This window comes from Actinoplanes sp. NPDC051513 (assembly GCF_044454685.1).
Lineage (GTDB): Bacteria > Actinomycetota > Actinomycetes > Mycobacteriales > Micromonosporaceae > Actinoplanes.
This window is the reverse complement of sequence record NZ_JBITDW010000023.1, coordinates 1-57,671: the sequence shown is the minus strand read 5'-3', so window position 1 is coordinate 57,671 and position 57,671 is coordinate 1. Positions and strand designations below refer to the sequence as shown.

Here is a 57,671-nt window from a genome sequence, read left to right as displayed (position 1 = left end):
GTGTGCAGCACGCAGGCGCGCAGGCCCAGCTCGGTCAGCAGGTCGACGTGCCGGTAGTTCATCCGCACGCCGCCGCGCGGGGCGGTCTGGTCGGGCGTGAGGTAGTAGATCGTCGGCTCCCCGGTCGGCCGATCCGCGTAGCGCAGCGCCGGAGGGCGCCGGCTGCGCAGGTCGCGCGCGTGGCTGACCGCCTGGAGGCTGCCACGCACCTGTCCGATCACCTGGTGGATCATCAAGAGCCCTTCACGCCGGTGACCTCGCCGGCCACCGCGAGATTGATCAGGAATGCCACCGTCGCGGTGTCGGCCTCGCGACGGCCGTCGAGCAACTCGCCGAGCCAATTGTCGTCCACGACGTTCCCGGTCCGCAGCGCGTTGACCGGGGCGCACCCGGGCTCGGCCCGCCAGTGCGCCACCACGAGCCCGGCCATCTCGGCCGCGCCCAGCTGAGCCCGCCCGGCGCCGCGCAGCCGCTGGCGCACCTTGGCGGTCACCTTGCGGGCCTTGACGGTGGCGAGGCTCAGCGCCGCGCCCGCGCCGGGGTTGGCGAGCCGTGCCGGCACCAGGCCGGAGTCGAGCGGCATGGCGGCCAGGCCGGGGTCGAGGCGTTGCATGAGCCGGCCGGAGAGCCGGGAGTCGCGCTTGTCGGCCGGGCGGGCGGCGAGCGCCAGCTCCATCACCCGGCGGTCGAGCAGCGGGTTGACGAAATGCCGGCTCACCGAGGCCGGCGTGCCGTGCGCGCCGGCCCACCGCTGGGTGCGCTGGAACAGGTAGAACTCGTCGGTGGCGCGCAGCCAGTCGCGGGAGAGGTCGCCGAAGACCTTCTCGAGGCGCGCGTGCACCCCCTCGCGGGACTCGTCGGCCAGCTCGCCGCCGAGCGCCTCGGTGGCCACCGCCTCGTTCGCGAACAGGCGCCACTGGGCCAGGCGCTGCACCAGGCGGGCCGAGGTCTGGGCATCACCGGGCTGACCCGGGTAGAAGAAGCCGCGGGCGGTCTCGCCGCCGATGCCGGAGAGCCGGTGTCCCTGCTCGAGGCGCGACTCGGCCAGCAGCAGCGGGGCCAGCGCCAGCGGGCTGGCCATGCCGTCGAGCAGCCGGGCCGCCTCGAGCGCCAGGGCGTGCGCGGTGGCCGGGTCGATCGGGTCCTGCCGGTCGAGGCGGAGCACCTCGTGCGGGATGCCGCAGGACGCGGCGAGCTTGGCGGCCACCCGTACGTCGGGGGAGTCGGCCGTGCCCAGGGTCATGGCCCGCAGCCGGGGCCGCAGCTCGGCCGGCGTCGAGCAGAGCAGGATCCGCGAGTCCTGGCCGCCGGTCAGCTGGATCATCGTGCCGGGGTGGTCGGTCAGGTACGCGGCGTGAATCTCGCGGAGCACCCCGGCCATCTCGTCGACGACGGCGGCCGGGTCGGGCGACTGGTCGTCGAAGGTGCCCAGCGGCTCCGCGTACGTGTCGAGGGTGACGCGTCCGCTGGCGAGAGTGGCCACGCCGGCGGGGCCGAGCTTGGTCACCCCGGCGAACAGGGTGTCGAGCCCGAGCTGCCAGCCCACGAGGCTCTGCACCCGGGCCGCGGCCGCGTCGATCCCCGCGCCGGAGAGGGCGGCGAGGGCGAGGGCGCTGGTCGAGACGGCGGCCACCCCGTCGCCCTGCCACCAGAACAGCTGCCGCAGGCCGAGCCAGTCGGTGACCGCGACGATCGGCGCGCGCGGGCCCTCCCGGTGCGCCACGGCGAACGGCGGAAGGATCCCGGCCAGCGCCGGCCCGTCCGGCCGCGGCGTCACGAGCCGGGCCAGCGCCGCCGCGCCGAGGTCGCCGGTGCGCGAGCGTACGGAATTTGTCAAGCGCACGGTGAACGCGCCGTCCGCCTCGGCCCTCTCCGCGCCGGCCAGAACCACCCAGTCGTGGTCCGTCTCCAGAGTGACAAGTTTGCCGGCCGGGCCGAGCTGGGCGGTGGCGAGGAGCCGCCGCGCCGGCGCGGGAGCAACCGCGCCGGGCGCGACCGACACTGCGAGGAACGCTCTCATCGACTACGGCTCAACCTTTTTGTTGCGGTCCGGGTACCAGTAGTTGCCCGACCAGACGTTGCCCTCGACCGGCACGTCCCAGCCGGCCACCGGTCCCAGGTCGCCGCACTTCGGCCACTGGTTCTTGAGGAAGCCGTTGTTCAGGAACCGGACCTGCTTGGCCGCCACGAGGCCGGTGTCGCGGTTGTAGACGCCGCCGTAGACGCAGTAGCCGCCGCCGGAGAAGAGGTTGCTGTCGACCAGCACGTGGTCGATCGCGCCATCCGGCGTGTACAGCGACAGGGCCGACGAGCAGTTCCAGCCGCCGTCGCACTGGAGCCAGTTGTGCCGGATGGTGATGTTGCTGCCGCCGTGGATGGACATGGCCGTGTTGTGGCTCTCGCCGCCCACGTGGTTGCCGTGCAGCCAGGAGTCCTCGACCACGACGTTCGACCCGGCGCGGATGCCGGTGCCGCCGCCGTGCAGGTTGCACCGGCGGCAGGTGAAGTTGGTCCCGGCGACCACCGAGTAGGTGTTCGACTCGTCGAGGCCGTCGACCTCGACGTCCTCGATGAGCAGGTTGGTGTAGTTGGCGTTGTAGTGGGGGCCGATGGTGCCCTCGGCGCACGAGCCCTTGATGCGGCTGCGCTTGATGGTCACGTTGCTGGCGTTGACGCTGATGCAACCGGTCAGCTCGATGCCGTCGATCACGGTGCCCTTCTTGGTCACCGTGATGTCGCCACTCTTCTTCTTGAGCGTGACGCCGGCCGGGACGCCGGTGTTGTTGGCGTTCGGGAAGTTGCCGAACTGTCCCGCGCTCTCGGTCTTGGGCTTGGCGCTCGCGGAGGCCTTGGCCTTGGCGCTCGCGCTCGCGGAGGCGCTGGCCTTCGCGCTCGCGGAGGCGCCGGCCGGGGCGGACGCGGTCGCGGCGGGCCCGACGGAGTTCGCCGCCCCCGCGCTCGTGACGACGCCGGCGGCGTTCGTCGCGGCGCCCTTGTCCTTCCTGGACATGACCGCCAGGCCGACGCTGCCGAGCACGACGACGAGGACGCCGATGGCGATGGCGGCGATCTGCCAGCGCGGGTAGCCTTTGCTCGGTCCGGAATGTCCGGGAGGCGGCGGCTCGACCGGATAGCGCGGATCGACCACGATTTGCGGCTCGACCGGAACACGCGGCAAGGCCTCGGTCCGTGCCGGTCCCCACGGCGCCCCGGAATGGGCGCCGTTGGCGCGGTACGGATCGGAATCAGGCTGGGTGGATTCCATGGGGGCCGATTGTGGCAGAGGGGGCCCGGTGGCGGGCCAACCGCGCAGTCGCCTTTCGGACAGCTTTCGGAGGATGATCGCTGCCAGGGCCCGACGTACCGGATGAGCCGGGATGAACCGGCCGTGCGTTCGCATGGGGGTGTCCCGCCAGACCTCAAAGACGAGACGTTGGGGCCTTGGGGGTGGACGCTTCGGGCCGTACCCTGATTTTCGCCCCATCCGATTCCTGCGGTGTGTTATGCCCGCTGCGTCCCGCCAGACCGGCCATCGAGAGGAACCTGTGGATCTCTTCGATCTCACGAGACTGTTGTTCCGGCGGTGGTACTTCGCCCTGCCGCTGCTTCTTGTTTCGTTGACCGGTGTGCTGTTGCTGAGCAGGACCGTTGACCCCGACTACAGCGCCGAGGGGCACCTTCAGCTGTTGCCGGCGACCGGGTCGGCCGACACGTCGACCACGACGACCGGCAAGGGCACCACCAAACAGCCGACGCGGGTGCACAATCCGTGGGGTGATCTTGGTTACAACGCGCTCGGCCAGGCCGCGATCGTCAAGGTCGAGGACGAGTCGGTGGCCAAGGGGCTGACCTCCGCCGGGCTCTCCGACAGCTTCACGGTGACCATCGAGTACGGCACGTCGTTCCTGTCGATCGAGGCGATCGGCACGTCGGCCCCGCAGGCCACCGCGACCGTGCAGCGCCTCATGACGGTGCTGGCGCAGTTCGTCGAGTCCGAGCAGAGCCGCTTCGGGGTGGCGAAGGTCGACATGATCACCACGCTCGCGCTCGACCACGGCGAGAAGGTCACGGTCGTGACCAGCAAGCAGAAGCGCGTGCTCATCGTCGCGGCCGGCATCGGCCTGCTGACCTCGGCCGGCGCCACCATCGGCCTCGACGCCCTGCTGCGCCGGCGCACCAAGCGCGCCGCCGGCCCGGACGACCAGGCCGAGGCCGAGGCCGAGCGCGACGGTGGCGAGGCCACCCGCCTGATCCGGCCCACCAAGACCGGCGTCGGCTCCCGCCGCGCCGGCGCCTCGGTCCGCGTCGACCCGCCGCCGGTCAGTCCCGCCCCCGCCATGCGGGCGCCGGCGTCCGTCGAAGAGACGCAGACCATCATCCCGCCCAACACCGTGCTGATGCCCCGGGCCACGGTCAAGCGCGAGGGCAAGGTCTTCCGCGCCGGCGCCGGTGTCCCGTCGCAGCCGACCCCGCCCAGCTCCAACGGCGACTCGCCCAACGGCGGTGGACCGCGGATGGGCACGCAGCGCGACGACCGGAGCAGGTGAGGTGACCACGGCGACCCCCACCCGCATCGCCGACGTCGACTATCCGGTCGACTTCGAGCCGTCGCTGGTCGGGCGGAGCCTCTACGCGTCCCGCCGCCTGGGCAAGATCGACTCGGCGGCAGTGCTCACGATCATGCTGTGCCTGCTCTACCTGATGCCTGGCCGGCTGATCGTGCCCAACCTGACCTACGCCGGGCGTCCCGCCCTGCTGGTCGCGCTGGTGCTGTTCTGCATGTGGGTGCTGGCCCGGCTCAACCCGTGGCTCACCATGGTCGGCCCGCAGCCGCTGCGCTGGGCGGTGCTGGCCTACTTCCTGGCGCTGCTCGGGAGCTATCTGGCCGGCTTGCTGCGTGGCCTGCCGTCGCTGGAGGCCAACGCGCAGAACTTCGGCATCCTCCAGGTCCTCGAGTTCATCGGGGTCATCCTGGTGACCGCCGACGGCGTGCCGAACTGGGACAGGCTCAAGGGTGTGCTGCGCGTCCTGGTGTGGTGCGCCGCGTTCTGCGCTCTGGTCGGTATCTACGAGTCGGTCGCCAAGGTCGACATCGCGCACTACTACGACTTCCCCGGCCTCGAGCTCAAGGGCGGCTTCGTCGGCTTCGAGAACCGCGGCGTCGGCTTCCGCGTGGCCGGCACGGCGACCCACTACATCGAGTTCAGCGCCTGCATGGCGATGGCGGTGCCGTTCGCCATCCACATGGCCCGCTTCGCCGCCAAGCGCTGGCAACGCCGCGCCGCCATCTTCTGCGCGCTGGTCTGCGCTGCCGCCGTGCCGATCTCCATCTCCCGCACCGGGGTGCTCGCCCTGGTCGCCGGCCTGCTGGTGATGACGGCGATCTGGAACTGGCGCCTGCGCTACAACATCCTCGGCGGCGGCGTCATCCTGATCGCCGCGCTGATGGTCCTCCGGCCGGGCCTGCTGGGCACCATCTCGGGCATGTTCACCGGCGCCGAGGAGGATCCCAGCATCTCCGGGCGCACCCAGGACTACGCGCTGGTCTCCCACTGGTTCTCCGAGCGCCCCTGGTTCGGCCGTGGCCCCTGGACGCTGGTGCCCGAGCTCTACCAGGGCCTGGTGCTCGACAACCAATGGCTCTACACGCTGGTGACCGGCGGCCTGGTCGGCGTCGCGGTGCTGCTCGGTCTGCACCTGACGTGCATCACGCTGGCCGGCATCGCCATGCGCCGCTCGAAGGACGCCGAGATCCGCCACCTCTGCACGGCGCTGATCGCCGCCCAGGTCATCTGCATCCTGGTGGAGGGCACGGTCGACTCGTTCTACTACACGACCTTCTCCATCACGATGGCGTTGCTGATGGGCATGTGCGGCGCCGTCTGGCGCTTCACCCACCCGGCAAGACGCATCCGAACAGCGACCGTGCGCCGCTTTGTGAAGTGAGGCCCTACTAGGCCTTGACTGCCCGGCGCGGACGGAGCAGGCGCATCCCCGGCACCTCGACGATGCGGTAGAGCGCCCAGCTACCCAGGATCGCGACGCCCAGGCAGGCCAGCGAGATGGCGAGCTCGGCGGCGACGCTGCGCTCGTCCCCGGCGAAACGCACCACCAGCCGCACCGCCAGCTGGTGCACCAGGTAGAAGGCGAACGACGTCTCACCCAGCCAGATCATCCACCGGGCCCGCCACGGACTGGGCCGCCCCTCGGCGTCGCCCGCTCCGATGGCCGCGATGAGCAGCGCCAGCGGAATCGCGGTGACCGCCACGTAGTGGATGTCTTCCGGCAGCAGCCGGGAGACCAGGTAGGTCACGACGGCGAACACGCCGACCGCCCCGGCATTGACATGGGGCCAGCGGCCCGCCCGCACCACCAGGGCCAGCAGCATTCCGGCCGCGAACTCGGGCAGGCGCGACGGCGGGAAGACGTAGATGAACCAGTACCGGTCGTCCGCGTCCGGCATCACCTGAGCGATCAGCGGCACCAGCCACACCAGCGCGAGCGCGACCCAGGTAGCCGGCCAGAGCGCGCGGGCGGGCATCTTGATGAACCCGGCATAGAGCGGGACGAACAGCGCGTAGAACAGGGCCTCGCACGCCAGCGACCAGCTGGGCGAGTTCATCCCGTAGTAGATGTCCGGGTTGGGGAACCAGGCCTGCACCAGCACCAGATTGGGCAGGGCCACGGCCGCGGTCACCCCGGCCCCGGTGACCATTGCGACCAGGAGCGCGACGATCCACGTGGCGACGTGATTCGGGTAGATCTTCGCGAACCGCCGCTGCCAGAACCGCCGCGGCGTATCCACTGCCCGCACCGACCAGGTCAGCACGAAGCCGCTGAGGATGAAGAAGAACGAGACGCCGACGGCGCCCTGGCCGAAGACCCACTCCATGACCGTGCCGGCGGCGCCGGTGTCGAGCAGGTGCGCCACGTGCAGGTGGAACCCGAAGACCAGGAAGGCCGCGACGAAGCGGAGCCCGGTGAGGGAGGGCAGGCGCTCGCGGGCACGTGTGTCCGGCGCCCGCGTGTTCTGCTTCTCTGCGGTCACCGCGACACCGTAACCGCCCCGGACCTGACGTCCAGATGTCGATATCACGACATCCTGGGCGTGCCGGAGCGGCGCGAATCGAATAAACCGGAATTCGAGAGCGCTCCCAGAACGCCACTTACCCGCATTTAGTACGCTGTGTAACCGCGTAGTAATCGCATTGTCGACATCGCAGCGACACGCTCATCCGAGCGTCCGGAATGAAATTGGCCCGAACGGTTGTGCCGGGCCGTCCTGTTGCCGGTGCAGGCAGAATGAACGAGCAATTGCTGGAGGGCGACCGTCATCGCTAGCCTCTCGGCACAATCGCGCGTGCGTGCAGGGGGAGCCGCCGGTGTGGCAAGGATATCTCGGCGGCTTGAGGGGACGGTTCTGGTGAACGACGTACTGCGGGGACGAGGGGCGAGGTGGCTGGGGGCCATCGAGTCGTCCCGGTTGATCCCGGCTCGGTGGCGGGACCGCCCCCGGGCGGTGCGGTCCGCGCTGGCCATCGTCCTGACGGTCGCGCTCACCACGCTCGGCGGGCTGGTCTTCGTGCCGTCCGCGAACGCCGACACGTGCGCGAACCCGATCGTCTGCGAGAACAACAAGACCGGTGACCCCCGCGAGGACTGGGACATCTCCGGCAGCGGCGACGCGGGTCTGCAGGGCTTTGCCACCAAGATGAGCGTGCAGGCCGGCGAGCAGATCCAGTTCAAGATCAAAACGCCCGCGACCAGCTACTCCATCGACATCTATCGACTCGGCTGGTACAACGGCGACGGCGCCCGCAAGTGGGGCAGCGCGACGCCCAGCGTCACGCTGCCGCAGACCCAGCCGGACTGCATCGAGAGCGTCGACACCCAGGTCTACGACTGCGGCAACTGGGCCGTCTCGGCCAGCTGGACCGTCCCGTCCGACGCCGTCTCCGGCGTGTACATCGCGCGGCTGCAGCGGCCGGGCGCCGAGGACGGCAGCCACATCGTCTTCGTGGTGCGCAACGACGCCAGCACCTCCAAGATCGTCTTCCAGACCTCGGACACCACGTGGCAGGCCTACAACCTCTACGGCGGCTCCGACTTCTACGAGGGCGGCGCGCACGGCCGGGCGTACGAGCTGAGCTACAACCGCCCGTTCGCCACCCGCGGCAACGTGTGGGGTCGCGACTTCCTGTTCTCCAACGAGTACCCGACGATCCGATTCATGGAACGGAATGGATACGACGTCAGCTACATGTCCGGAGTGGACGCCGACGTCCGTGGTCAGCTCATCAAGAACCACAAAGTCTTCCTTTCCGTGGGCCACGACGAGTACTGGTCCGGAAATCAGCGCGCCAACGTCGAGGCGGCTCGCGACGCCGGCGTCAATCTCGCGTTCCTCAGCGGCAACGAGGTCTACTGGAAGACCCGCCTCGAGCCCAGCCGGGACGGCGCCAACACGGCCAACCGCACCCTGGTGAGCTACAAGGAGACGTGGGCGAACGACAAGATCGACCCGTCCACCGAGTGGAGCGGCACCTGGCGCGACCCCCGGTTCAGCCCGCCGAGCAACGGCGGCAAGCCGGAGAACGCGCTGACCGGCCAGCAGTACATGGCCAACGACGACGACCTGCCGCTGACCGTCCCCGCCGAGCAGGGCAACATGCGGCTGTGGCGCAACACCGAGGCGGCCGGCAAGAGCTCGGGCAGCACCGTGCTCTCCGACCACATCATCGGCTACGAGTCCGATGAGGACGTCGACAACGGCTTCCGCCCGGCCGGTACGGTCCGGCTGTCCAAGACGGTCGGCGCCACCCCGCAGTACCTGCGCGACTTCGGCAACACGGTCTCGCCGGGCACCACCACCCACTCGGTCACGCTGTACAAGGCCGCGAGCGGGGCGCTGGTCTTCGACGCCGGCACCATCCAGTGGGGCTGGGGCCTCGACGAGGTGCACGACTCGCAGAGCGTGCCGCTGCCGGCCGACGAGAACATCCAGCAGGCGACCGTCAACCTCTTCGCCGACATGGGCGTCCAGCCCGCCACGCTGATGAGCACGCTGGCCGCGGCCAACGCCTCCACCGACGTGCAGGCGCCCACCGCCACCATCACCACGCCGGCGGCCGGCGCCAGCGCGGTCAACGGCAACCAGGTCACCGTGACGGGCACCGCCACCGACCTGGGCGGCGGCAAGGTGGCCGGCGTCGAGGTCTCCACCGACGGCGGCACCACCTGGCACCCCGCCACCGGCACGACCTCGTGGTCGTACACGTTGTACGCGGCCGGCCTCGGCTCGCAGACGCTCGTGGCCCGGGCCGCGGACGACAGCGCCAACCTCGGCGGCAACAGCGCCGCGCGGACGCTCAACCTGACCGGCTCCAACACGCTGTACGGCGCCCGCGTGCCGGACAACCCGGCCGAGACCGACTCGGGCGGCTGGGAGCTGGGCGTCAAGTTCAAGCCCACGGTCGACGGCTTCATCACCGGCATCCGGTTCTACAAGGGCACGGGCAACACCGGCACGCACACCGGCACGCTCTGGTCGTCCTCCGGCTCCAAGATCGTGAGCGGGACGTTCGGCTCGGAGACCGGCAGCGGCTGGCAGAAGCTGACCTTCAGCACCGCCGTCCCGGTCACCGCGGGCACCACGTACGTGGCGTCCTACTACGCGCCGAACGGGCACTACGCGGCCGACTTCTTCTCGTACTACAGCTACCGCGACTGGGTCAGCGGGCCGATCTCGGCCCTGCGGTCGACCCAGGCCAGCGGCAACGGCGTGTTCAAGGCCGGCAGCACGGGCTTCCCGAACCAGACCTACAACGACACCAACTACTACGTCGACGTGGTGTTCAACTCGGCCGAGTCGGCGCCGCCGGCGGTCGCGGCCGTCAGCCCGGCCGACGGCGCCACGGGCGTCGACGTCGCGGCCAAGCCGACGGCCACCTTCACCAAGGCCGTCAACTCGTCGTCCATCCAGTTCACGGTGAAGGACCCGAACGGCACGTCGGTCGCGGGCGCCACCTCGTACGACTCGGCGTCGAAGACCGCCAAGTTCACCCCGTCCGCGGCGCTCGGCGCGCTCACGACGTACACGGCGACGGTCAAGGCCAACGACTCGTCGGGCACCCCGATGGACGCGCCGAGCCAGTGGAGCTTCACCACCGACCTCGCCGCGACGGTGCAGACGCTGCTCGCCGACGACGCGGTGCCGACCGTGCTGTCCAACAACGACAGCGGCTCGGTCGAGCTGGGCGTCAAGTTCAAGCCGTCGGTCAGCGGCACCGTCGTCGGCATCCGCTACTACCAGGGCGACGGCAACACCGGCTCGCACACGGGCACGCTCTGGACCTCCGGCGGGACGCAGATGGCGCAGCTCACCTTCGCGGACAGCACGACGGTGGGCTGGAAGGTCGGGATGTTCTCGAGTCCGGTCCCGGTGACCGCGGGCACCACGTACGTGGTCTCGTACCACGCGCCGAACGGCCACTACTCGACCAACACGAACTTCTTCTCGTCGACATACACCAACGGGCCGCTGAGCGCGACCTCGGTGAACAACGGCCTCTACCGGTACAGCAGCGGCGCGGCCTTCCCGAACAACTCGTACAACGCGACGAACTACTGGGTCGACCCGCTGTTCGTGGCCGGCAACGACCCGACGCCTCCGTCGGTCAGCGGGTTCTTCGGCGACGAGGACGTGCCGGCCCACGAGAGCTGGAACGACGGCGGCGCGCTGGAGCTCGGCGTCAAGTTCAGCTCGGACACGGCCGGCAAGATCAAGGGCATCCGGTTCTTCAAGGGCGCCGGCAATACCGGCACCCACACCGGCACGCTCTGGTCGTCCACCGGCTCGGTGCTGGCCACCGGCACGTTCCAGAGCGAGAGCGACTCCGGCTGGCAGACCCTCACGTTCACCACGCCGGTTGACATCACCGCGGGCACCACGTACGTCGCGACGTACTACGCGCCCAACGGGCACTACGCCATCACCGGCGGCGGGCTGACCAGCGGCTGGACGACCCTGCCGCTGCACATCCCGTCGGGCGGCGCGGTCTACCGCTACGGCGGCGGCTTCCCGAGCGACGGCTCGAACACCAACTACTGGGTCGATGTGGTGTTCGAGGCGTCAAATTAGCGACATGGGCCCGACCATTCCGCTGATGTGAGCCCGCGACGGCCTGTGGAAATGTCTTGTTCCGCAGGCCCGCGGGCTCACCCACGGGCCGCGTTGACGCGGCAGATCGAGCTAGCGAGGTAGCGGTGGATTACCGGAAACAGCACGGGGGCGGCCGATGGTGACCCGAGTGGCGCCCCAGCCGTTACGGACCAGGCCGCGGGTCTCGGTCATGATCCCCTGCTACAACTACGGGCACTACCTGCCGGGCTGCGTCGACAGCGTGCTCAGCCAGCAGGACGTCGACGTCGACGTGCTGATCGTCGACGACGCCTCGCCCGACGGCAGCGCCGAGGTGGCGCGCAAGCTCGCCGACGCCGACCCGCGGGTCCGGCTGATCGCCCACGAGACCAACAAGCGGCACATCGCCACCTACAACGAGGGCCTGGCCGCGGTCGACGGCGACTACGTCGTGCTGCTCTCGGCCGACGACCTGCTCAGCGCCGGCTCACTGGCCCGCTCGGTCGCGCTGATGGAGGCGCACCCCGAGGTCGCCATGGTCTACGGCTTCTCGCCGACCTTCGCCGATGAGCCGCCCGCGCCGCGCACCACCGTGAGCTCCTGGTCGATCTGGGAGGGCCCCGAATGGATCGAGCAGATGTGCCGCCGGATGAGCAACCCCGTCTCCACCCCCGAGGTGGTGATGCGCGGGTCGGTGATGCGTGAGCTGGTCGGCTACGACGCCCGGCTGCCGCACGCCGCCGACTTCCTGCTCTGGCTGCGGGCCGGCACCCGCGGCGCGATCGGCCGCATCAACGGCGCCGACCAGGCGTACTACCGCAAGCACGGCGCGAACATGCACGTCCAGATGTTCGCCGGTGTTCACACGGATATCGTCCAGCGCAAACTCACCTTCGAGATCCTGTTCTCCGAAGACGAGGCTTTCCTGCCCGCCGGCCACGGCCTGCTCGACGTCGCGATGCGCTCGCTCGCGCGCGAGGCGCTGGTCACCGCCGCGCAGCCCGGCCCCGACAGCGAGGACGAGCCGCGTGACCGGCTCGTCGCGCTGGCCGCCGAGCTGTGCCCGCCGGATCGCGACCCTGCTCTCTGGCAAGACTACGAACGGCTGCGCGCTCGCGGCCGGGGAGGCAACACAGTGATCAGCCGTACGGTCGAGGACATCACGGGCCGCCTGCGCTGGCGGCAGTGGCGCCGCACCGGCCTGATGAGCCCGGTGGGCTCGATCGGAGCCGGACGATGACCGAGACGCCGCAGGACGTGATCGTCCTGTCCGGGCTCACCAAGCTCTACGAGCCCACCCCGCGCTGGATGCGGGCGCTCGCGCGCAGCCACATCAAGGAGCCGGTCAAGGCGCTCGACGGCGTCGACCTGGTGGTCCGCGAGGGCGAGATCTGCGCCATCGTCGGTCCCAACGGCGCCGGCAAGACCACGCTCTTCCGCATCATCGTGGGCCTGACCACCTCGACCGACGGCACCGGAAACGTGCTCGGCCTCGACGTCGAGCGCGACTCCGAGCAGGTCCGGCAGGTCGTCGGCTGGATGCCGTCCGAGGACCGCAGCCTGCTGATGCGCGCCACCTGCAACGAAAACCTCCAGCTGCACGGCCGCCTGCAGGGCATGAGTAAGAAAGACCTGGCCGAGCGCATCCGGCATGTGCTCGAAGCGGTCAACCTCATCCCGCAGACGCACGCGGTGGTGGCCAGCCTCTCGGCCGGCATGAAGGCGCGGCTGCGGCTCGCCCGGGCGCTGCTGCCGGCCCCGCGCGCGCTCATCCTCGACGAGCCCACCGGCGCGGTCGACCCGATCGCCGCCCACGGCCTGCTCAAGCTGATCACCGATCTGGTCGCCAAGGAGCAGCTGGCCGTGCTCATCTCCTCGCACCGGCTCGAGGAGATCGAGGCGCTCCAGTCGCAGGCCCTGCTGATGGACCGCGGCCGGGTCAAGTACTCGGGCGACCTGCAGAGCCTGCGCGACGAGTGGGAGGCGCCCCGCCTCGAGCTCGTCTTCGGCGACGAGGTGACCGCCCGGCACGCCGGCGCCGAGCTCATCGCTCAGGGCCTCGAGATCGAGGCCGATGGCCCGGCCGTACGCTGCCGGCTGCGCGCCAAGGGCGGTGTCGGCGCGGTGCTGGCCGGGCTCGGCCCCCTCGCCGCCTCGATCCAGCACATCCGCGAGATCCCGATGCCACTGCGCGATCTCATTGCCCAGGTCTACGGCGCCGACGCGCCGGTGGGGAGCAAGTCAAGGTGACCACGCTGACGTACAAGCAGGTCATCCGGCCTCGCTCGCGGTTCCGCCAGATTCTCGACACGTTCGGCGGCTACATCCGCATCGACCTGGTCGAGGAGCGGATGTTCCCGGCCGCGAGCCTGCTGCGCTACGTGGCCGTGGTCTTCCCGGTCCTGCTCTACTACTTCCAGAGCACGTTCCTGAACATGGGCGACGACCTGTTCACCGTGATGCTGATCGGCACCGCGGTCGCCGCCGGCCTGCAAGAGGCCCTTACGGGCCTGACCAACCGGCTCACGTACGCGCAGGAGCGCGGCACCCTCGAGACATACCTCGTCGAGCCGGTCCCGTGGGCGCTGATCCCGGTCGCGATGAACATCTGGCGCAGCATCACCGGCGCCCTGCTCGCCTGCATCATGGTGGCGATCGGCGTCCTGCTGGGCGCGCCGATCAAGCTCTCCGCGGTGCCGCTCGCCCTGGTGGTGCTCTTCCTCGGCGTGGTGGCCTGCAACGCGATCGGCACCCTGGCCGCGAGCTTCCTGATTTTGTTCAAGCGCGGCGAGCCGGTCATCTCGATCTACGCCCTGGCGGCCGGCGTGCTCGGCGGCGCGCTGTTCCCGATCAGCGTGCTGCCCGGCTGGATCCGCTGGATCAGCTACCTGGTGCCGCACTCGTACGTGATCAGCGCCGAGCGCAACCTGCTGATGGCCAACCCGCCGGCCACCGAGTACTCGACCGGCGCGGCGATCGCCATCCTGGTCATCTTCTGCCTGGTCGTGTTCACCGGCGGCCTGGTCATCTTCGACCGCTCGCTCAAGCTGGCCCGGCGGCTCGGCATCCTCAGCGTCTGACGCATCCTCAGCGTCTGACGCGGCCTCAGCGTCTGACGCGGCATCGGCCTCGCGGCATCGGCGGAAGGACCACCATGCAGCGTTTCACCCTCTGGGCCCAGCGCCGGGCACACAGCGTTCCGGCGCCGCTGCGGCGGCTCGGCGGCCGGGTCCTCGCCCGGCTCGACGCCGCCGACCGTGACGCGCCTGCCGGCCCGCCCGAGGACTGGACCGTCCCACTGGTCGCCGGGCGCCCGGGCGGCGACCTGCTTTCGCTCCGGCCCGCTCCGGTCCGGGCAGCGCCGCCGGCCACGGCCGCCGTCACCGGCGAGCCGCTGCGAGCGGTCATCGCCATCGACGTCCTCGACGTCGGCGGGATGGACGAGTTCGTGGCCTTCCTGGGCCGCCGTCTGCCTCGCTTCGGGGTCCAGACCGTCGTCGCCTACGCCGGCACCCGGATGGCGGGCTACCAGGGCGAGGCCGGCCGGCTGGTGGCCCAGCTGGAGAGCGAGGGCGTTGCCACGCTCGCGCTCGACGAGCAGACGTGCCGCGACCAGTTGCGCGCCTTCGACCCGGCGGTGATCAGCGCGCACGGCGCACCCGAGTGGCTGCCCGCCGCGGCCGCCGACCTCGGCGTGCCGTACGTCGAGACCCTGCACGGCATGCACCACTTCCTGCACCCCGAGGTGTGGCCCGGGGAGCGGGAGCGGGCCCGGCAGATCTCCGCCCAGATCGCCGTCAGCGAGCTGGTCCGCCGGCAGTATCTGGCCGGCAACCCCGACTTCCCCGCCGACCGTCTGGTGACGATCCCGAACGGCGTCGACCCCGAGCGGGTCCGGCTGGTCGACCGGGCGTCGGCCCGCGAGGCCCTGGGCCTGCGCGACGAGTTCCTCTTTCTCTCCCTGGCCCGTTACGGCCTTCAGAAGAACACGTACGCCCTGCTGACCGCGTTCGCCGAGGTCGCCGCCGCCCATCCCGACGCGCACCTGCTGGTGGCCGGCCGGGCCGACGACGCCCGCTACTACGCCCAGGTCCGCGCGTACGCCGACCAGCTGGCCGTGGCCGACCGGATCCACCTGCGCGGCCACTGCCCCAACCCGGCGGCGCTGCTGTCCGCGGCCGACGGCTTCGTGCTCGACTCGTTCTTCGAGGGCTGGTCGCTCGCCTCGATGGAGGCGCTGACCAGCGGCGTACCCACGGTGATGACCGACGTCGGCGGCGCCCGCGAGCAACTGGCGGCCGGCGACCGCGGCATCCTCGTCGAGCACCCGGCGGGCGACCCGACCGCGCTCGACTGGGGCACGATCAGCGACCTGCGCTTCCGTCCCCAGCAGAACGAGGCCGAGCTGGTCGCCGCGATGGCCAAGCTGATCGGCGACCGCGCGCACTGGGCGGAGCGCCGTTCCGCCCTGCGCGCCGAGACCCTGGCCGAGTTCTCCGCCGAGCAGTGCCTACGCCGCCACGCCGACGTCCTGAAGGCCGTCGCCGCCGGCCACACACCTACGGTCGACTAGGACAGGCCCGACCGCCATATTTCCGCGTATTCAAATGCGTTGCTGTCCCCCGCTAAGCCGCCCGGACGCCCTGCCGATGAGTCTCGAAGACTAGAGACAGGGGAGGATGGCCATGGGGGCCGGACGCTGGATGCGGGACCGCACGGTCTCCTGGAAGATCCTCGCGGTCGCCGGTGTGGCGATCGCCGGGACGATGGTCACCGGCACGATGGCGCTGGTCGGCATCGCCAATCTGCAGAGCACGCGCAACGGTGAGCTCCAGCGCGGCGTCCCCTACATCACCAGTCTCAACGAGGCCGCGCTGGAGGCGAAGGCCGCCGCGAACGACGAGCGTGGCTACCTGATCGACGGCGGCGCCGACTTCAAGGACGAGGCGCTCGGCCGCCAGGACGAGGTGAACAAGAGTCTGGCGGCGGCACGAACGCTCGGCGGCGCCGGGGAGCAAGCGACCGTCGACAAGATCAAGGCGGCCACCGACCCCTGGTTCACGGCCATCGACGCCGAGTTCACGACCTACCGCACCGACAAGAGCGGCGCGATCGACGCCGCCATGAACGCCAACCGGGACCTGCGCAAGGCGTACGAGGGCCTGCTGAGCGACGAGATCGCCCGGGCCGACGCGGCGCTGATCGCCGGGCCCGACTTCGGCGCGACGGTCGAGTCGACCCGCACCGCGCTGGTGATCGCGCTGACCATCGCGCTCGCGCTCGGCATCTTCCTGGCCCTCGTGGTGGCCCGCATGATCGTCGGGCCGCTGCGCAAGGTGTCGATCGTGCTGGACGCGGTGGCCGACGGCGACCTCACCAAGGACGCCGACGTCGACCAGCGCGACGAGCTCGGCCGGATGGCCGACAGCCTGCGCCGGGCCACCGGCACGCTGCGGCAGACCGTGGGCGACCTCGGCCGGCACGCGACCGAGCTGACCGAGGCGGCCGGCTCGCTGGCCGGGACCAGCCAGGAAAGCTCCCGCAGCGCCGAGGCCGGCGCCGCGCAGGCCGGCACCGTCGCCGAGTCCGCCGCGCTCATGTCGACGAACATCCAGACCGTCGCGGCCGGCGCGGAGGAGATGGGCGCCTCGATCCGCGAGATCAGCCAGAGCGCCACCCAGGCCGTTGAGGTGGCCGCCCGCGCGGTCGGTGTCACCGCCACCACCAACACCGTGATGGCCAAGCTGGGCGATTCGTCGGCCGAGATCGGCAACGTGATCAAGGTGATCACCGCCATCGCCGAGCAGACGAACCTGCTCGCGCTCAACGCCACGATCGAGGCGGCGCGGGCCGGCGAGATGGGCAAGGGCTTCGCGGTCGTCGCGAGCGAGGTGAAGGATCTCGCCCAGGAGACGGCGAAGGCGACCGAGGACATCGGCAACCGGGTCGCGGCGATCCAGGCCGACACGACCGGGGCGATGACCGCGATCGAGGAGATCAGCGAGATCATCGGGCGGATCAACGACTTCCAGACCACGATCGCGTCGGCCGTCGAGGAGCAGACGGTCACCACCAACGAGATGAGCCGCAACGTGGCCGAGGCCGCGTCCGCCGGCAGCCAGGTCGCGTCGACCATCACCGAGGTGGCCGCGTCCGTGCAGCTCACCACCGTCGGCGTCGGCGAGGCGCACCGAGCCGCCGGCCAACTCGCCGAAATGTCCGCCGATCTGCGCAAAATCGTCGGCCGATTCACCGTCTAGCCAGGCCATGTCCTGGCGATCTGGTATCGGATCGGTCTTGTGCCCCGACCTCAGATCTCCAAGCCCCAAGTCGGGCCGGGCTCCTGGCGCATGCGGGTGCGGCTCAGCAGCGACGCCGCGGCCGCGCGGCTGGCCTGGTTGCCGCGCACCGAGCGGGAGGTCTCGCGTAGCAGCAGCGCGGCCCAGTAGGCCGCTGTGCTGGCCGCGGTGTTGCGTCGCCGGAACAACCGCACCCGGTTGACCGTCAGAAGCGCCCACAGGCGCGGGGAGACCTTGGAATCGCCCTCGAGGTGGGTGGCCAGGGCGTCGGGCGCCAGGCGGGTGACGAAGCCGGCGTCGCGGGCGCGCAGCGAGTATTCCGTCTCCTCGGAGTACAGGAAGAAGCTCTCGTCCCAGGGGCCCAGCGCGTCCCAGCAGGCACTGTCGATCAGCATCGCGGAGCCGGCGGCCCAGTCGGCCGCGGACTCCTGCCGATAATGCTCGTCGCCGACCACCAGCTCGCCCAGGAGCGGGTAACGGCCGGCCCGGGTGGCGCCTAGCAAGGCGTCGCCGAGCGCGCGGGGCACGGACGGCTCGCGGCGCAGCACGGCGATCGCGGAGCCGTCGCCGCGCTCGAGCCGGGGGACCACGATGCCGGCGCCGGTGCGGCGCATGTTGGCCACCAGGGCAGCGCCGCAGCCGGGCCGCAGGCGGATGTCGGGGTTCAGCACCAGCACCGCGGTGTGCGCGGGAGCGGCGGCCACGGCGGCGTTGATGCCGGCGGCGTACCCGGCGTTGCGGCCCATCTCGACGACGCGGGCCTCGGGCGCCAGCCGGCGCACCTCGCCGGCGCTGTCGTCGGCGGAGGCGTTGTCGGCCACCGTGAGGTGCCAGTTGATGCCTTCGAGGCCGGGGCCGAGCGAGGCGATCAGGTCGCGCAGCAGGCCGGCGCTGTTGTACGTGACGGAGACGACCGCCACCGACTCGCGGCTGTTTTCCACCCGACCATCCTGCCCGCCGATGAGGTGTCACGATACGGCCGGATGGTCACGGTCATTGTCGGTTAGTCGCCATATTTCGCTGGCCGAACGGGCGTACTTCCGGTCCACCGTATTGGTTAACGTGCATAGCTGTGGGCGTCCATTCTCTACGTTGGCGATTCGTTGATCGCCCGGGCTCCGTCGGTGACCGTCTGAGGTCCAGGCGTGCCGGCTGGCTGTCGCAGCAATTTCCCGATCTCGCCGAGATGAGCGTCCTCGACCTCGGCGGCCGGGCCAGCAGCTGGGTGAACGCGCCGGTGCGGCCCCGACACGTGCACATCGTCAATCTCGAGGGCGAGACCGGCCTCGAGAGCGGCGAGCTGCCGAATTGGGCCGAGGTCGACTTCGGCGATGCCTGCGAGCTGCCGGCCGAGATCCGCAAGCGCCGGTACGACCTGGTCTTCTCCAACTCGGTGATCGAGCATGTGGGCGGCCACGAGCGCCGCCTGCGGCTGGCCGAGGCGATCCACGACCTGGCGCCGGCGCACTGGGTGCAGACGCCGTACCGGTATTTCCCGATCGAACCGCATTTCGTGGCGCCGGGCATGCAGTTCATGCCCGCGGCCGCCCAGGCCGCGATGTTGCGCAAGTGGCCGCTGGTGCACACGCCGCCGGGCGACAAGAAGGGCGCGGTGGAGTCGGCGCTGTGGGTCGAGCTCCTCGGCCGTACCCAGATGCGCTACTACTTCCCGGATTCGGAGCTGCGGGCCGAGCGCTTCGCGGGCCTCACCAAGTCGCTGATCGCGGTGCGCAACGCCTGAGCGCTGAAGGGGCCGCCCTCGAAACCCGGGGCGGCCCGCATGAAACCAAGCGAAACCTAGGGGCGGCCCAGGGCCCGGTACTCCCAGCCGGCCGCGCGCCACTGAACCGGGTCGAGGGCGTGCCGGCCGTCGACCAGCTTGCGCCGGCCGACCACGGCGCCCATGGTGGCCGGGTCGATCTCGCGGAACTCGGTCCACTCGGTCAGCAGGACCACCACGTCGGCGTCACGGGCCGCGTCGAGCGCGTTCACCCCGTACCCGAGCTCGGGGTGTTGTTTTTTCGCGTTGTCCATCGCCGCCGGGTCGTAGACGATCACGTCGGCGCCCATGCGGGCCAGCGTCGCCGCCACGTCCAGCGCCGGCGCGTCGCGGATGTCGTCGGAGTTGGGCTTGAACGCCGCGCCCAGCGCCGCGACCCGCTTGCCGCTGACGTCGCCGTCGCACAGCTCGACCACCAGGTCGACCGTGCGGGCCCGGCGGCGCGTGTTGATGCCGTCGATCTCGCGCAGGAACCCGACGGCCTGGCCGACCCCCAGCTCCTCGGCCCGGTGCGTGAACGCCCGGATGTCCTTGGGCAGGCAGCCGCCGCCGAAACCGAGCCCGGGGCGCAGGAACTTGCCGCCGATCCGCTCGTCGTACGCGAGGGCCTCGGCGAGGTCGTGCACGTCGGCGCCGGTCGCCTCGCAGATCTCGGCCATCGCGTTGATGTACGAGATCTTCGTGGCCAGGAACGAGTTGGCCGCCACCTTGACCAGCTCGGCGGTCTGCAGGTCGGTCACCTTGACGGGTACGCCCTGTGCGAGCACCGGCCGGAAGGCGGCGCGCAGCATCTCTTCGGCCCAGGAGCTGGTGACGCCGAAGACCATCCGGTCCGGCTTCATCGTATCGTCGACCGCGAAGCCCTCGCGCAGGAACTCGGGATTCCAGGCCAGCTCGACCTGGTCGCCGGCCGGCGCCACGTCGCGGATCAGCTGGGCGAGCCGGCCCGCCGTGCCGACCGGAACCGTGGACTTGCCGACCACCAGGGCGCGGCGGGTCAGGTGACGCGCGAGCTCGGTGACGGAGCTGTCGACGTACGTGAGATCTGCCGCCGGCGAATCCTTCCGCTGCGGCGTCCCCACGCAGATGAAATGCACGTCGCCGAAGGCGGCGGCCTCGGCGAGGCTCGTCGTGAACCGCAGCCGGCCGGTCTCGAGGGCCTTGGCGAGCAGCTCGGGCAGTCCGGGTTCGAAGAACGGCACCTCGCCCGAGGCGAGCTTGGCGACCTTCACCGGGTCGACGTCGACGCCGATGACCTCATAGCCCATGACGGCCATGCAGATCGCGTGGGTGGCGCCCAGGTAGCCGGTGCCGATCACCGTGAGGCGGGGAGTCTTTGTCATGTCAGTAAGCACCTGAACTGCGCGCGACGGCGCTGACGGTACGGGCCAGGATCGCGAGGTCCATGGACAGGGACCAGTTCTCGACGTAGGTGAGGTCGAGCCGGATCGACTCGTCCCAGGACAGGTCGGACCGGCCCGACACCTGCCACAGGCCGGTCATGCCGGGCTTGACCGCGAGCCGCCGGCGCATGTCGGCGGGGTATCCGGCGACCTCGCGGGACAGCGGCGGGCGGGGGCCGACCAGCGACATGTCGCCCTTCAGCACGTTCATCAGCTGGGGCAGCTCGTCGAGCGAGAAGCGGCGCAGCCAGCGGCCGACCGGGGTGACCCGGGGGTCCTCGCGCATCTTGAACAGCTCGCCGTCGGTGTCGTTGAGGTTGCGCAGCTCCTGCAGGCGCGCCTCGGCGTTGACCACCATCGTGCGGAACTTGTAGAGCATGAACAGCTGGCCGTCCTTGCCGACCCGTTCCTGCTTGAAGATGGCCGGGCCGCGGCCATCGGGCCCGAACTTCACCAGAAGGGCGAGGGTGAGCAGCAACGGCGAGCTGAGCGCCAGCAACGCGAACGCGCCGGCCCGGTCGAAGGCGGTCTTGATGAGCCGGGCGCTGCCCTTGAGCCGCGGGTGCTCGACGTGCAGCATCGGCAGGCCGTCGACCGGGCGGATCGTGGTGCGGTCGCCGGCCACGTCGACCAGCGTGCTGGCCACGATCAGGTCGATCTCGTCCCGCTCGAGCTGCCAGGCGAGGCGGCGCAGCGCGGGACCGTCGATCTCGGGGCAGGAGAGCACGACCACCGTGTCGGCGCCGGAGAGGCTGACCGCGGCGGCCACGCCGTCGAAGTCGCCGTAGATCTCGGGCAGTCCGGCGATGGCGTCGGCGTCGCTGATCTGGCTCGCCGGCACGCAGGCGCCGAGGATGCCGAGGCCGTGGTGGCTCTCGCGGCGCAGCCGGCGGGTCATGTCGGCGACGGCCCGCGCGTGCCCGACCAGGATGACCCGGTGCAGACGGTTACCGTTGGCCCACGAACGGTGCAGCAATCGCCGATAGGCATATCGCGCGGCCAGGCCGAGCGCCGTGGCCAGCGGAACCGCGATTAGCACGTATCCGCGAGCCAAACGCAGGTCGAACGCGAAGGAAAAAATGGCCAGCGTAGCAGTCAGGCCTAGTCCGGATCGAACTACTCTCGCGTATTCGTCGGTGCCGACGAACAGGTGCCGGCCCTCGTGCGCCCGGTTGAGCGCCAGCACCGCGATCCAGGCGAGCGGGAAAAGCAACGTCAGCAGCAGATAGACCAGCAGGAACGGCGCCGGGCTGTAGTTCCCGAATCGGATGAAGAGCGCCGAGCAGGCCGCCACCAGCCCGACCGCGTAGTCGATGAGGTACAAGCCCCAGGCGTACCGGCCGCGCCAGTCGGGGCGCGGCGCGGCTCGGCGGAACTCGGGCCGCCGCACGGGTGTGAGCAGCGGTTCTTCCTGGGTGAGATCGACGGTGGATCTTGGGTCGATCGTCTGCACGCCTAGCCTCCGTCATTGATGGCGGTCAACCACGGTCCGTTTTTGTGCCTCTGTCGGACATGCCGGTCGAGCGAGTGTGTAACTAGTTCAGATTTTGACCGCCGGGTGGTGGCCCGTCGGACTCCAACGGAGAGCCTGCTTAATCGTGTGGGCCGCGCGCTACACCTTTCCGTGTGAGAGGAATGGCGAATCGGACGATGCCATTTCCAAATGCTGCGCAGGGCGGTCAAATCGGGCGTACCGGAACATTGCCATTTTTCGGAACTTAATGTTCCCTAAATGTTGCGATGGACCTGCAACTCATACTCCATCGCACGGTACGGGTCAATCGGCCGGAGGGGAAAGCGCTATGTATTAAATCCGACCACGTTCCGCGATAAATGTGTTACAGACCTCAAATTGCGGCAGCAGGCCCGTGGCCCGGGCCTCCGCGAGCGACGGCGCCGCTGCGTCCTTCGTGGACAGCGACGGGGCGGTCGTGGGCCAGGCGATGCCGAGCTCGGGGTCGAGCGGGTCGACGCCGTGCTCGTGCCCCGGGCGGTAGGTGCTCGAGCAGAGGTACGTCACCGTGGCGCCCTCGGTCAGCGAGCAGAACGCGTGTCCGAGGCCCTCGGCCAGGTACACGGCCTTGCGCTCCCGGTCGTCCAGCGGGACGGCCTCCCACGCGCCGAAGGTCGGCGAGCCCACCCGGATGTCCACGACCACGTCGAGGATCGCGCCGGACACACATGTCACGTACTTGGCCTGGCCGGGCGGCACGTCGGCGAAGTGGATGCCGCGCACGACGTCGCGCGCCGAGGTGGAGAGGTTGGCCTGTGCCAGGTCGAGCGGGTGCCCGACGACCTCGGCCAGCCTGTCGAAGCGGTACCACTCGAGGAACACGCCGCGGCCGTCGCCGTGCTGGACCGGGGTGATCTCGTAGGCGCCCTCGATGGTGAGCGGCCGGATCTTCACAGCGCACCCCCGAACCGGCCGGAGTCGAGCAGTCGCACCAGGTAATCGCCGTACCCGCTCTTGAGCAGCGGCGTCGCCAGGGAACGCAGGCCGTCGTCGGAGATGAAGCCGAGACGCCAGGCCGCCTCCTCGATGCAACCGATCTTGAGGCCCTGCCGCTCCTCGATGACCCGCACGTACTCCGACGCCTGCACCATCGACTGGAACGTGCCGGTGTCCAGCCAGACCGTGCCCCGGTCGAGGACGGTCACGTCGAGCCGGCCCTGGCGCAGGTACTCCTCGTTGACCGCGGTGATCTCCAGCTCGCCCCGCGCGCTGGGCACCAGCTTCTCCACGATCCGCACCACGTCGGCGTCGTAGAAGTAGAGGCCGGGAACGACGTATGTCGACTTGGGCTTGTCGGGTTTCTCCTCGATCGAGAGAACCTTGCCGTTGTCGTCGAACTCCACCACCCCGTAGCGCTCGGGGTCGGCCACCGGATAGGCGAAGACGCGGCCACCCGCGGGGGTAGAGAACCGGGCGAGCTGACGGCCCAGGCCCACGCCGTGGAAGATGTTGTCGCCCAGCACCAACGCGACCGGCTCGTCGCCGATGAAGTCTGCGCCGATCTTGAGCGCCTGGGCGATCCCGTCGGGGCTCGGCTGCACGGCGTAGGACAGGGAGAGCCCGAGCCCGCTGCCGTCGCCCAGCAGGCGCTGGAAGAGCGGCTGGTCCTCGGGGGTGGTGATCACGAGAATTTCCCGGATCCCCGCTGATACCAGAGTGGTAAGCGGGTAGTAAATCATCGGCTTGTCGAAGATCGGCATCAACTGTTTCGACATGGCCATGGTAATGGGCCACAGTCGTGAGCCGGTTCCACCGGCGAGCAGGATTCCGCGCACCGAAGGAGACTAGGCAGCACACGCAAGACGCGTACACTCGCCACCCGTGCAGATTTTCGTGACCGGGGGTGCCGGTTTCATCGGTTCGGCCTACGTTCGGGCCCTCTTGCAGGACGAATACGCCGGCGTCGCGGGCGCGACGGTGACGGTTCTGGACCTGTTGTCCTATTCCGGGAATCGGGACAACCTCCCAATGACGGATTCCCGACTGCGTTTCGTCCAGGGGGACATCACCGATTCGGCCCTTCTTCGCGAGCTGTTGCCCGGCCATGACGCGATCGTTCATTTCGCGGCCGAGTCCCATGTGGACCGTTCGATCGCCGGCGCGCTGCCGTTCGTGACGACCAACGTGCTGGGCACCCAGACGCTGCTCGACGAGGCCCGCGCCGCCGGGGTCGGCCGTTTCCTGCACGTTTCCACCGACGAGGTGTACGGCTCGATCGACGAGGGCTCGTGGACCGAGACGTGGCCGCTGACGCCGAACTCGCCGTACGCCGCCTCCAAGGCCGGCTCCGACCTGATGGCGCTGGCCGCCCACCGCACCCACGGCATGGACGTGGTGGTCACCCGCTGCTCCAACAACTACGGCACGCACCAGTTCCCCGAGAAGGTCATCCCGCTGTTCGTCACCAACCTGATCGACGGCATCCAGGTGCCGCTCTACGGCGACGGCGGCAACGTGCGCGACTGGCTGCACGTCACCGACCACTGCCGCGGCATCCAGCTGGCCCTCGAGAAGGGCCGCGCGGGCGAGGTCTACAACATCGGCGGCGGCACCGAGCTGAGCAACCGCGAGCTCACCGAGCGGTTGCTCGACGCGTGTGGCGCCGGCTGGGAGATGGTGCGGCCGGTGGCCGACCGCAAGGGTCACGACCGCCGCTACTCGCTCGACATCACCAAGATCAAAAACGAGCTCGGGTACGCGCCGCAGGTCACGCTCGATCAAGGGCTGGCCGACACGGTGGCGTGGTATCGCGCCAACCGTGCGTGGTGGGAGCCGCTCAAGGCCCGGGCCGCGCTCTGATGCGCTGGCTCGTCACCGGCGCCGGCGGCATGCTGGGCCGCGACCTGACCACCGCGCTGCGTGAGGCGGGGGAGGCGGATGTGGTCGCGGTGGCCCGAGCCGGCCTCGACATCACCGACCCCGCGGCCGTACGCGATGCGGTCCTCGGCGCCGACGTGGTGCTGAACGCGGCCGCGTGGACCGACGTCGACGGCGCCGAGACCGCGGAGGAGGCGGCCACGGCGGTCAACGGGCACGCCGTACGCGTGCTCGCCGAAACGGCCGGAAAGCGGCTGATCAGCGTTTCCACCGACTACGTCTTCGACGGCGCCGCCACCGCGCCGATCCCCGAACAGACCCCGCACGCCCCGATCAACGCCTACGGCCGCGGCAAGGCCGTCGGCGAGCAGGCGGTGCTCGCCGCCGGCGGGTACGTCGTGCGCACCGCCTGGCTGTACGGCGAGCACGGACCCAACTTCGTCCGCACCATGCTGCGGCTCGCCGCCGACCGGGACACCCTCGACGTGGTCGACGACCAGCACGGCTCGCCCACCTGGTCGCTCGCGCTCGCCCGCCAGCTCGTCGCGCTGGGCCGCGCCGCGGTCGCCGGCCGGGCCGAGCCGGGCGCCTACCACGGCACCGCGGCCGGATCGACCACCTGGTTCGGCCTCGCCCGGGCCGTCTTCGAGGAGGCCGGCCTCGACCCTTCGCGCGTCCGGCCCACGACCAGCGACCGGTTCGTGCGACCGGCGCGGCGCCCGGCGTACAGCGTGCTCGGCCACGACCGCTGGGCGGGCACCGGCGTCGACCCGCTGCCCGGGTGGCGCGCGATGCTCACCGAAGCGATGCCGTCGATGTCGGATAGGTGACCTCCGTATCCGGGCCATCCCCGTCCCCCTCTGTACCGAATAGCCGTCGGAGGACAGAACCCTTCCTGGCAATCCGACGTTTGTCAGGTATGGCCCGCAGGGGACAGGGGTTGCCGGTTCCGGTGGAAACCCGGAGGCGATCACTAGCGGACCAGGAGCACTCTGAGGCACGAACCGCACACGACATCGGAGATGATCGAAATGCGTAGCCAGCTTCTCGCCGCCCGCGCGGCCGCCCTGTTCGCCAGCGACCTGCCGACCGGCTCCCGCCCGGTCCCGTCCGCGGTCAACGCCGCGATCGCCTCGTCCGTCCACGCGTGCGGGGGCACCCGCGGCTGCGTGGCCATGATGGCCGCCGCCTACGGCGACTACCCCGAGACCTCGGCCCCGCGCATGCGCTGGGCGCTGAGCGTCGCGTCCATGGTCGTGGCAACAGGAGCCACCCGGCCCGAACCGGACAGGGAGCTCATCGCGGCGTGACCTCGCCGCCGGAGATTCGCGCCGCCTGAGATTTCGCTGAGTGATCGGGGTCACCCTGTCGGAAAACGGGATGCCCCACGAGCTGCATCGATGGCAGTATCCAGGCCATACACACAGTGATCGCGATCTCTGGAGCAACCTCGTGACTGATCAAGCGGCTGCTGCGCCGCCCGAGAAACTGGACGCCGCGGTATTCAAGATTGCCGGCGTCGTGGTGCTCGGCGCCGTGATGTCGATCCTCGACATCACCGTCGTGAGCGTCGCGCTGCCGACGTTCCAGCAAGAGTTCAACGCGACGTACGCCCAGGTTGCGTGGACCCTGACCGGCTACACCCTGGCCCTGGCCACCGTGATCCCGCTCAGCGGGTGGGCGGCCGACCGGTTCGGCACCAAGCGGCTCTACATGCTGGCCCTGTTGCTGTTCACCCTCGGCTCCGTGCTCTGCGCCACCGCCGACTCGATCGGGCAGCTCGTGGCCTACCGCGTGCTCCAGGGCCTCGGCGGCGGCATGCTGATGCCGCTCGGCATGACGATCATGACCCGCGCGGCCGGGCCCGCGCGGATCGGCCGGTTGATGGCCGTGCTCGGCATCCCGATGCTGCTCGGCCCGATCGGCGGCCCGATCCTGGGCGGCTGGCTGATCGAGGCGGCGAGCTGGCACTGGATCTTCCTGATCAACGTGCCGATCGGCGCGGTCGCCCTCGTCTACGCGTTCTTCGCCCTGCCGAAGGACAGCCCGGTGCCGTCCGAGTCGTTCGACTTCGTCGGCATGCTGCTGCTCTCGCCCGGCCTCGCACTGTTCCTGTTCGGCGTCTCGTCGCTGCCACAGGAGGGCACGATCACGGCGCCGAAGGTGTGGGTCACCATGCTGATCGGCGCGGTGATGATGGTCAGCTTCGTGTTCTACTCGTTCAAGCCCCGGCACCCGCTGCTCGACCTGCGGCTGTTCCGCAACCGGCGGCTGACGGTGTCAACGATCGCGCTGTTCGTGTTCATCATCGCGTTCATGGGCGCCGGCCTGCTGTTCCCCAGCTACTTCCTGCAGGTGCGCGGCGAGTCCACGCTGCACGCGGGTCTGCTGATGGCGCCGCAGGGCATCGGCGCGATGATCACCATGCCGATCGCCGGCACGCTCGCCGACCGCGTCCCGGTCGGCCGCACGGTCCCGTTCGCGATGGCGCTGATCGCGGTCGGCTTCTTCACCTTCACCCAGGTCGGCACCGACACGTCGTACGTGCTGCTGTGCGGCTCGCTGTTCGTGATGGGCCTCGGCATGGGCGGCACGATGATGCCGATCATGACCTCGGCGCTGCGGACGCTCCACCACGCCGACGTGGCCCGCGGATCCACGCTGGTCAACATCCTCCAGCAGATCGGCGGCTCGATCGGCACGGCGACCATGTCGGTGATCCTGACCAGCCAGCTCAACCAGTCGCCCGACATCCCGGGCGCGGTCAACCCGCAGACCGGCGAGCCCATCACCGAGGCGGGCGCCGCGATCGCCCACCAGCAGGGCGCCAACCTGCCGATCCCGCCCGACATCATCGAGCGCGGCCTGAACTTCGTGGCCGACTCGTTCGCCACGACCTTCACGGTCGGCTTCTTCCTGGTGCTGGCGACCTTCATCCCGATCGCCTTCTTGCCACGCAAGAAGGAGGCGGCTCCGGCCAGCACTGCGGGCGAGGGCGTCGCCGACGCCGCGGTGATGATGCACTGACGTGCCAAGTTCGGCCGCCCAGCGCGGCCGAACTTCCTACCTGCACGGCACACGCCGCGAACGCGGGGTGGGCGACCCGATGCTTCACCGCATCGCCGCCCCACCCCGCGTTCGCGTTCCCCCTCCACGGCGCCCGCCACCGCTTCGCTCGCCCGCCTGCCCGCTTGCGCGCCCGCCCGAGTGTCCGCTCGCTCGCCCGCGTGCCCACCGCCCGCGTGCCCGCCGCCCGCTTGCTCGCTCGGCCCGCGCCCGCCCGCTCACCCGCGATCTTGATAACTCTCTGCTCGAGGCCAACAGCAACTCTTCACAGCTGCGACTGCCGGCGCGCTTCCCATCCCGGCGTGGCCGTCCGCGGCGAGTTCTTGATGATTTGGCGCGGAGCTAACACCAGGTCTTCAAGGCTGCGCCGATGTTCTGCGTCGGCCCAGCGCAACAGGCCGCTGCTGGCGAAACCACCCGCGCGGGCAATGGCAGCCCAGCGTTGCCAGCCACGTGGCAGAACGAGCGACACACAGCCGGGCCACGCGGGACTCGGGCTGGGATGTGCGGCCGTTCGATGCTGGTTCCGACTGGGTCGCGGCCGCGGAGCTCTCGCCGGCGTGGGAGTTGCCCAGAAGCGCGGGCCCCCACCCCCGTCAGGGTCGAGGCCCGCGCAAGCCCGGCACGCGGTGAAGCCGCCGGGCTCAGGAGCGCCGTTGCGCTTTCAGGCGAAGATCTCCCCGGCCCGGGACTTGGCCAGCAGCAGCGCCGGCGGCGCGAACCGGTCCCCGTACCGCGCGGCCAGCTCGCGGGCACGGTCGACGAAGCCCGGCAGCCCGCCCGGGTACTGGTTGATGTACTGCAGCACCCCGCCCGTCCAGCCCGGGTACCCGATCCCGAGGATCGACCCGACGTTCGCCTCGGGCACCGAGTTCAGCACGCCCTCGTCCAGGCATTTCACGCTCTCGATCGCCTCGATGAACAGGAAGCGCTCCTTGAGGTCCTCGAACGGGACGCGCGTATCCGGCCGCGCGAACGCCGACAACCCGTCCCACAACCCGGTGCGCCTGCCGTCCTCGTACGTGTAGAAACCGGCATTCGACGAGCGGCCCGGACGCCCGAAATCGTCGATCATCCGGTCGAGGACCGCGTCCGCCGGATGCGGGATCCACGCGTCGCCGAGGGCCGCCTGGTACTCGCGGCGGATCTTGCGGGGGAGCGTCAGCGTGAGCTCGTCCATCAGCTGCAGGACCGGCGCCGGATACCCCGCCTGGCTGCTGGCCTGCTCGATGCTCGCCGCCGGCACCCCCTCGGCCAGCATCGCGATGCCCTCGTTGGTGAACGTGCCGATCACCCGGCTCGTGAAGAAGCCGCGGCTGTCGCCCACCACGATCGGGGTCTTTCGCAGGAGGCCAACTACGGAGAGTGCGCGCCGCAGCGCCTCGTCGCTCGTCTTCTCGCCGGGGATCACCTCGACCAGCGGCATCTTGTCGACGGGGGAGAAGAAGTGCAGGCCGATGAAGTCGCTCTGCCGGCGCACCCCCTCGGCGAGCACCGTGATCGGCAGGGTCGACGTGTTCGAGCAGAGCAGCGCGTGCGGCGCCACGATGTCCTCGATCTCGGCGAAGACCTTGTGCTTGAGCGCGATGTCCTCGAAGACCGCCTCGATCACCAGGTCCGCGCCGGCCAGATCGGCCAGGTCCGCGGTCGGCGTGATGCGATTGAGCAGGCCGCGGCCGTTACTCTCCGTGATTCGCTTGCGGTCGAGATCCTTGGCGACAAGCCTTTCCGCGTACGCCTTCCCGCGGCTCGCCGCCTCGGGGGAGACGTCGCGCAGCACCACGTCGACGCCGGCGCGGGCGCAGACGTACGCGATGGCCGCCCCCATCATGCCGGCGCCGAGCACCGCGACCTTGCGCACCGGCGGCATCTCGCCGACGTCGCGCCTGTTCACCGTGTTGAGGTCGTAGAAGAACGCCTGGATCATGTTCTTCACGGTCTGGCCGGTGGCGAGCGAGGCGAAGTAGCGGCTCTCGATGTCGAACGCGGTGTCGATGTCGAGCTGGGCGCCCTCGACGGCCGCGCAGAGGATGGCCTTGGGGGCGGGGTACGGCGCGCCCTTGAGCTTCTTCTGCAGATTGGCCGGGAAGGCCGGTAGTTGGACCAGGGGAATGCCGCCGGGGATCTTGTATCCGAGGCGGTCCCAGGGTTGCCGCGCGTCCGGATTGTCGCGGATCCAGGTCTTGGCGGCGGCCAGCAGAGCCTCGGGCGTGTCGACCAGCTCGTCGATCAGGCCGAGCTTTTGCGCGGCCGCCGCCCGATGCCGAACGCCGGTTAACAAAACCTCGGTCAGGGCGGTGGCCAGGCCGAGCAGCCGCACGGTGCGCACCACGCCGCCGCCCGCCGGTAGCAGACCCAGCGTGACCTCGGGGCAGCCGACCTCCAGCTTGGGGTCGTCGAGCAGCTTGGGGTCGTCGAGCGCGATCCGCCGATGACACGCGAGCGCGATCTCGAGCCCGCCGCCGAGCGCCGACCCGTTGAGCGCCGCCACCACGGGCCGCCCGAGCGTTTCGAGCCGGCGCAACTGCGCCTTCACTTCGGTGGCCTGCCGGATCGCCTCGTCGGCCTGGCCGGGCCCGATCTGCCGGAGCCGGTCGAGGTCGCCGCCCGCGAACCACGACTTCTTGGCGGACGTGACGATGACGCCGGTGATTTCGTCGCGAGACTCCTCGAGGCGCGCGACCGTGCCGGCCATGCTGCGGACGTACGCCTCGTTCATGGTGTTGGCGCCGCGCGCCGGATCATCCAGGGTGAGCACGACGATGCCGTCCTCGCCGCGTTCCCAGCGGATCGTACCGCTCATCGGATCACCTCCACGATCGTCGCCGCGCCCATGCCGCCTCCGATGCAGAGCGTGGCCAGGCCATAGCGGTCGCCGCGCCGTTCCAGTTCGTCGATCAGCGTGCCGATGATCATCGCGCCGGTCGCGCCGAGCGGGTGGCCGAGGGCGATCGCGCCGCCGTTGACGTTGACGATCTCGGGGTCGACCTTGAGGTCGTCGACGAAGTGCAGCACCGCGGCCGCGAACGCCTCGTTCATCTCGACCAGGTCGAGGTCGTCGACGGTGAGGCCGGCCCGGTCGAGGGCCTTGCGGCAGGCCGGCGCCGGCCCGGTCAGCATGATCGTCGGATCCGCGCCGCTGAGGGCGGCCGAGACGATGCGGGCCCGCGGGGTCAGCCCGGCTCGATCGCCGGCCTCCCGCGAGCCGACCAGCACCAGCGCGGCGCCGTCCACGATGCCCGACGAGTTGCCGGCCGTGTGCACGTGGTCGATCCGCTCGATCCAGTGGTATTTCTGCAGCGCCACCGCGTCGAAGAAGTCCATGGTCGCGAACGACGGCTTCAGCGCGCCGAGCCCGGCCATGGTGGTCTCGGGCCGCACGTGCTCGTCGTGGTCGAGCAGGACGAGGTCGTTGCGGTCACGGACCGGCACGACCGACCGTGCGAAGTAGCCGTTCGCCCAGGCCCGCGCCGCCCGTTGCTGCGACTTCAACGCGTACGCGTCGACGTCTTCCCGCGAGAATCCGTCCATCGTGGCGATCAGGTCGGCGCCGATGCCCTGCGGCACGAAGCCCGTGGCCAGGTTGGTCTCGGGGTCGAGCGCCCACGCGCCGCCGTCCGAGCCCATCGGCACCCGCGACATCGACTCGACGCCGCCGGCGAGGACCAGGTCTTCCCAGCCGGAGCGGACCTTCTGCGCGGCGAGGTTCACCGCCTCGAGCCCGGACGCGCAGAACCGGTTGACCTGCAGGCCGGACACGGTCTCGGGCAGGCCGGCCGCGAGCGCCGCGATCTTGGCGATGTCGGCGCCCTGCTCGCCGATCGGGGAGACGACGCCGAGCACCACGTCGTCGATGTCGGCCGGGTCGAGGGCCGGCGCCCGCCGGAGCAGCTCGTCGATGAGACCGGTGACCAGCGAGACCGGCTTCGCGCCGTGCAGCGACCCGGTCTTCTTTCCCCGCCCCCGCGGTGTGCGCAGGGCGTCGTAAACGTACGCCTCCTGGGTGCGAATCATGGTTAACTTTTTCTCGGATTTTGCCTCGTTGTCAAGGCTTCGGATATTCGTCAGACGCGAATCACCGCTAACTCGCGTACGCTGTTCGGGTGCAAAGCCCCACCGTCGGCCGGCAGCGGCCCAAGGACCGCAAGGACCGCATAGCGCAGGTCGCCGCCGAGCTCTTCTGCGAGCAGGGCTACCACGGCGTCAGCCTCGAAGAGATAGCCGGCGTCGTCGGCATCAGCGCCCCGGCGGTCTACCGGCACTTCGACAGCAAGTACGCGATCCTGGTCGCCGCCGGCCGTGGCCTGATCGACGCGACGCTGACCGCCACCGATCTTTCGTCGTCGGAGGACGCGTGGCTCGATCTCGAGGCGCTGCTGGCGGCGCTCGCCCGGCTGGCGGTGACGCACCGCCGGACGGCCGGACTCTACCAGTGGCAGTGGCGCTACCTGACCGACAAGCATGACGCCGAGTTCCGCGCCGACCTCGAAGTGCTGTTCCGCCGCATCGCCCTGCCCCTTCTCAACGAGCGTCCCGAGCTGGGTGTGGCCGACGCCGAGGCGATCACCCGGGCGACTCTCAGCGTTTTCGGCAGCCTCGCCACGCATCGGGCGGTGATCGCGAAGGGCAAGGCCGAGCAGTTGCTGCACCGGGCCGGCCGCGCGGTCATGCAGGCTTCGCCGCCCACGCCGATCTCGGGGCTCGAGCTCGGCGTTCTGCCCGTGTCGGTCCCGATCGGCGCCCGCCGCGAGATCATCCTGGCCGAATCGGTCCGGCTCTTCCGCTTGTACGGCTACCACGAAGTCAACGTCGAGCTGATCGGGCACGCCTCCGGCATCAACGCGTCCAGCGTGTACCGCTACTTTCCCGGCAAGGCCGACATCCTCGCTGCCGCCTTCTACCGCGCCTCCGAGCGGGTCACCGAGGCAACCGCCGCGGCCCTGTCCGGCGCGCGGGACGACGCCGACGCCCTGCGGCGCATGATCGAGTCGTACGTGGAGCTGACCTTCGAGCGCAGCGACCTCGTCACGGTCTACCTCGCCGAGAACAACAACCTGCCCGAGGGCGACCGGCACGAGCTGCGCAAGGTGCAGCGGCTGCACGTGGAGGAATGGGTGCGGCTGCTGGTCGCGGTCCGGCCCGAGCTCACGGCTTCGGAGGCGCGCGTGCTGACGCACGCCGCGCTGAACGTGGTGACCGACCTGAGCAGGTGGGTGTACTTCGATCGGCGTACCGGGATGAACCGTCACCTCGTCCGGCTCATGGGTGTCGTCCTCAACGCATAAGTTAATCCGTCTTCTCAGCCACCGGGGTTCTGAGGTGCGAAAATATCGCGCCATACGCTCGGCGGTCTTCACAAGAAGTTAACCGTCGTTTACGTTGCCGGAATGGAAGACGGACTCTTCGGCGACGACGCGGTCATCAGGCGGGTGGCCCGCGAGGGGCTGTTGCTCGCCGGCGGCGGCCGGGCGACGTTGCTGCAGATCGCCCACCCCGGCGTCGCCCAGGGGGTGTACGACCACAGCGACTTTGCCGACCGCCCGCTCGACCGCCTGCGCGCCACGATGAGCTACGTCTACGGAGTGCTCTTCGGTACCTGCGAGGAGGCGCGCGCGATCAGCCGCGCCGTCGCCGCCATGCACCGCCGGGTGACCGGCCCCGGCTATTTCGCCGACGACCCCGGTCTGCAGATCTGGGTCAACGCCACGCTCTACGACACCGCGATGGTGCTCTACCAGCGCGTCGTCCGCCCGCTGGCCGAGGCCGACGCCGACGTCTGCTACCAGCAGTACAGCGTCCTGGCCACCTCGATCGGGTGTCCCGCCGGCGCCTGGCCCGCCGATCGCGCCGCCTTCGCCACCTACTGGGACCACATGATCGGCACGCTGCGCGTCAGCGCCGAGGCCCAGGTGATCGCCAACGCGCTCCTGTGGCCGCGCAACCTGCCGGTCGCGCTGCGGCCCGGCGTACCGCTCAACCGCTTCGTCACCATCGGGCTGCTCCCGGCGCCGATCCGGGAGGGCTACCACTTCTCGTGGCCGCCGCGCCGGCAGCGGCTGCTGGACCGCGGCCTGGCCGCCATGTCGGTCGTCTATCCACACCTGCCGCACCGAATCCGCGACGCGGCGAAGGACCACTACCTCAACGATCTCCGCCGGCGCCACTCCCGGCGGCGCAACCCGATAGCGACCTGAATTCTTGCTTGCTTCGATGGCTGAGGAGGCCGCGTAGTGGATGACACCCTCGCCCGGCGGTGCGCCGAGACCGCCCGAGGGCTGACCGTTCCCGCCCTGCTCCACCGCAACGCCACCGAGTTCGCCGACCTGCCCGCCCTGGGCATGCTCGGCGGCGACCGTGCACTTACCTGGCGCGAGTTGCGCGACGAGATCGCGGGACTCTCCCGCGGCCTGGCCGACCTCGGGCTGCGCGCCGGGGACCGCATGCTGATCATGATGTCGGGGCGCGTCGAGCATTGGATCGCCGATCTCGCGGCCGTCCACCTCGGCGCCGTGCCGTCCACCGTCTACGCCACGCTCGCGTCCGACCAGTTGCGCTACCTGGCCGAGCACAGCGCCGCACCGTTCCTCGTTCTCGAGAACTCGGAGATGGTGGCGCGCTGGAAGCCCATTCTGGACTCCTTGGAGAATCCGCCGCGCGTCCTTGTGGTGGACGGATCGCTTCGCGAGGCCGCTTCGCGCGGCGCCGAGCTGCACCAGGCCGACCCTTCGGTCTTCGAGCAGACCTGGCGAAACGTGGGGGCGTCCGACCCGGTCACCCTGCTCTACACGTCCGGCACCACCGGGGATCCGAAGGGCGTCGTCCTCACCCACCAGAACGTGATCTATCAATCCGTGGTGCTCGAGGCGACGGTCTCCACCCCGGACCACACGGCTTCCCTCGCCTACCTGCCGCTCGCGCACATCGCCGAGCGGATGCTGGGCATCTACAACCCGATCTACCGGGCCGGGCACGTGACGATCTGCCCCGATCCCGCGCAGCTGCTGGCGGGGCTGGTCACCGTGCGGCCGGTGTCGTTCTTCGGGGTGCCGCGCATCTGGGAGAAGATGGTCGCCGGGTTGCAGGCACAGCTGGCGGTGGCGGATCCCGCCGTCCAGGCCGCGGTCTCGGCGGCGAGCGCCGTCGCCTCCGAGGTATACGAGCTGCGCGGGGCCTCGCGCGACATTCCTCCCGATCTCGCCGCGCGTTTCGACGCGATGGACGCGCAGGTGCTCAGGCCGCTGCGGGCCAAGCTCGGGCTCGACAACATGCTCTGGGCGGGCAGCGGGGCCGCGCCGATCCCGGTGGAGGTGCTGCGCTACCTGGCGGGCATCGGCGTGGACGTCCTCGAGGTCTGGGGGATGACCGAGACGACCGGCACCGCCACGATCAACACACCAGGCCATTTCCGTACGGGGACAGTCGGGCGCGTCAATCCGGGGATGGAGTTGCGGCTCGCCGAGGACGGGGAGATCTTCGTGCGGGGCCCGCTGGTCTGCGCCGGATATCTCCGGGCCGACGGCGGGGTGGAGCCGGTGGTCGACGCCGAGGGCTGGCTGGCCACCGGCGACGTGGGCGTGCTCGACGACGACGGCTACCTCACGATCACCGACCGGAAGAAAGAGCTGATCATCAACTCCAGCGGGAAGAACATCTCGCCGGCCCAGATCGAGAACGCTCTGCGCGCACACCCGTTGATCGCCCAGGCGGTGGCCATCGGCGACCGGCGGCCGTACGTGACGGCTTTGATCGTGCTGGACGAGGAGACGGCGCCGTTGTGGGCCCGGGCCCGCGACATCGCGGACACGTCGATCGGCGCGCTTTCGTCGCACCCACTGGTGCTCGAGGAGATCGGCGTCGCGGTCGCCGTCGCGAACGGGAAACTTGCCCGGCCCGAGCAGGTCAAGACGTTCCGGGTGCTGTCCACCGTCTGGACGCCGGTGAGCGGCGAGCTGACCCCGACGCTGAAGCTTCGCCGGCGGGTCGTGCAGGAGAAGTACGCGGACGCCATCGACGGGCTGTATCAGGCAGCGGAGTAGGGACGCCCGTTCCTGGCCAGGGACGCATGCGTCGGGGCCGGCACGCCTTGCTGCTCGTGCCGGCCCAGCCATGCGGTCGCTCCAGGTGAGCGGCCGCGGCCGGCGTCCGGTGTGCGATCGGCGACGAGGGGTGCCGTGATGGCCGCCGTCAGGCGCGGCGCAGGTGTTCGGCGGGGAGATCCGAGCTCGGGGCGGGGGCGCCCAGGTCGGAAGGCGTGTAGCCGGTGGGGTAGCCGGGGTAGGTGCGGTTGCGCTTGGACACTCCGAGGACCGAGCGACGGCGGGGCGGGAACAGACGCAGGGCCAAGGCGCGGGTGCGCAGGCCGGCGGCGGCCGCTTTGCCCACCCACGCGGGGGCGGGGGTGAAGCCGAATGCGGTGAGCATGCGGGGGTCGAGCATGCCCCGGACGCCCAGCCGGACGGCGGGGCGCAGGAACGACGGAAACCAGGCGGCGAACAGGCCGACGGTGTATTCGCCGATGCGGCGGTTGGTGTCGGAGTAGACGAAGTGGCGGGACTCGTAGTCGCGCTTGAAGGTGGCGTAGGCCTCGTAGTCGCCGGGGATGTCGTGGATGTTCATGCGGGCGCCGACGGCACGGTAGTAGTGGAAAGCCGCCTCGCGCTCGTGGGGGTGCAGGGCACGCCAGCCGTACGACTCGAGCCACTCGATGGGGTCGTAGATGAAGGTGGACAGGACGTAGAGCATGTCGTCGTTCGTGATGGCGTAGCGGCCGTGGGCCCGGTTCACCACCCGCAGGGCCTCGCGTCCGCGAGGGGAGTCGTAGCCGTGGGCCGCGATCTCGGCCATCAGCAGGGCCGTGTCGTCGTAGCGCTTCTGGGGGCGTTTCTCGAACTCGCCGGTGGCGGCCAGCAGACCGGAGATGCTGGGGACGCAATAGGTGCGGAACAGCGCGAACTCCAGGGCCCGGGTGTAGTCCCACGGGAACTCCAGGCCCGCGGAGATCTGGTAGATCTCCAGGTGGTTCCCGGCCGGGTCCAGGGCGGCGATCCGGGCCTGGTTGCGGTAGCGGCGGCGGGGCATCTACGTCATCAACTCCCTCACCTTCGGCCGGCCGGCAAGCGGAATCGCCTGCCGGTGTCACGTCGAGAACGGTGGTAGCCCTACCAGGCAACCACGTCGTGGCGGAAGCGGGTGCCCATGCCGCAAGACCTCACGGCCTGGCGGATCCCGATTTGATATTTGATAGCCTCTGTCGGATGCGACCCCAGCTTTCCGAAGAGGTAGCGGCCGCGCTGCGTGAGCGGATCATGTCGGGCGAGCTGCGGCCCGGCGCGCGGGTGCGGCTCGAGGAGGTCGCCGCCCAGCTCGGCGTGAGCATCACGCCGGTGCGCGAGGCGCTGCTGACGCTGCGCGGCGAGGACATGGTGGTCCTGGAGCCGCGCAAGGGGTACGTGGTCGCGCCGCTGTCCAAGCAGGATGTCGTCGACTTGTTCCAGCTTCAGGGCGACATTGCCGGGGAGCTGGCGGCCCGCGTCGCCGAGCGGATCACGGACGCGCAGCTGGACGAGCTGACGGTCGCGAACCGGGCATTGGTGCGGGCGGCCCGGGCCCGCAAGATCGAGGACGTCGAGCGGCTGGAGTACGAGTTCCACCGCACGATCAACCGGCTGGCCGAGGCGCGCAAGCTGAGCTGGTTCCTGCACACGGCGACCCGGTACACGCCGGCCCGGTTCTACGCCTCCGACCAGGCGTGGCGCGACAGCATGCGCACGGACCACGACCTGCTGCTGGAGGCGTTCGCCGACCGTCGCCCGGCGGCCGCGCGCACGCTGATGACCAGCCACTTCACCAACGGCGCCGACCTGCTGATCAAACATCTCGACGACCTGGGCATCTGGACCTGACCGGCGCCGCCCGGCCGGGGCCTGGGACATTCATCGGGGGCTGCCGGTCACCGGGCTCCCCGGGCGTGGCGTAGGCGGAAGAGCTTGGCGGCCCGGTCGAGGACGGCCTGGTCGCGGCCCAGGCGCATCAGGTCCATCGGGGCGGCGAACCGGCGCCACGTCACCGACTGGGCCCGGCTGAACTCGCGCAGGCCGTCGGGGCCGTGGATGCGGCCGAAGCCCGAGTCGCCCACGCCGCCGAAGGGCAGGGCGGGGACGGCGGCGAAGCCGAGCACGCCGTTGACGGAGGCGGCGCCGGTGCGCAGACGGGCGGCGAGGGCCACGGCGCCGCTGCGGTCGGCCGAGAAGATCGAGGCGGCCAGGCCGTAGCGGGAGGCGTTGGCCCGGCGGACGGCCTCGTCGAGGTCGTCGACCGGGTTGACCACGAGGGTGGGGCCGAAGGTCTCCTCGGTCATCGCGGCGCAGTCCTCGGGGACCTCGGTGAGAACCACCGGGCGGATGTACGGCGGGTCGACCGACTCGGGACCGCCGACCAGAGCCTTGCCGCCGTGGGCGAGGGCGTCGGCGATGTGGTCGCGCACGATGTCGACCTGCGTCGGCACGGTCATCGGCCCGTAGGGCAACTCGTCGGGTCGCAGCGACTCGGCGATCGCCTTCAGCCGGTCGAGGAAGTCGTGGTAGACGGGGCGTTCCACGTAGACCCGCTCGACGCCCGCGCAGGTTTGGCCGGCGTTGCCGAAACCGCCGAAGGCTGCCGCCTTCGCGGCGGCGTCCAGGTCGGCGTCGGCGGCCACGATCATCGCGTCCTTGCCGCCGCCCTCGATCACCACCGGGGTCAAGGTCGGCGCGCAGGACGCCATCACCCGCCGGGCCGTGGCCGCGGAGCCGGTGAAAGCCACCTTGTCGACGCCGGCAACGCACAACGCAGCGCCCGTCCCGCCGTCGCCGGTCACGGCCTGCAGCACAGCCGCAGCCGAGGAAGTCGCCGCAGCCGAGGAAGTCGCCGCAGCCGAGGAAGTCGCCGCAGCCGAGGAAGTCGCCGATGTAAGGGAGACCGCCGACGCCGCGGAAGCCCACGCCTCCGCGAGCCACACCCCCGTCTTCGGGGTGTGCTCACTCGGCTTGAAGACCACCGCGTTCCCCGCCGCGAGCGCGTACGAGATCGAGCCCATCGGCGTATATACCGGATAGTTCCACGGGCCGATCACGGCGATCACGCCGAGCGGCCGGTAGGAGAGCGCCGCCCCCTGGTCGGCCGCGAGCAGTCCCGAGCGGACCCGGCGCCTGCGCAGCACCCGGGAAGCGTTGCGGGCGGCCCAGTCCAGGTGCTCGACGGCGAGCATCACCTCGAGCAGCGCGTCGCCGACCGGCTTCCCGGTCTCCTCGCTGATCAGCTCGGACAGCTCGCCGGAGCGGGCCGCGATCACCCGCTTCCAGGCCAGGAGAAACGCTCGCCGTTCCCGGAAGGACAGCCCGCCCCACCAGCCGGCCGCGGCGCGGGCGCGGGTGACGAACGGTTCGACGGCGACCGACGTGGTGGCGACCATGACACACCCTCCAGATTTGATATTTGATATGTTACGGTCGCTGTCAATCCCGGCGGTGACCGAGGAAGACGCGGTGAAGGGCATTGACATGGATCTCGATCTGACCGATGAGCAGCGCGCCTTCGCCGAGGCCGTCACCGATTTCTGCAAGCGCGAGACCGGCACCCGTCAGCAGCGCGACGAGCTCACCGACGGCGGCCGCCACGCGCACAACCAGGGGCTCTACCAGAAGCTCGCCGACCTGGGCTGGCTCGAGGTGGGCGCCGGCGCCGGCACCATGGTCGACACGTGCCTCTTCCTCGAGCACACCGCGTACGGCATGGCGCCGGTCGGCGGCTTCGCCACCTCGGCCATCGTCGCCGGGGCGATCGCGCGCTTCGGCACCCAGGCCCAGAAGGAGGCCGTGCTCGGCGGGGTCGCGGCCGGCCGGACGTACGCGATAGCGATGTCGGAACCGGAAGCGGGCTCCGACGTTGCCGCCCTCGCCTGCCGCGCGGAAGCCGCCGACGGCGGCGGTTTCGTGATCAACGGACAGAAGACCTGGTGTTCCAACGCCCACTTCGCCGACGCGATCCTACTGGTCGCGCGCACCTCCGGCGTCCCGGGCGACCACGAAGGCCTCACCATGCTTCTCGTGCCGGGCACGGCCGGCGGCCTGCGGATCAGCGGCATCGACACGATGGGCGGCCGCGAGGTCAACGACCTGTACTTCACCGACTGCCGGGCGCCCGCCGGCGCGGTGGTCGGTGCGGTCGGTCAGGGCTGGCGGCAGCTGATGGCGGGCCTCAACCTCGAACGGCTGATCCTCGCCGCGCTGATGCTCGGCACCGCGCGGCGTGCCTTCGACGACGCGCTCGGCTATGTGCGGGAGCGCCGCCAGTTCGGCCGGCCCATCGGAACGTTCCAGGCCCTGCGCCACCGCCTTGCCGACCTCGCCACCGAGATCGAGTGCTGCAAGTTAATGGTCTATCGCACCGCCGAGCTCGTCGACCGCGACCCATCGCGCGTGCTGCCCCGGGAGAGCTCGATGGTCAAGCTCAAGACCACCGAGGTGGCGCGCGAGGTCGCGCTGGCCGGCATGCAGATGATGGGCGGCTACGGATACGCCACCGAGTACGACATGGAACGCCACGTGCGCGCCGCCCTGGTCTCCACGGTCTACGGCGGCACGAGCGAGATCCAGCGCGACATCATCGGCAAGACGCTCGGCCTGTAGGCAACCGCGTCCCCGGCAGCGTCTCGGCAGGCGAGGCGGCCAGGCTGGGCAGGCGAGGCGGCCAGGCTGGGCAGGCGAGGCGGCGAGGCTGGGCAGGCGAGGCGGCGAGGCTGGGCAGGCGAGGCGGCCGGGCTGGGCAGGCGAGGCGGCGAGGCTGGGCAGGCGAGGCGGCGAGGCTGGGCAAGCGGGGTGGCCGGCCGTGCAAGCGGGGTGGCCGGGCCGTGCAGCTACAACTTCGCCGCGATGATCGGCGCCAGCCGGTCGGCGATCTTGCGGTGGCCGGCGTCCGTCGGGTGTGTTCCGTCGGTGTAGTCGGTGCTGGTCAGCCAGCCTTCCGTCGGCACGTAGAAAACATTCGCGTCGCCGGCCGCGTTGCGCGTCTGTACCGCCGCCTGGGTCTGGGCGCCGAAACGTTTGCACAGCGTTTGAAGAGCAAAGACTTTCGCGTACGGGTATTTCGCGCGCACCTCCTCGAGCAGATGCACGTAGTGGGGCTGGAACGTCGTGGTGTGCGTGCCGTGGGCGAGGTCGTTGGTGCCCAGATTGATGACCACCGCGTCCGCCGTGTAGCGGGAGAAGTCCCACGCCGGCGACGTGGCGGCGCTGCTCAGCCGCAGGAAGTAGTCCTCGAGCCCCACGCACCCGTCGGCGGTCGTCACCAGGCAGGCGCCGCCCTGGGCGATCTGCGTGTGCCGGGCGCCGAGGCGCTCGCCGATCAGCCAGCCGTACGCGGTCAGGGCGTTCTTCGAGGTCGTGGTGCCGACGGTGATCGAGTCGCCGATGAACTCGAGAAGCTTGGCCGGCCTCGGCAGCGCGTACGTCGAAGCTCCCGAGTCGAGAACCAGCCCCTGGAAGACCGCGTCGCCGTGGTAGGAACCCGCCACCACCCGGTACGAGACCCGCAGCGTGTGCCGCCCGGCCGCCAGCTTCGAGGGCGTGAGATCGACCGTACCCGTCCGGTTGGTCAGGTATTGATCCTGGCCGCCGTCGATGCTGTAGAAGAGGTCGATGCTGTTGCGCTGCTTGAGTTTCACGCTCGTGCCGGTGAACCCGGTGGTGAGGTAGGCGCCGGCCCACGCGGGGATGTAGGCGGCGGCGTTGCTCGTGTCCCAGCGCCCGATGAAGGCGATGTTCGGATCGGTGGGCGAGCCGTCCCCGGTGGCCGCGGCGGCCTCGGTCGCGACGGCGCCGGTGGCCAGCAGGGCCAGGGTTGCGGCGATGGCCAGGCGGCGGGGGTGTGCCATGGCGGGGGCCTTCCTGTTCGGGAGCGCTCCCATATTTATAGCAGTCGATATAAGACGACCGTGAGGGAGAATGTTGACCATGGTTGCCTTCGAGCTCGCGGTCCAGGACAGTCACGGCCTCACGGTGGCGGCGCGCCTGGCCGCCGACGGGGTGGATCGGATAGAGCTGTGCTCCGCGCTCGCGCTGGGCGGCCTCACGCCGTCCCTCGGTCTGATCTTGACGGCCGCCGCGACCGCCGGCCTGCCGCCGGCGCACGTCCTCGTCCGCCCCCGGCCCGGCGGTTTCGTCTATTCGCCCGGCGAGGCGGCCGTCATCACGGCCGACATCGGGTACGCCGTGAGCGCCGGAGCGGCCGGCGTCGTGGTCGGCGGCGTCCGGGACGGCAAGGTCGACACCGATCTGATGGCACGGGTCGTGCACGCCGCGGGCGAACGGCCGGTCACTTTCCACCGCGCCTTCGACACCCTCGAAGGCACGGCCGAAGCCGTGGAGACCCTGATCGACCTGGGCGTGGCCCGGATCCTGGCATCGGCCACCGACCTCGCCACTCTCGCGACTGCCGTCGACGCCGCCGCGGGGCGCATCGAGATCATGGCGGGCGGGGGCGTGCGTCCCCACCTCGTCGAGAAGATCGTGCGCACCGGCGTGGACGCGATCCACGCCTCGGCCAAGCACGCCGTCCCCGACCCCGGCGGCCTCGACGGCGAGCGCACCCGCGAGACCACCGACGAGCCGGAGGCGACCCGGATCATCGCCGCGCTGCGAGCGGCGACGGCGTAGCGCGGCCCCACCGCGCCAAGCTCATCGCCGGGCTGCGAGCGGCGACGGCGTAGCGCGGCCCCACCGCGCCGGGCTCATCGCCGCGCCGGGAGCGGCGACCGCGTAGCGTGGCCGAACCGCACCTGGAATACCGGCCGGAACCGGTCGTCCAGCGTGATGAGCAGGCTGATCAGCACCGAGAAGAACAACGCGGCCCCGAGGTTGAGGTCGCCGCCGACCTTGTTGATCAGCCAGCTCGCGCCGACCACCAGGCCGGCGTTGACGACCGCCCGGACGCCGAACGCCGCCGCGGCCGACTCCGTGCTGCCGGCCCGCCGCGCCACCGCGAGGCTGAGCGCCACGTTGACCACCACGAACGCGCCGATGCCGACGAACAGCTCGAGCTCGCTGGAGCGCACCCCCGGCAGCACCTCGCCGTAGATCACGCAGAGCAGCCCGATGAGCACCACCATCTCGAGTGTCGCCGGCGACCAGACCCGCCAGTGCGAGGAGACCCACTGATCCCGCTCGGCCGCCGTGTCGATCTCCTCCGGCAGCGGATCGGCCGCCACGTGCCGCTTCCAGGCCGGCGCGGGCAGCCGCGGCCACAGCCAGAGCCACACCCACAGCGCCGCCGCGATGATGATCACCCCGAGGACCGGGATGAGCCACGGATAGTCCCGCAACGTGTCGGTCACGTCGAGCTGTGCGACGTGGATCCACCACTCCTGCGGCAACTTCACGAAAATCCAGATGCAGGCCGCGGTGATCACCCAGCGTCGCATGCTCACGGTCGCCGGGTTCCAGCGCAGACGCACGATCTCGTACGCGATGAAGAAGTACTCGAAGGTGTTCGGGAAGATCAGCAGCAGGGGGCGCCAGTCGAGGAGCTCGAACAGCACCACCCCGGCGAACCGGTAGAAGAACAGGAACCGCGCCACCCGGTACGCCGGTTGGCTGGTCCAGTTCCGCAGGACCGAGAGGTACGCGACGGACAGGTAGAACATGTCCATCGCCTTGTCGTAGCCCTGATAGCCGGGCGGGTCGTAGCCGAACCACTGGAAGACCGTCTGGTCGATGCCGTCGAGGATCAGCGCCGCGACGATCGCCGGGAGCGGCCAGCGCGGGATCAGCAGCGGCACGACGAAGCGCGCCCCGACCACGGCCAGGAAGACCAGCGTCGCCTCAGCGCTCATGTGCCCGGTCCCTCCGACCTGGATATTCCGGATAGTCCCAGGTCAGGACGGCCGGGCACAAGGCCCCGGGGTCGCTTTCATCTGCTGCGGATGAGTGCCAGAATGGCGGCCACAGTGGAGTGAGGTGACCGTCGATGGCCGACGAGGTGGACTCCGGGGTGCCACAAACCGCCCGCATCTGGAACTACTGGCTGGGCGGCACCGACAACTTCCCGGTCGACCGGCAGGTGGGCGACCAGATCCGGCAGGCCTTTCCACAGATCGTCGACAACGCCCGGGCGTCGCGCGCCTTCCTGGTCCGCGCGGTGTCGTGGGTGACCGAGGCCGGCGTCCGCCAGTTCCTCGACGTGGGCACCGGGCTGCCGACCGCCGACAACACCCATGAGGTCGCCCAGCGCATCGCGCCCTCGTCGCGCATCGTCTACGTCGACAACGACCCGCTGGTGCTCGTGCACGCCCGGCAGCTCCTGACCAGCGATCCGGCCGGGGTGACGCAGTACGTCGACGCCGACGGCCGGGAGTCGGCGGTCGTGCTGGCGAGAGCGGCCGAGACGCTCGATCTCGCCCAGCCGGTCGCGCTGATCATGTCGGGCATCCTCGGCCACGTCACCGACGACGACGTCGCCCTGCGCATGGTGCGCGAATACCTGGCCGCCCTCGCACCGGGAAGCTACTTCATCGCGCTGGACGGCTCGCACAGCGCCGAGCACGGCGAGGCCGAGAAGATCTGGAACGAGCAGGCGAATCCGCCCTATCTTCTGCGCAGCCACGCCGAGTTCAGCCGGTTCTTCGACGGCCTCGCGATGGTCGAACCGGGAGTAACTTCGGCGCCGCTGTGGCGGCCGGCGCCGGGCGACGCCGAGCCGCTCGACGTGGTGTGCGGCGTCGGGCGGAAACCCTGACCGCGGGTGGCGGCCGGTCGGCCGGGCCGGAGAGCAGCACCCGCCGGGTGTTCACCATAGGATGCAGGCGAGTGCGTATCTAGGCGCCAGGCTTTGCCATAGCGTCGGCGGGATCGAGGGTTTCGATCCAGCCGGGAGAAAATGGCATGGCTGACGATTTTCAGTACCACATCGACCATCACGGCAGCCTGGTCCGGCCGGCCGAGCTTCTCGCCGCGCGGGCCGCGGGGGACGCGCAGGCCATCGCGGCGGCCGAGGAGGAAGCGGCCGTCGCCACCGCGCACGAGCAGCGGCGGCTCACCGTGTCGGCGATCAGCGACGGGCAGTTCCGGCGGGAGCACTTCGAGTCCGTCGTCTACGACCACGTCGACGGGTTCGAGTACGCGAGCGGCGACCACCCGATCGCCACGCTGGCGGGCATCGGCCGCGAGCGCCGGCGCGGTGTCGCCGGGGCGCTCGCGGCGAAGGGGCGGCTCGCCGAGCACGAGGTCGCGCCGCTGCTCAGCACGGTGGATCGGCCGGTGTTCGTGACGCTGCCGTCGCCGGGGCACCTGGCGCTGCTCAGCGACCCGTCCGCCGACCCGGCGACCGTGGCCCGCGTCGGCGAACAACTCGCGGCGATCATCCGGGCCGAGGTCGCGGCGCTGGCCGCGCAGGGCGTCGCGTACGTCGCCCTGGGCAACCCGCTGCTCGTCCCGCTGCTCACGGTCGACGGCCGGGCGCAGGTGAAGGACGCCGACGCGCTGCTCGACGCGGTGGTGAGCGCCGACCGGGCCGCGCTCAGCGGGCTCGACGCGCCCCAGCAGTTCCGGGTGGGCCTCGACCTCACCGACCACGGCCCGCTCCCCACCACCGGCAGCGGCTACGACGAGGCGGCGCTCGACCGGCTGATCGCGGGGACGCCGTTCCACCGGCTCGGCGTGGACTTCCCGAGCGACCCCGCCCGGCGGCTGCCGTTCGACGACATCCCGGCCGGGATCGCGGTGAGCTTCGGCATCGTCGACGTCTCGGCGCCCGGGGCCGAGCCGATGGACCAACTGCTGGCGCTCGCCGACGAGGTGGCCGACCGGCGCTCGCTCGACGACGTGGCGTTCGCGCCGAACTCCGGCTTCGCGCCGTCGGCCGCCGCGCCGCTGATGACCGCCGAGCAGCAGAAGCTCAAGCTCCAGCTGGTCGAGATGGTCTGCCGTTACTACTGGGGCAACGAGATCTGATGCGGGCGACGGGACTGATCCTCAACTCCTTCGACGAGCCGGCGGCGCCGCGGCCCCGGACCGCGGCCTGCTCGACGAGCTCGCCCGCCTGGCCGGCGCCGGCACGCTGCGCGTGCCGATCCAGCAGGTCCGCCCGCTGACCGACGTGGCGCAGGCGCTGGCCGCCGTGAAGACCCGGCACACGCGCGGCAAGACCGTCATCAGCGTGTAGGACCGGAAGCGTGTAGGACCGGAAGCGTGTAGGACCGGAAGAAAGCCCCCGCCGACCGGCGGGGGCTTTCGCGACAACCGGGAACCTAGGCCGGCCTGCGCCGCAGGATAGCCTTCTCGGCCATGCCGATGACGAGGTTGAGCAGGACGCCGACCACGCCGATCGTGGCCAGCAGGGCGAACGCGCTCGACACCTGGAAGCTCTGCTGGTATTGCACCAGCAGATAGCCCATCCCACCGGTCGCCACCAGGAAGTCGACCAGCAACGTCACGATCAGGCACACCGGCACCGCCACCCGGATGCCGACCACGATCTCGGGCAGCAGCGACGGCAGCACCACCTTGCGCAGCCGGTCCCAGGCGCTCAGCCGCAGGCAACGGGCCATCTCCAGGCGCATCGACGGCACCGCGGCACGGGCCGCCGCCGTGTTCAGCAGGATGGGCCAGATCGACCCGTACACGATGATGCCGATCTCGGTCTTGCTGTTCGCCTGGAACAGCACGAGCGCGGCCGGGACGATCGCGGCGGCGGGCGTGGCGCGGATGAACTCGAACAGCGGGTTCAGCGCGCGGCTGAGCCGCCGCGAGGAGCCGAGCGCCGCGCCCAGCAGCACGCCGAGCACCGTCGCGATCAGCAGCCCCAGTACGAAGAGCTTGAGGCTGGTCGCCAGCGCGGGCCACAGCGCCCCGCTCTGCTCGATCTGCTGGAAGGATGTCCACCACGCCGACGGGGGCGGCGTGGTGATCGAGTCCTGGTTGCCGAACAGCTGCCACAGCACGATGACCAGCGCGATCGGGATCAGGCCCCGCAGCGTACGCAGGCTCATTTGCTGCTCCTTTCCGCGACGGCGGCGACGCCCGGGAACAGGACGCGGAACGTCCGGATCAGCCCGGCGTTGATGATCAGGCCGAGCACGCCGACGAGGAGCACGTAGACCCACATGCGGGCCGGCTGCATGCCGCTCTGCTCGAGGACCAGCTGGTTGCCGACGCCGCTCTGCAGGCCGAGCATCTCGCTGACCACGCAGACGACCAGCGCGGTGGCCAGCGACAGGCGGGCGCCGACCAGGATCGACGAGCCGGTCGCCGGGAGCACGATCTTGAAGAGCGTGGCGGTGCGGGAGAGCTGCAGCGTGCGGGCCACGTCGCGCAGGCGGGGCGTCACACCGCGTACGCCGCCGGCCGTGTTGATGAGCATGGGCCAGAGCGCCGCGTACGCGCCGAGGATGACCTCGGTCATGTCGCCGGTGCCCCAGACCAGGATCGCGATCGGGATCAGCGCCACCACCGGCAGCGACCGCAGCATGTCCACGGTCGCGTAGCCCCACGACGCGACGGTCGGGTTGAGCGCCAGCAACAGGCCCAGGACCAATCCGGCGCCGGCGCCGATGACCCACGCCATGAACACCATCTGCACCGTGTGCAGGAGCGCGTCTGCGAGCCCGCCGTCGGGGCCGATCAGATCCTGGAAGCCGTGCCAGATGTCGACCGGCGTGGGAAGCGTCGAGCTGCCGAGCAGCTGCCAGGCGACGAGCAGAGCGACGATGACCGCGATGCCGGACCAGTTGACCGCCCGACCGCCGCGCTCAAGCAGATTTGCCATGGCGCAGCACCTCGGCGAGCTCGTGCCGGACCTCGTGGAAGCGGGGCAGATCGCGGGTGGCGATCTGGTCGCGCGGCCGCGGCAGCTTCGTGGTGACCTCGTGCACGATCGAACCCGGCGTCCCGTGGATGACCAGCACCCGGTCGGCGAGGTAGACGGCCTCGTCGACGTCGTGGGTGATGAAGATGATCGTCTGTCCGGTCTGTGCCTGCACGTCCATGAGCTGGTCGTGCAGGGCGCCCTTGGTGATCGCGTCGAGCGCGCCGAACGGCTCGTCCATCAGCAGCACCTTGGGCTCGACGACGAGCGCGCGGGCGATCTGCACCCGCTGCTGCATGCCGCCCGACAGGCGCCACGGGTACTCGCCGCCCCGGTCGGCGAGACCGACGATCTCGAGCGCCTTGTGCACGCGCTCCTTGCGCTCGGCCTTGCCCACCCGGCCCTCGAGGGGCAGCGCGACGTTCTTGGCCACGGTCCGCCACGGCAGCAGCGCCGTGTTGTAGTCCTGGAACACGGTGACCGCGTCCCGGGAGGGGCCGCTGACCGGTTGGCCGCCGAGCAGGCTGCTGCCGGTGGTCGGCAGTTGCAGCCCGCTGAGAACGCGCAGCAGCGTGGTCTTGCCGGTCCCGGACGGCCCGATGATTCCGATGATCTCCCCGGCGTGGACCTTCGCGTCGACCTGACGCAGGATGTCGCGTCCGGTGGGACCAGCCGGAAGCTTGACGCACACGTCACGCAGTTCGAAGACGACGTCATCCGCCGTCAGACGTTCGCTCATGTCTCGCTCCGTAGTTGCCGAACCGGCGGCCGGGACGACCGGCCGCCGGCGCTCGGGGGAAATCAGTCCTGGTAGACCAGCTCGCTCGCCGGGGTGGTGAAGGTCGCCGGCAGATCACCGACCTTCTTCATCGGCTCGATCCAGGGCTCGAGGTACTCCGGCTTGGCCTCGAAATCGACGAACTGGGTGATGGGGTACTTCTGGGCGACCGCGTCGGGCAGCTTGAACTCGGCGACCAGGACCTGCTTGGCCGCCGCGTCGTTCGCCTTCATCCAGGCCAGCGCTTCGTCCTGGGACTTGTCGAACGCGTCGATGGCCGCCTTGTTCTTCTCGGCCCACGGCGCGTAGCCGAGCCAGCCCGCGGACAGCGCGTCGGACCCCGTGCCGCTCAGGTCGGTCGGGCTGCCCAGGTCGGTGCCGCCCTGGCCCAGCAGCACGTTGCCGAACGGGAAGATGGTCACCGCGGCCTGGATGGTGCCGGTCTTGATCCCGCCCGCCATGTCGGCGAACGGCACCTGGAGGAACTTCACGTCGGTCTTCTTGAGGCCCGCCTTGTCGAGCAGGATGACCGCGCCCTCGTACAGGTTGCCGCTCAGGCCCGGCACGCCGATCGTCTTTCCCTTGAGCGCGGCGAGCGAGGTGATTCCCGGCCCGCCGATCATGTAGCTGTTGCGCTTGTCCGTGTGGTTCTCGACGTTCTGGCCGGAGACCAGGATCGGCTTGAGCCCCTGCGCCGCCGCCTGGAGCAGCGACGGCGGAGTCACCGTGATCAGGTCGAACTGCTTGCCGATCGCGGGGATCAGCGCCGCCGAGTTCTGCGTGGCGGTGAGCTTGACGTCCAGGCCGTTCTTCTTGAAGAAGCCCTGCTGGTCCGCCACCACGATCGTGGTGTTCGTGGCGTTCGGGTTATATGCGATACGCAGCGTGAGCTGCCCGGACTGGCCGCTCGCGCTGTTGTTGGTGTCATTGCTCGACGACCCGCCACCGCAGCCCGCGGCGGACAGGACGACGGCGGCGGCTATCGCGATCATGGTCGCGCGGGCGCCGGGCTGCCGGAAACGCACGTGCATCCGACCTCTCCTCTCCGTGTCAAGCCGGCTGGGATTCACGTCACGTCAGCCCATCCGGTGGCCACGATGCTGCCTCTTGCGCGTGTCACGTGGGTGCAACCTTAGGGTTACGAAAAGTCGCCCTCGGAGAGCACATCAGATTGCTGCCGATGAGGGATGCTGTTGCTTCACAGTCGGCTCGAGCCTTCGGTCCGGCCTCCTTCGGTCCGGCCTTCGCTCCGGGCAAGCAGAGCCCGCACGTCGCGCTCGTCCGGGTGGTTCAGCTCCTTCAGGATGCGTACGGCCTCAGCCCACGCCCCGCGAGCCGCGCCGAGGTCGCCCGACGTCTCGCCCGTCTCACCGAGGTGCACGAGGATCTGCGCCTGCGCGTACCGGTCGCCCAGATCCCGTACGAGGTCGATGGCCTGCCGGTAGCTTGCGGCCGCCTCCTCGTGCCGCCCGAGGTGGTGGTGGGCGTAGCCGAGGCTGTCGAGCACGTCGGCCTCGCCGCGCCGGTCGCCGACCTGCCGGTGCAGGGCGAGCGCTTCCCGGCAGTGGACGATCGCCTCCTCGTAGTTGCCGAGCATGTCGTTGTACCAGCCGAACTGGCTCAGGGCGATCGCCTGCCCGCGCGGGCTGTCCGCCTCGCGGTAGAGCGCGAGGGCCTGCGCGCTGTGCTCGAGCGCCGCGCCGTAGTCGTCCTGCGAGCCGAGCAGGTAGCCGAGCGTGTTGTGGATGAATCCCTGCCCGGCCGCGTTGCCGGTCCGCTCGTAGAGCTCGGCCGCCTTTCCCAGCTGCGCGCGGGCCTCGTCGTGGCGGCCGAACGCGATGAGGGTGCGCCCGACGCTGCGGTACGCGACGGCCCGCGCGGTGAGGTCGCCGAGCCGCTCGGCGGCCTCCGCCGCCACCGACCAGAGCGGAACCTGCTCGTGCCACAGGCCCCGCCGGAACAGGAACGTGTCGAGGGCCCAGGCCAGCTGCCACGCGTACGCGTCGTGGCCGTTGCCGGCGGCGTAGCGCGCCGCCGCGAGCAGCACGAGGTGCTCGGCGGTGAGCCAGTCCATCGCCGCCTGATGCCCGGCCAGCGGGGCCGGCGTTCCCTCGCCCAGCGGTATCTCCATCGGGTCCCGCGCCGGGTAGAGCAGCCGGTCGGCGGCGTGCGCGGTGTGCGCGTAGTGGGCGAGCAGCCGCTGGACGGCCGGGCCCCGGTCTTCGGGGAGACCGGCCGCGTAGGCCCGCAGCAGGTCGTGGAGGACGTAGCGACCCGGGAGGTGCTCGGTGAGCAGGTTGGCGTTGGTCAGTTCGGCCAGTGCCCTCGTCACCGGGCCGGCGGCCAGCGCCGCCGCCGCGGCGACGCCGATGTCGGGCCCCGGGTGCGAGCCGAGCAGGCGGAAGACCCGGGCGGCGGGCTCGCTCAGCGCAGCGTACGAGCGGTCGAACACCGCCCGCACCTGGAGTCCCGGGTCGCCGGTGTCGAGCGCGTCGACCCCCGACTCGCGCAGCTCGGCCGCGAACCGGCTCAGCGGGAAGTCGCTCTGCTGGGCGCGGGCGGCGGTGATGGCGAGCGCGAGCGGCAGCCGCGCGCAGGCCGCGACGATCTCCTCGACCGCGTCCGGCTCGGCGGCCGTGCGATCGGCGCCGAGCCGCCGGGCGAGCAGGTCGCGGGCCTCTTCGTCGCCGAGCACGTCGAGCGCGACCGGCCGGGCGCCCTCGGCGGCGAGCAGCCCGGTGAGCCGGTTGCGCGAGGTCACCACCGCCACCGCCCCGGCCGTCGCGGGCAACAGCGGGCGCACGTGCTCGGCGTCGCGGGCGTTGTCGAGCAGCACCAGGATCCGCTTGCCGGCCAGCACGCTGCGGTAGAGCGCTGCCTGCGCGTCCAGCCCCGACGGGACCTTGTCGCGGGCCACGCCGAGCGCGTCGAGGAAGCCGCGGACCGCGTCGGCGGGGTCCATCACCCGGCCGGCCGGGTCGAAGCCGCGCAGGTTCACGTAGAGCTGGCCGTCCGGGAAGCGGCCGGCCACCGCGTGCGCCCAGTGGACGGCGAGCGCGCTCTTGCCGACACCCGCCATGCCCGAGACGACGAACAGGGGCGCCGCGCTCTCGAGCTGGGCGAGCTGGCCGGCCCGCCCGGTGAAGCCGAAGACGTCGGCCGGGAGCTGTGCGGGCCCGGCGACCGGATCGGGCCCGCGCAGGATCGACCTGTGCACGGCCTGGAGCTCGGGGCTCGGGTCGGCGCCCAGCTCCTCGACCAGCCGGCGGCGCACGGCCTCGTAGTGGGCGAGCGCCTCGGCCGGGCGCCCGGCCGCCGCCAGCGACCTCATGAGCACCGCGGCCACGGACTCGGTCAGCGGGTGCTCGGCGGCCAGGTCGCCGAGCACCGTGACGGCCGCCGCCGGGTCGCCGGCCCGCAGCTCGGCTTCGCCCCACGCTTCGGCCGCGGCCAGGCGCTCCTGCCCCCAGGCCTGCCGGCACTGCGCCACCCACTGCCCGCGCAGCCCGGCCAGGGGCTCGCCGCGCCACAGCCGGACCGCCTGCCGTAGCAGCCGCAGCCGGGCCGGGTCGCCGGCCTGCGGGTCGCGGGCCTGCGCCGTCAGGTGGCGCAGCACGTGCAGGTCGACGCTGAGCGGGTCGGTCTCGAGGGTGTAGCAGCCGGCCGCGAACGTGAGCGGCACCTCGCCGAGCGCCTGCCGGATGCGGGTGACGTGGGCCTGCAGCGAGGCCCGGGCGGCGCGGGGCGGATTGTCGCCCCAGACCCGGTCGATGACCGTCTCGACCGGCACGGCCCGCCCGGCGTCGGCGGCGAGCACGGCCAGCACCGCCCGCTGCCGCGGCTGACCGGCGTCGATCAGCCGGTCGCCGGCGCGCACCTCGATCGGACCCAGCAGCCGGAACTCGATCACATCGCCCCCCACAGCGTCGGCCACAAGAATCCCACAAGCGATTCGGCGGGCGGCATCAGCGACGGTGGATCCCAACGGGGGCTGGAATGCGGCTGCCGAACCCCAGATCGGCAGCCGCGCACCGGGCGCCCGCTAAGATCCCCGGGCGGCGTTTTCTCCGAGCGCCGCGCAATCGCCCCCCGGCGAAGGGATCACCCTCGTGAATCGGCACTGGAGTCGTGCCGGCGTCCGCGTCGCCGCCGTCGTCCTGCTCGTGGCCGGCGCGGCCGGTGGCGTCCAACTCGGCAAGGGACGGCACGTCGAGCCGCTGCGCGCGAGCGGCGCGTCCGACCTTTCGCTGCAGGCCGAGGCCGACGAGATGCAGCTGTTGAAGGCCCGGCAGAACGCTCACGTCGCCGCCCGGGCCTGGCAGCGCGAAGCCGAGACCGAGGCGGCCGGCAAGGCGGCCGCCGAGGCGAAGAGCGCGGCCGGCAAGGCGCACGCCCTCGCCCAGCGGGTGACCGCGAAGAAGGCCGAGGACAAGGCGAAGAAGGACAACGCCACCGTCCCGTACAAGGGGCCGATTCCCACCTCCTGCAAGGAGTTCGTCGGCAACCGCGCCACCGGCTGCGCGCTGATGCTCGACGCCGGCTTCGCGATCGACCAGTTCCCCTGCCTGAACAGCCTGTTCAACAAGGAGAGCGGCTGGAACCACCGGGCCGCCAACCCCAACGGCGCGTACGGGATTCCGCAGGCCTTCCCGGGCAGCAAGATGTCCTCGGTCGCGGCCGACTGGAAGACCAACCCGGCCACCCAGATCAAGTGGGGCCTCGGCTACGTCAAGGGCAAGTACAAGACCCCCTGCGGCGCCTGGTCACACTGGCAGTCGGCGCACTCCTACTGACCCTTCTCCGGCTGGCCCCTTTCCGGGCCCGGCAGGTGCTTGTTGCCGCGCGGCTCCTGGCGGGTCTTCGCGTCGTTGAGCCGCCGGCGCAGGTCGTCGCGGACGTCCATCACGGCGGCGTGCAGGTCCTCCTCGCCCGACGTGGTGACGATCTTGTCCTGCCCGCCCACCCAGCATTCGAGGGTGACCTTCTGACCGCGGGCGGCGCGGTCCTTCACCGAGATCTCCAACTCGGTCGCGTCGGCGTGGAATGAGGCCAGCCGGGCGTCGAGGGTGGCGCACTGCTCGGCGATCCAGGTGCGGTCGCCCTGGCTGAAGCCGGCGCCTACCCGCAGGCACTCCTCGACGGTGGCCGGATTGCTGACGGCACTCATCGGACCTCCTCGTTTTCGGGACAACCCGGACTTCCCCGAAGATCACGCTTCACAAACACGTAACGAGAATGTTGAATGTATGGGAGCGCTCCCACCTCTATCCCCAAGGGGCTACCCATGCGCCGTGTGCTGCTCGCTCTCGTCCTGGTCGCGACCGGACTGTTTGCCTTCGCCGGCCGTCCGGCGCAGGCCGCCGGCGCCTACAACTACGGCGAGGCGCTGCAGAAGTCGATGTTCTTCTACCAGGCCCAGATCGCCGGCAAGAAGCCCTCGTGGAGCCAGGTCTCCTGGCGCGGCGACGCGGCCATGAACGACGGCTCCGACGTCGGGCTCGACCTCACCGGCGGCTGGTTCGACGCCGGCGATCACGTGAAGTTCGGCTTCCCGATGGCGTTCGCGACCACCATGCTGGCCTGGGGCGCGGTCGACTACCGCGACGCGTACACGAGCTCGGGGCAGTTGACCGCGTTCTTGAACAACCTGCGGGTGCCCAACGACTACTTCATCAAGGCGCACCCCTCGGCGAACGTCCTTTACGGGCAGATCGGCAAGGGCGACGACGACCACAAGTGGTGGGGCCCGGCCGAGGTGATGCCGATGGCGCGGCCCGCGTACAAGATCGACGCCTCCTGCGGAGGCTCGGACCTGGCGGGGGAGACGGCCGCGGCGATGGCCGCGAGCTCCATCGTCTTCCGGCCCACCGATGCCGCGTACGCCGACAAGCTGCTCACCCACGCGAAGCAGCTCTACACGTTCGCGGACACGGTGCGGAAGGCGTACAGCGACTGCATCACCGATGCCCAGAGCTTCTACAAGTCGTGGAGCGGATACCAGGACGAGCTCATCTGGGGCGCGATCTGGCTGTACCGGGCCACCAACGACGCCACGTATCTGGCCAAGGCGGAAGCTTCCTACGACGCGCTCGGCACCGAGCCGCAGACCACCACCCACTCCTACAAGTGGACGATCGCCTGGGACAACAAGCAGTTCGGGGCGTACGTGCTGCTGGCGAACCTGACCGGCAAGCAGAAGTACATCGACGACGCCAACCGCTGGCTCGACTGGTGGACCGTCGGCGTCAACGGCGAGAAGGTGCGCTACTCGCCGGGCGGCGAGGCGGTGCTCGACAGCTGGGGCTCGCTGCGCTACGCGGCCAACACGGCGTTCGTGGCCCTCGTCTACAGCGACAAGACCTCCGACGCGACCCGCAAGACCCGCTACCACGACTTCGCGGTCCGGCAGATCAACTACGCCCTCGGGGACAATCCGCGCCAGTCCAGCTACCTCATCGGCTTCGGCGCCAATTCCCCCAAGAACCCCCATCACCGTACGGCGCACGGCTCGTGGTGGGACAACATGACCGTTCCCACCGAGACGCGTCATGTGCTGTACGGCGCCCTGGTAGGCGGCCCGTCCTCGCCCGATGACGCCTATCAGGACGTACGCAGTGACTACGTGATGAACGAGGTCGCGACCGACTACAACGCGGGATTCACTTCGGCGGTGGCCCGGCTCTACAAGGAGTACGGCGGCGCGCCCCTGGCGAGCTTCCCGCAGGCCGAGACGCCGGACCTGGACGAGATCACCGTGGAGACGACGGTGATGCAGAACGAGCCACGCGACACCGCCCTCAAGGTGATGATCTACAACAAGTCGGCGTACCCGGCGCGGGCGCTGACCAGCTCCTCGTACCGGTACTTCTTCCGCCGCGAGGGCACGGCCGCGCTGGTCGTGACGCCGGGCTACACGCAGGGCTGCCCGTCGCCGTCCACCGCCAGGCAATGGTCCGGGGACATCTGGTACGTCGAGGTGAACTGCGCCGGTTACCCGATCACGCCGTCGGGGCAGTCCGCCTACCGGATGGAGGTGCAGTTCAAGGTCGGCGTCGCCGACGGCGGCACCTGGGACCCCGCGAACGACCCGTCCTACCTGGCCGGAACCGCGATCAACAAGAACGTCCCGCTCTACGAGGCCGGCAAGCTGATCTGGGGTCAGGAGCCCGGCGCCTCGTCACCGTCCCCGTCGCCGACCACCTCGTCGCCGACTCCCAGCCCGTCGCCGACGACGTCGCCCACGACCAGCCCGACGCCGACGACATCGCCCACGACCAGCCCGACGCCCACACCCACCGGGACCGGCTGCCGGGTCACCTACAGCAGCAACGACTGGGGCAGCGGCTTCACCGGCACCGTCGCGATCGCCAACACCGGCGGCACGGCCTGGAGCTCGTGGACCCTCGGCTTCGCGTTCCCGGGCAACCAGAAGGTCAGCCAGGGCTGGTCGGCGACCTGGACCCAGTCCGGCGCCCAGGTGACCGCGGCCAGCCTCTCCTACAACGGCGCGGTGCCGGCCGGCGGCTCCACGAGCATCGGCTTCAACGGCACCTACACCGGCGCCAACACCGCCCCGACGACGTTCACCGTGAACGGTACGACCTGCACCAGGGGGTAAGAAGCGGCGGGGCGGGCCCCGGGCGGCCCGCCCCGCTCCTGCCGGTCACGCGAGCGTTGTCCGCAGGGCCTCAGGCGGGCGCCTCGTTGACCAGGACCGGCGGGGTGGGCGCGGTTGCCGGGTGGGCTCGAAGCGCTTCTTGAGGCGCAGGAACGGCTTCTCGACGAACCGCCACGACAGAGCGGCGGCGACCACCGTCAGCACCCAGGCGGCGAGGATGCCGGGCTTGCCGTACCCGTGCTCGGGCGCGACCGTGATCAGCGGCAGGTGCCACAGGTAGATGGCGTACGACCGCTCGCCGAGCCACACCACCGGGCGCCACGTGAACACCCGGATCAGGCCGGTCGCCTGGTCGCGCATGCCAGCGATGAGGGCCGCGGCGGCGAACTCGGACAGCAGGTTCCAGTCGGCGGCCCAGTGGTGGTCGACGGTGATCGAGGCGGCCACCGCGACGGCGAGGCAACCGGCCAGCCCGAGGGTGGACAGCAGGCCCGCCCGGGGCACCGACCGGTGCCGGATGACGAAGGCGAGCGCGCACCCGATGAGAAGGCCGTGTGCCTGCCACAGCGGATTGAATACCGCAACGGTGATGTCGCCATTCTTGATAACCGTCGTGACGGCCAGCTGCGCCCACATTGCCGAAGCAATGGCGAGAACGGTCAGCAGGGCGACCGCCGCGCGGCGGCCGGCGCGCACGAACAATGGGAGCAGCAATGGCCAGATGAGGTAGAACTGCTCCTCCAGCGCGAGCGACCAGGTGTGCCCGTACGGCGAGACCGGATTCAGCCCGAAGAGCATGAACAGATTCTTCGTGTAGGTCCCGGCGATCAGCGCGGAGGTGACGGCCCCGCCGCCGATGATCAGCGTGAACAGGAGCATCGCGGCCAGCGCCGGGTAAAGGCGCAGCACACGACGCATGTAGAACATGCCGAGGCGCACCCCGCCCGTCTTCTCACGCTCGGTGAGCAGCAGCGAAGTGATCAAGAAGCCGGACAGGACGAAGAAGATGTTCACCCCGACCCCGCCGCCGGCGAACCATGCCACCGAGTAACTGGATAGGTGGGTCAGGCGGTTCGGCTGTCTGTTGTGGAGGCTGGTAAGTTGATCAACCGTGTCCGCCCCGCCGTCGCCGTCGTATGACGAGTTGGTGGTGAAGGTCGCGGAGTTGACTGCCTTGCTGGAGCAGGCTTTCGCCCGGATCGCGGATCTCGAGGCCCGGTTGAAGCAGTCGTCGTCGAACTCGTCGCGGCCTCCCTCGTCGGACGGGCTGGCTAGGCCGGCACCGAAGTCGCTGCGAGGACGTTCGGGCCGGGGTCCGGGCCGGCCGACAGGCCAGGATGGTGTCACCCTGGAACGCTTCGCGGGTCCGGACGTGGTGATCCGGCATCTTCCGCAGGTGTGTGCCGGGTGCGGAGACAGCCTGG

46 protein-coding genes and 1 pseudogene (1 of these 47 running past the window's edge) are annotated in these 57,671 nt (G+C 70.5%); 25 read left to right on the top strand and 22 right to left on the bottom strand.

The annotated features are described in order from the left end of the window. The 3 genes in view from ACIA5D_RS41210 to ACIA5D_RS41200 are tightly spaced (at most 11 nt apart) and all read right to left on the bottom strand, a layout consistent with a single transcriptional unit that may run on beyond the window. Nucleotides 1–221, bottom strand: partial view of a glycosyltransferase gene (locus tag ACIA5D_RS41210; protein WP_396035993.1) — the start only. The gene continues 835 nt to the left of window position 1, outside the view; the window shows 221 of its 1,056 coding nt (coding positions 1–221); it begins with the start codon at nucleotides 219–221; its stop codon lies off the left edge, out of view. A gap of 11 nt (nucleotides 222–232) precedes the next feature. Further along, nucleotides 233–2,020, bottom strand: a complete 1,788-nt coding sequence (locus ACIA5D_RS41205) for an asparagine synthase-related protein (protein WP_396035992.1) — start codon at nucleotides 2,018–2,020, stop codon at nucleotides 233–235. A 3-nt stretch (nucleotides 2,021–2,023) separates the two neighbouring features. Beyond that, entirely contained in the window at nucleotides 2,024–3,265 is a 1,242-nt protein-coding gene (locus tag ACIA5D_RS41200) for a hypothetical protein (protein WP_396035991.1), read from the bottom strand. A gap of 280 nt (nucleotides 3,266–3,545) precedes the next feature. Here ACIA5D_RS41200 and ACIA5D_RS41195 point away from each other — a divergent pair, with 280 nt between their 5' ends. Continuing rightward, entirely contained in the window at nucleotides 3,546–4,547 is a 1,002-nt protein-coding gene (locus tag ACIA5D_RS41195; protein WP_396035990.1) for a hypothetical protein, read from the top strand. A gap of 1 nt (nucleotide 4,548) precedes the next feature. Beyond that, the gene (locus ACIA5D_RS41190; RefSeq protein ID WP_396035989.1) at nucleotides 4,549–5,946 is read left to right on the top strand and encodes an O-antigen ligase family protein; all 1,398 of its coding nucleotides are present in this window, start codon (nucleotides 4,549–4,551) and stop codon (nucleotides 5,944–5,946) included. A 7-nt stretch (nucleotides 5,947–5,953) separates the two neighbouring features. On the opposite strand, the gene ACIA5D_RS41185 is transcribed toward ACIA5D_RS41190, so the two are convergent. Beyond that, a complete protein-coding gene (locus ACIA5D_RS41185) occupies nucleotides 5,954–7,048 on the bottom strand; it encodes an acyltransferase family protein (protein ID WP_396035988.1) in 1,095 nt (364 codons plus the stop codon). A gap of 375 nt (nucleotides 7,049–7,423) precedes the next feature. Here ACIA5D_RS41185 and ACIA5D_RS41180 point away from each other — a divergent pair, with 375 nt between their 5' ends. The 6 genes from ACIA5D_RS41180 to ACIA5D_RS41155 all read left to right on the top strand — a co-directional run bounded on the left by ACIA5D_RS41180 (nucleotide 7,424) and on the right by ACIA5D_RS41155 (nucleotide 17,400). After that, nucleotides 7,424–11,140, top strand: coding sequence for a DUF4082 domain-containing protein (locus ACIA5D_RS41180; protein WP_396035987.1), 3,717 nt, complete (start codon nucleotides 7,424–7,426; stop codon nucleotides 11,138–11,140). A 157-nt stretch (nucleotides 11,141–11,297) separates the two neighbouring features. Next, nucleotides 11,298–12,380 carry a glycosyltransferase family 2 protein gene (locus ACIA5D_RS41175; protein WP_396035985.1) on the top strand — a complete coding sequence of 361 codons (1,083 nt, stop codon included), beginning with the start codon at nucleotides 11,298–11,300 and terminating at the stop codon, nucleotides 12,378–12,380. Continuing rightward, entirely contained in the window at nucleotides 12,377–13,390 is a 1,014-nt protein-coding gene (locus ACIA5D_RS41170) for an ABC transporter ATP-binding protein (protein WP_396035984.1), read from the top strand. The genes ACIA5D_RS41175 and ACIA5D_RS41170 overlap by 4 nt, the downstream gene beginning before the upstream one ends. Next, entirely contained in the window at nucleotides 13,387–14,220 is an 834-nt protein-coding gene (locus ACIA5D_RS41165; RefSeq protein ID WP_396035982.1) for an ABC transporter permease, read from the top strand. Before ACIA5D_RS41170 ends, ACIA5D_RS41165 begins: the two co-directional genes overlap by 4 nt. Nucleotides 14,221–14,294: 74 nt before the next feature. Then, nucleotides 14,295–15,713 (top strand): glycosyltransferase family 4 protein, encoded by a 1,419-nt coding sequence (locus tag ACIA5D_RS41160; protein WP_396035981.1) that lies wholly within the window; start codon nucleotides 14,295–14,297, stop codon nucleotides 15,711–15,713. A gap of 112 nt (nucleotides 15,714–15,825) precedes the next feature. Continuing rightward, entirely contained in the window at nucleotides 15,826–17,400 is a 1,575-nt protein-coding gene (locus tag ACIA5D_RS41155) for a methyl-accepting chemotaxis protein (RefSeq protein WP_396035980.1), read from the top strand. A 50-nt stretch (nucleotides 17,401–17,450) separates the two neighbouring features. Here ACIA5D_RS41155 and ACIA5D_RS41150 read toward each other — a convergent pair whose 3' ends face one another. Beyond that, complete coding sequence (locus ACIA5D_RS41150) at nucleotides 17,451–18,380, bottom strand: glycosyltransferase (protein WP_396035979.1); 930 nt, start codon at nucleotides 18,378–18,380, stop codon at nucleotides 17,451–17,453. Between the two features lie 131 nt (nucleotides 18,381–18,511). Between ACIA5D_RS41150 and ACIA5D_RS41145 the strand changes: the two genes are divergently transcribed. Further along, entirely contained in the window at nucleotides 18,512–19,180 is a 669-nt protein-coding gene (locus ACIA5D_RS41145) for a class I SAM-dependent methyltransferase (protein ID WP_396035978.1), read from the top strand. A 56-nt stretch (nucleotides 19,181–19,236) separates the two neighbouring features. Here ACIA5D_RS41145 and ACIA5D_RS41140 read toward each other — a convergent pair whose 3' ends face one another. The 4 genes from ACIA5D_RS41140 to rfbA form a co-directional block, all read right to left on the bottom strand. Next, a complete protein-coding gene (locus tag ACIA5D_RS41140; RefSeq protein ID WP_396035977.1) occupies nucleotides 19,237–20,562 on the bottom strand; it encodes a UDP-glucose dehydrogenase family protein in 1,326 nt (441 codons plus the stop codon). A 1-nt stretch (nucleotide 20,563) separates the two neighbouring features. After that, nucleotides 20,564–22,075 carry a sugar transferase gene (locus ACIA5D_RS41135; RefSeq protein WP_396035976.1) on the bottom strand — a complete coding sequence of 504 codons (1,512 nt, stop codon included), beginning with the start codon at nucleotides 22,073–22,075 and terminating at the stop codon, nucleotides 20,564–20,566. Nucleotides 22,076–22,429: 354 nt separating this feature from the next. After that, nucleotides 22,430–23,029, bottom strand: coding sequence for a dTDP-4-dehydrorhamnose 3,5-epimerase family protein (locus tag ACIA5D_RS41130; protein ID WP_396035974.1), 600 nt, complete (start codon nucleotides 23,027–23,029; stop codon nucleotides 22,430–22,432). Beyond that, nucleotides 23,026–23,910 carry a glucose-1-phosphate thymidylyltransferase RfbA gene (gene rfbA, locus ACIA5D_RS41125; RefSeq protein WP_396035973.1) on the bottom strand — a complete coding sequence of 295 codons (885 nt, stop codon included), beginning with the start codon at nucleotides 23,908–23,910 and terminating at the stop codon, nucleotides 23,026–23,028. Before rfbA ends, ACIA5D_RS41130 begins: the two co-directional genes overlap by 4 nt. A 46-nt stretch (nucleotides 23,911–23,956) precedes the next feature. Here rfbA and rfbB point away from each other — a divergent pair, with 46 nt between their 5' ends. The 4 genes from rfbB to ACIA5D_RS41105 all read left to right on the top strand — a co-directional run bounded on the left by rfbB (nucleotide 23,957) and on the right by ACIA5D_RS41105 (nucleotide 27,979). Continuing rightward, the gene (rfbB, locus tag ACIA5D_RS41120) at nucleotides 23,957–24,934 is read left to right on the top strand and encodes a dTDP-glucose 4,6-dehydratase (RefSeq protein WP_396035972.1); all 978 of its coding nucleotides are present in this window, start codon (nucleotides 23,957–23,959) and stop codon (nucleotides 24,932–24,934) included. Continuing rightward, entirely contained in the window at nucleotides 24,934–25,782 is an 849-nt protein-coding gene (gene rfbD, locus ACIA5D_RS41115) for a dTDP-4-dehydrorhamnose reductase (RefSeq protein WP_396035971.1), read from the top strand. The genes rfbB and rfbD overlap by 1 nt, the downstream gene beginning before the upstream one ends. Before the next feature lie 201 nt (nucleotides 25,783–25,983). Further along, nucleotides 25,984–26,262, top strand: a complete 279-nt coding sequence (locus ACIA5D_RS41110) for a hypothetical protein (protein ID WP_396035970.1) — start codon at nucleotides 25,984–25,986, stop codon at nucleotides 26,260–26,262. A gap of 142 nt (nucleotides 26,263–26,404) precedes the next feature. Beyond that, complete coding sequence (locus ACIA5D_RS41105; protein ID WP_396035969.1) at nucleotides 26,405–27,979, top strand: DHA2 family efflux MFS transporter permease subunit; 1,575 nt, start codon at nucleotides 26,405–26,407, stop codon at nucleotides 27,977–27,979. 703 nt (nucleotides 27,980–28,682) lie between these two features. Here ACIA5D_RS41105 and ACIA5D_RS41100 read toward each other — a convergent pair. Beyond that, complete coding sequence (locus ACIA5D_RS41100; protein WP_396035968.1) at nucleotides 28,683–30,821, bottom strand: 3-hydroxyacyl-CoA dehydrogenase NAD-binding domain-containing protein; 2,139 nt, start codon at nucleotides 30,819–30,821, stop codon at nucleotides 28,683–28,685. Next, a complete protein-coding gene (locus ACIA5D_RS41095) occupies nucleotides 30,818–32,032 on the bottom strand; it encodes an acetyl-CoA C-acetyltransferase (protein WP_396035967.1) in 1,215 nt (404 codons plus the stop codon). Before ACIA5D_RS41095 ends, ACIA5D_RS41100 begins: the two co-directional genes overlap by 4 nt. An 89-nt stretch (nucleotides 32,033–32,121) precedes the next feature. On the opposite strand from ACIA5D_RS41095, the gene ACIA5D_RS41090 reads away from it, so the two are divergent. From ACIA5D_RS41090 to ACIA5D_RS41080, 3 genes are all read left to right on the top strand, one after another. Beyond that, nucleotides 32,122–33,303, top strand: coding sequence for a TetR/AcrR family transcriptional regulator (locus ACIA5D_RS41090; RefSeq protein ID WP_396035966.1), 1,182 nt, complete (start codon nucleotides 32,122–32,124; stop codon nucleotides 33,301–33,303). Nucleotides 33,304–33,405: 102 nt separating this feature from the next. Next, a complete protein-coding gene (locus tag ACIA5D_RS41085; protein ID WP_396035965.1) occupies nucleotides 33,406–34,212 on the top strand; it encodes an oxygenase MpaB family protein in 807 nt (268 codons plus the stop codon). A gap of 36 nt (nucleotides 34,213–34,248) precedes the next feature. Next, on the top strand, nucleotides 34,249–36,054 hold the full coding sequence (locus tag ACIA5D_RS41080; protein WP_396035964.1) for an AMP-dependent synthetase/ligase: 1,806 nt from the start codon (nucleotides 34,249–34,251) through the stop codon (nucleotides 36,052–36,054). Between the two features lie 148 nt (nucleotides 36,055–36,202). Here ACIA5D_RS41080 and ACIA5D_RS41075 read toward each other — a convergent pair whose 3' ends face one another. Continuing rightward, the gene (locus tag ACIA5D_RS41075; RefSeq protein ID WP_396035963.1) at nucleotides 36,203–37,096 is read right to left on the bottom strand and encodes an oxygenase MpaB family protein; all 894 of its coding nucleotides are present in this window, start codon (nucleotides 37,094–37,096) and stop codon (nucleotides 36,203–36,205) included. 176 nt (nucleotides 37,097–37,272) lie between these two features. On the opposite strand from ACIA5D_RS41075, the gene ACIA5D_RS41070 reads away from it, so the two are divergent. Next, nucleotides 37,273–37,920: a GntR family transcriptional regulator gene (locus ACIA5D_RS41070; RefSeq protein WP_396035962.1), complete on the top strand. Its 648-nt coding sequence runs from the start codon at nucleotides 37,273–37,275 to the stop codon at nucleotides 37,918–37,920. A 47-nt stretch (nucleotides 37,921–37,967) separates the two neighbouring features. Here the strand turns inward: ACIA5D_RS41070 and ACIA5D_RS41065 are convergent, their stop codons facing one another. Next, the gene (locus ACIA5D_RS41065) at nucleotides 37,968–39,467 is read right to left on the bottom strand and encodes an aldehyde dehydrogenase family protein (RefSeq protein WP_396035960.1); all 1,500 of its coding nucleotides are present in this window, start codon (nucleotides 39,465–39,467) and stop codon (nucleotides 37,968–37,970) included. A gap of 55 nt (nucleotides 39,468–39,522) precedes the next feature. On the opposite strand from ACIA5D_RS41065, the gene ACIA5D_RS41060 reads away from it, so the two are divergent. Next, on the top strand, nucleotides 39,523–40,683 hold the full coding sequence (locus ACIA5D_RS41060) for an acyl-CoA dehydrogenase family protein (RefSeq protein WP_396035959.1): 1,161 nt from the start codon (nucleotides 39,523–39,525) through the stop codon (nucleotides 40,681–40,683). A 227-nt stretch (nucleotides 40,684–40,910) separates the two neighbouring features. Here the strand turns inward: ACIA5D_RS41060 and ACIA5D_RS41055 are convergent, their stop codons facing one another. Then, entirely contained in the window at nucleotides 40,911–41,927 is a 1,017-nt protein-coding gene (locus ACIA5D_RS41055; RefSeq protein ID WP_396035958.1) for a GDSL-type esterase/lipase family protein, read from the bottom strand. Between the two features lie 79 nt (nucleotides 41,928–42,006). Between ACIA5D_RS41055 and ACIA5D_RS41050 the strand changes: the two genes are divergently transcribed. After that, complete coding sequence (locus tag ACIA5D_RS41050; RefSeq protein ID WP_396035957.1) at nucleotides 42,007–42,708, top strand: copper homeostasis protein CutC; 702 nt, start codon at nucleotides 42,007–42,009, stop codon at nucleotides 42,706–42,708. A gap of 74 nt (nucleotides 42,709–42,782) precedes the next feature. On the opposite strand, the gene ACIA5D_RS41045 is transcribed toward ACIA5D_RS41050, so the two are convergent. Continuing rightward, a complete protein-coding gene (locus tag ACIA5D_RS41045; protein WP_396035956.1) occupies nucleotides 42,783–43,883 on the bottom strand; it encodes a hypothetical protein in 1,101 nt (366 codons plus the stop codon). Between the two features lie 134 nt (nucleotides 43,884–44,017). On the opposite strand from ACIA5D_RS41045, the gene ACIA5D_RS41040 reads away from it, so the two are divergent. From ACIA5D_RS41040 to ACIA5D_RS41030, 3 genes are all read left to right on the top strand, one after another. After that, on the top strand, nucleotides 44,018–44,785 hold the full coding sequence (locus tag ACIA5D_RS41040) for an SAM-dependent methyltransferase (RefSeq protein WP_396035955.1): 768 nt from the start codon (nucleotides 44,018–44,020) through the stop codon (nucleotides 44,783–44,785). Nucleotides 44,786–44,931: 146 nt separating this feature from the next. After that, complete coding sequence (locus tag ACIA5D_RS41035) at nucleotides 44,932–45,999, top strand: hypothetical protein (protein ID WP_396035954.1); 1,068 nt, start codon at nucleotides 44,932–44,934, stop codon at nucleotides 45,997–45,999. Nucleotides 46,000–46,066: 67 nt separating this feature from the next. Continuing rightward, the gene (locus ACIA5D_RS41030) at nucleotides 46,067–46,210 is read left to right on the top strand and encodes a zinc-binding dehydrogenase (RefSeq protein WP_396036066.1); all 144 of its coding nucleotides are present in this window, start codon (nucleotides 46,067–46,069) and stop codon (nucleotides 46,208–46,210) included. Between the two features lie 85 nt (nucleotides 46,211–46,295). Here ACIA5D_RS41030 and ACIA5D_RS41025 read toward each other — a convergent pair whose 3' ends face one another. From ACIA5D_RS41025 to ACIA5D_RS41005, 5 genes are all read right to left on the bottom strand, one after another. Beyond that, nucleotides 46,296–47,036, bottom strand: coding sequence for an ABC transporter permease (locus ACIA5D_RS41025; RefSeq protein ID WP_396035953.1), 741 nt, complete (start codon nucleotides 47,034–47,036; stop codon nucleotides 46,296–46,298). Next, nucleotides 47,033–47,812, bottom strand: coding sequence for an ABC transporter permease (locus ACIA5D_RS41020; protein WP_396035951.1), 780 nt, complete (start codon nucleotides 47,810–47,812; stop codon nucleotides 47,033–47,035). The genes ACIA5D_RS41025 and ACIA5D_RS41020 overlap by 4 nt, the downstream gene beginning before the upstream one ends. Further along, nucleotides 47,796–48,590: an ABC transporter ATP-binding protein gene (locus ACIA5D_RS41015; RefSeq protein ID WP_396035950.1), complete on the bottom strand. Its 795-nt coding sequence runs from the start codon at nucleotides 48,588–48,590 to the stop codon at nucleotides 47,796–47,798. The genes ACIA5D_RS41020 and ACIA5D_RS41015 overlap by 17 nt, the downstream gene beginning before the upstream one ends. A gap of 62 nt (nucleotides 48,591–48,652) precedes the next feature. After that, complete coding sequence (locus ACIA5D_RS41010; RefSeq protein WP_396035949.1) at nucleotides 48,653–49,660, bottom strand: ABC transporter substrate-binding protein; 1,008 nt, start codon at nucleotides 49,658–49,660, stop codon at nucleotides 48,653–48,655. Nucleotides 49,661–49,827: 167 nt separating this feature from the next. Further along, the gene (locus ACIA5D_RS41005) at nucleotides 49,828–52,563 is read right to left on the bottom strand and encodes a BTAD domain-containing putative transcriptional regulator (RefSeq protein WP_396035947.1); all 2,736 of its coding nucleotides are present in this window, start codon (nucleotides 52,561–52,563) and stop codon (nucleotides 49,828–49,830) included. 175 nt (nucleotides 52,564–52,738) lie between these two features. Between ACIA5D_RS41005 and ACIA5D_RS41000 the strand changes: the two genes are divergently transcribed. Further along, nucleotides 52,739–53,422, top strand: coding sequence for a transglycosylase SLT domain-containing protein (locus ACIA5D_RS41000; RefSeq protein ID WP_396035946.1), 684 nt, complete (start codon nucleotides 52,739–52,741; stop codon nucleotides 53,420–53,422). Here ACIA5D_RS41000 and ACIA5D_RS40995 read toward each other — a convergent pair. Further along, nucleotides 53,416–53,796 carry an HPF/RaiA family ribosome-associated protein gene (locus ACIA5D_RS40995; protein WP_396035945.1) on the bottom strand — a complete coding sequence of 127 codons (381 nt, stop codon included), beginning with the start codon at nucleotides 53,794–53,796 and terminating at the stop codon, nucleotides 53,416–53,418. The genes ACIA5D_RS41000 and ACIA5D_RS40995 overlap by 7 nt on opposite strands. Nucleotides 53,797–53,913: 117 nt before the next feature. Between ACIA5D_RS40995 and ACIA5D_RS40990 the strand changes: the two genes are divergently transcribed. Further along, nucleotides 53,914–56,247 carry a glycoside hydrolase family 9 protein gene (locus ACIA5D_RS40990; RefSeq protein WP_396035944.1) on the top strand — a complete coding sequence of 778 codons (2,334 nt, stop codon included), beginning with the start codon at nucleotides 53,914–53,916 and terminating at the stop codon, nucleotides 56,245–56,247. 45 nt (nucleotides 56,248–56,292) lie between these two features. On the opposite strand, the gene ACIA5D_RS40985 is transcribed toward ACIA5D_RS40990, so the two are convergent. Next, nucleotides 56,293–57,291, bottom strand: coding sequence for an acyltransferase family protein (locus tag ACIA5D_RS40985; RefSeq protein WP_396035943.1), 999 nt, complete (start codon nucleotides 57,289–57,291; stop codon nucleotides 56,293–56,295). Nucleotides 57,292–57,439: 148 nt separating this feature from the next. On the opposite strand from ACIA5D_RS40985, the pseudogene ACIA5D_RS40980 reads away from it, so the two are divergent. Beyond that, nucleotides 57,440–57,535: pseudogene (locus ACIA5D_RS40980) on the top strand (DUF6444 domain-containing protein); the annotation flags it as partial. Between the last annotated feature and the right edge of the window lie 136 nt (nucleotides 57,536–57,671).

What these genes read in the sequence shown, in the direction of transcription:
- ACIA5D_RS41085 (WP_396035965.1), top strand. Translation starts at nt 33,406, where the DNA reads ATGGAAGACGGACTCTTCGGCGACGACGCGGTCATCAGGCGGGTGGCC.
- ACIA5D_RS41040 (WP_396035955.1), top strand. Translation starts at nt 44,018, where the DNA reads ATGGCCGACGAGGTGGACTCCGGGGTGCCACAAACCGCCCGCATCTGG.
- ACIA5D_RS41160 (WP_396035981.1), top strand. Translation starts at nt 14,295, where the DNA reads ATGCAGCGTTTCACCCTCTGGGCCCAGCGCCGGGCACACAGCGTTCCG.
- ACIA5D_RS41070 (WP_396035962.1), top strand. Translation starts at nt 37,273, where the DNA reads ATGCGACCCCAGCTTTCCGAAGAGGTAGCGGCCGCGCTGCGTGAGCGG.
- ACIA5D_RS41200 (WP_396035991.1), bottom strand. Translation starts at nt 3,265, where the DNA reads ATGGAATCCACCCAGCCTGATTCCGATCCGTACCGCGCCAACGGCGCC.
- ACIA5D_RS40995 (WP_396035945.1), bottom strand. Translation starts at nt 53,796, where the DNA reads ATGAGTGCCGTCAGCAATCCGGCCACCGTCGAGGAGTGCCTGCGGGTA.
- ACIA5D_RS41095 (WP_396035967.1), bottom strand. Translation starts at nt 32,032, where the DNA reads ATGATTCGCACCCAGGAGGCGTACGTTTACGACGCCCTGCGCACACCG.
- ACIA5D_RS41015 (WP_396035950.1), bottom strand. Translation starts at nt 48,590, where the DNA reads ATGAGCGAACGTCTGACGGCGGATGACGTCGTCTTCGAACTGCGTGAC.
- ACIA5D_RS40990 (WP_396035944.1), top strand. Translation starts at nt 53,914, where the DNA reads ATGCGCCGTGTGCTGCTCGCTCTCGTCCTGGTCGCGACCGGACTGTTT.
- ACIA5D_RS41175 (WP_396035985.1), top strand. Translation starts at nt 11,298, where the DNA reads ATGGTGACCCGAGTGGCGCCCCAGCCGTTACGGACCAGGCCGCGGGTC.
- ACIA5D_RS41025 (WP_396035953.1), bottom strand. Translation starts at nt 47,036, where the DNA reads ATGAGCCTGCGTACGCTGCGGGGCCTGATCCCGATCGCGCTGGTCATC.
- ACIA5D_RS41100 (WP_396035968.1), bottom strand. Translation starts at nt 30,821, where the DNA reads ATGAGCGGTACGATCCGCTGGGAACGCGGCGAGGACGGCATCGTCGTG.
- rfbD (WP_396035971.1), top strand. Translation starts at nt 24,934, where the DNA reads ATGCGCTGGCTCGTCACCGGCGCCGGCGGCATGCTGGGCCGCGACCTG.
- ACIA5D_RS41170 (WP_396035984.1), top strand. Translation starts at nt 12,377, where the DNA reads ATGACCGAGACGCCGCAGGACGTGATCGTCCTGTCCGGGCTCACCAAG.
- ACIA5D_RS41140 (WP_396035977.1), bottom strand. Translation starts at nt 20,562, where the DNA reads ATGACAAAGACTCCCCGCCTCACGGTGATCGGCACCGGCTACCTGGGC.
- ACIA5D_RS41155 (WP_396035980.1), top strand. Translation starts at nt 15,826, where the DNA reads ATGGGGGCCGGACGCTGGATGCGGGACCGCACGGTCTCCTGGAAGATC.
- ACIA5D_RS41065 (WP_396035960.1), bottom strand. Translation starts at nt 39,467, where the DNA reads ATGGTCGCCACCACGTCGGTCGCCGTCGAACCGTTCGTCACCCGCGCC.
- ACIA5D_RS41010 (WP_396035949.1), bottom strand. Translation starts at nt 49,660, where the DNA reads ATGCACGTGCGTTTCCGGCAGCCCGGCGCCCGCGCGACCATGATCGCG.
- ACIA5D_RS41055 (WP_396035958.1), bottom strand. Translation starts at nt 41,927, where the DNA reads ATGGCACACCCCCGCCGCCTGGCCATCGCCGCAACCCTGGCCCTGCTG.
- ACIA5D_RS41110 (WP_396035970.1), top strand. Translation starts at nt 25,984, where the DNA reads ATGCGTAGCCAGCTTCTCGCCGCCCGCGCGGCCGCCCTGTTCGCCAGC.
- ACIA5D_RS41045 (WP_396035956.1), bottom strand. Translation starts at nt 43,883, where the DNA reads ATGAGCGCTGAGGCGACGCTGGTCTTCCTGGCCGTGGTCGGGGCGCGC.
- ACIA5D_RS41020 (WP_396035951.1), bottom strand. Translation starts at nt 47,812, where the DNA reads ATGGCAAATCTGCTTGAGCGCGGCGGTCGGGCGGTCAACTGGTCCGGC.
- ACIA5D_RS41075 (WP_396035963.1), bottom strand. Translation starts at nt 37,096, where the DNA reads ATGCCCCGCCGCCGCTACCGCAACCAGGCCCGGATCGCCGCCCTGGAC.
- ACIA5D_RS41205 (WP_396035992.1), bottom strand. Translation starts at nt 2,020, where the DNA reads ATGAGAGCGTTCCTCGCAGTGTCGGTCGCGCCCGGCGCGGTTGCTCCC.
- ACIA5D_RS41050 (WP_396035957.1), top strand. Translation starts at nt 42,007, where the DNA reads ATGGTTGCCTTCGAGCTCGCGGTCCAGGACAGTCACGGCCTCACGGTG.
- ACIA5D_RS41035 (WP_396035954.1), top strand. Translation starts at nt 44,932, where the DNA reads ATGGCTGACGATTTTCAGTACCACATCGACCATCACGGCAGCCTGGTC.